The organism is Streptomyces hilarionis, from assembly GCF_024539675.1.
GTDB classification, from domain to species: Bacteria; Actinomycetota; Actinomycetes; order Streptomycetales; family Streptomycetaceae; genus Streptomyces; species Streptomyces hilarionis.
On the sequence record NZ_JAHHIT010000076.1, the window covers coordinates 1 to 48966 of the forward strand.

Annotated in this window: 40 protein-coding genes and 1 pseudogene; 21 read left to right on the forward strand and 20 right to left on the reverse strand. The window is 73.6% G+C overall.

Annotated elements, in window-relative coordinates; genetic code table 11:
* The 3 genes from KMS84_RS19680 to KMS84_RS19690 form a co-directional block, all read left to right on the forward strand.
* A partial coding sequence (locus KMS84_RS19680) for an MBL fold metallo-hydrolase (protein ID WP_256917636.1) occupies nucleotides 1-298 on the forward strand: 298 nt, incomplete at its 5' end.
* A gap of 139 nt (nucleotides 299-437) precedes the next feature.
* Nucleotides 438-1349 (forward strand): SDR family oxidoreductase, encoded by a 912-nt coding sequence (locus KMS84_RS19685; RefSeq protein ID WP_256917637.1) that lies wholly within the window; start codon nucleotides 438-440, stop codon nucleotides 1347-1349.
* Nucleotides 1350-1628: 279 nt separating this feature from the next.
* A complete protein-coding gene (locus KMS84_RS19690) occupies nucleotides 1629-2324 on the forward strand; it encodes a L,D-transpeptidase family protein (protein WP_256917639.1) in 696 nt (231 codons plus the stop codon).
* Nucleotides 2325-2369: 45 nt separating this feature from the next.
* Here the strand turns inward: KMS84_RS19690 and KMS84_RS19695 are convergent, their stop codons facing one another.
* Nucleotides 2370-3572 carry a Gfo/Idh/MocA family protein gene (locus KMS84_RS19695; protein WP_256917640.1) on the reverse strand — a complete coding sequence of 401 codons (1203 nt, stop codon included), beginning with the start codon at nucleotides 3570-3572 and terminating at the stop codon, nucleotides 2370-2372.
* A 231-nt stretch (nucleotides 3573-3803) separates the two neighbouring features.
* Between KMS84_RS19695 and KMS84_RS19700 the strand changes: the two genes are divergently transcribed.
* Nucleotides 3804-4997: an ROK family protein gene (locus KMS84_RS19700; protein WP_256917641.1), complete on the forward strand. Its 1194-nt coding sequence runs from the start codon at nucleotides 3804-3806 to the stop codon at nucleotides 4995-4997.
* A gap of 111 nt (nucleotides 4998-5108) precedes the next feature.
* Nucleotides 5109-5279 (forward strand): hypothetical protein, encoded by a 171-nt coding sequence (locus KMS84_RS19705; protein ID WP_256917642.1) that lies wholly within the window; start codon nucleotides 5109-5111, stop codon nucleotides 5277-5279.
* Between the two features lie 69 nt (nucleotides 5280-5348).
* Here the strand turns inward: KMS84_RS19705 and KMS84_RS19710 are convergent, their stop codons facing one another.
* The gene (locus KMS84_RS19710; protein WP_256917643.1) at nucleotides 5349-6749 is read right to left on the reverse strand and encodes a S1 family peptidase; all 1401 of its coding nucleotides are present in this window, start codon (nucleotides 6747-6749) and stop codon (nucleotides 5349-5351) included.
* A gap of 138 nt (nucleotides 6750-6887) precedes the next feature.
* Between KMS84_RS19710 and KMS84_RS19715 the strand changes: the two genes are divergently transcribed.
* Nucleotides 6888-7268 carry a PPOX class F420-dependent oxidoreductase gene (locus tag KMS84_RS19715; RefSeq protein WP_256917644.1) on the forward strand — a complete coding sequence of 127 codons (381 nt, stop codon included), beginning with the start codon at nucleotides 6888-6890 and terminating at the stop codon, nucleotides 7266-7268.
* Between the two features lie 132 nt (nucleotides 7269-7400).
* Here KMS84_RS19715 and KMS84_RS19720 read toward each other — a convergent pair whose 3' ends face one another.
* The 4 genes from KMS84_RS19720 to KMS84_RS19735 all read right to left on the reverse strand — a co-directional run bounded on the left by KMS84_RS19720 (nucleotide 7401) and on the right by KMS84_RS19735 (nucleotide 12627).
* Nucleotides 7401-10172, reverse strand: a complete 2772-nt coding sequence (locus KMS84_RS19720; RefSeq protein ID WP_256917645.1) for an alpha/beta hydrolase family protein — start codon at nucleotides 10170-10172, stop codon at nucleotides 7401-7403.
* Between the two features lie 190 nt (nucleotides 10173-10362).
* On the reverse strand, nucleotides 10363-10776 hold the full coding sequence (locus tag KMS84_RS19725; RefSeq protein ID WP_256917646.1) for a Zn-ribbon domain-containing OB-fold protein: 414 nt from the start codon (nucleotides 10774-10776) through the stop codon (nucleotides 10363-10365).
* Nucleotides 10777-10939: 163 nt separating this feature from the next.
* The gene (locus KMS84_RS19730) at nucleotides 10940-11653 is read right to left on the reverse strand and encodes a TetR family transcriptional regulator (RefSeq protein ID WP_256917694.1); all 714 of its coding nucleotides are present in this window, start codon (nucleotides 11651-11653) and stop codon (nucleotides 10940-10942) included.
* 125 nt (nucleotides 11654-11778) lie between these two features.
* Complete coding sequence (locus KMS84_RS19735) at nucleotides 11779-12627, reverse strand: bifunctional methylenetetrahydrofolate dehydrogenase/methenyltetrahydrofolate cyclohydrolase (RefSeq protein ID WP_256917647.1); 849 nt, start codon at nucleotides 12625-12627, stop codon at nucleotides 11779-11781.
* Nucleotides 12628-12792: 165 nt separating this feature from the next.
* Between KMS84_RS19735 and KMS84_RS19745 the strand changes: the two genes are divergently transcribed.
* Nucleotides 12793-13620, forward strand: coding sequence for an ATP-grasp domain-containing protein (locus KMS84_RS19745; protein ID WP_256917649.1), 828 nt, complete (start codon nucleotides 12793-12795; stop codon nucleotides 13618-13620).
* A 102-nt stretch (nucleotides 13621-13722) separates the two neighbouring features.
* Nucleotides 13723-14568, forward strand: a complete 846-nt coding sequence (locus KMS84_RS19750; protein ID WP_256917651.1) for a peptidoglycan-binding domain-containing protein — start codon at nucleotides 13723-13725, stop codon at nucleotides 14566-14568.
* 86 nt (nucleotides 14569-14654) lie between these two features.
* On the opposite strand, the gene KMS84_RS19755 is transcribed toward KMS84_RS19750, so the two are convergent.
* The 5 genes from KMS84_RS19755 to KMS84_RS19775 form a co-directional block, all read right to left on the reverse strand.
* Nucleotides 14655-16991: a SpoIIE family protein phosphatase gene (locus KMS84_RS19755; protein WP_256917695.1), complete on the reverse strand. Its 2337-nt coding sequence runs from the start codon at nucleotides 16989-16991 to the stop codon at nucleotides 14655-14657.
* Between the two features lie 147 nt (nucleotides 16992-17138).
* Nucleotides 17139-17516, reverse strand: coding sequence for a hypothetical protein (locus KMS84_RS19760; RefSeq protein WP_174855709.1), 378 nt, complete (start codon nucleotides 17514-17516; stop codon nucleotides 17139-17141).
* Between the two features lie 368 nt (nucleotides 17517-17884).
* Complete coding sequence (locus KMS84_RS19765; RefSeq protein ID WP_256917652.1) at nucleotides 17885-18808, reverse strand: MurR/RpiR family transcriptional regulator; 924 nt, start codon at nucleotides 18806-18808, stop codon at nucleotides 17885-17887.
* Nucleotides 18809-19331: 523 nt separating this feature from the next.
* Nucleotides 19332-21248: a phosphatase PAP2 family protein gene (locus tag KMS84_RS19770; RefSeq protein ID WP_256917657.1), complete on the reverse strand. Its 1917-nt coding sequence runs from the start codon at nucleotides 21246-21248 to the stop codon at nucleotides 19332-19334.
* A gap of 200 nt (nucleotides 21249-21448) precedes the next feature.
* Nucleotides 21449-22357 (reverse strand): BadF/BadG/BcrA/BcrD ATPase family protein, encoded by a 909-nt coding sequence (locus tag KMS84_RS19775; RefSeq protein WP_256917660.1) that lies wholly within the window; start codon nucleotides 22355-22357, stop codon nucleotides 21449-21451.
* A gap of 336 nt (nucleotides 22358-22693) precedes the next feature.
* Between KMS84_RS19775 and KMS84_RS19780 the strand changes: the two genes are divergently transcribed.
* The 6 genes from KMS84_RS19780 to KMS84_RS19805 all read left to right on the forward strand — a co-directional run bounded on the left by KMS84_RS19780 (nucleotide 22694) and on the right by KMS84_RS19805 (nucleotide 30909).
* Nucleotides 22694-23827, forward strand: coding sequence for an ROK family transcriptional regulator (locus tag KMS84_RS19780; RefSeq protein ID WP_256917662.1), 1134 nt, complete (start codon nucleotides 22694-22696; stop codon nucleotides 23825-23827).
* 278 nt (nucleotides 23828-24105) lie between these two features.
* Nucleotides 24106-25434 carry an ABC transporter substrate-binding protein gene (locus tag KMS84_RS19785; protein ID WP_256917664.1) on the forward strand — a complete coding sequence of 443 codons (1329 nt, stop codon included), beginning with the start codon at nucleotides 24106-24108 and terminating at the stop codon, nucleotides 25432-25434.
* Nucleotides 25435-25548: 114 nt separating this feature from the next.
* Entirely contained in the window at nucleotides 25549-26463 is a 915-nt protein-coding gene (locus KMS84_RS19790) for a carbohydrate ABC transporter permease (protein WP_256917665.1), read from the forward strand.
* Nucleotides 26460-27368, forward strand: a complete 909-nt coding sequence (locus KMS84_RS19795; protein ID WP_256917666.1) for a carbohydrate ABC transporter permease — start codon at nucleotides 26460-26462, stop codon at nucleotides 27366-27368. Before KMS84_RS19790 ends, KMS84_RS19795 begins: the two co-directional genes overlap by 4 nt.
* 2 nt (nucleotides 27369-27370) lie before the next feature.
* Nucleotides 27371-29071 (forward strand): hypothetical protein, encoded by a 1701-nt coding sequence (locus tag KMS84_RS19800; RefSeq protein ID WP_256917667.1) that lies wholly within the window; start codon nucleotides 27371-27373, stop codon nucleotides 29069-29071.
* 5 nt (nucleotides 29072-29076) lie between these two features.
* Nucleotides 29077-30909: a hypothetical protein gene (locus KMS84_RS19805; protein WP_256917668.1), complete on the forward strand. Its 1833-nt coding sequence runs from the start codon at nucleotides 29077-29079 to the stop codon at nucleotides 30907-30909.
* On the opposite strand, the gene KMS84_RS19810 is transcribed toward KMS84_RS19805, so the two are convergent.
* A complete protein-coding gene (locus KMS84_RS19810; protein WP_256917669.1) occupies nucleotides 30899-31630 on the reverse strand; it encodes a DUF6461 domain-containing protein in 732 nt (243 codons plus the stop codon). The two genes, KMS84_RS19805 and KMS84_RS19810, sit on opposite strands and share 11 nt — an antisense overlap.
* Before the next feature lie 44 nt (nucleotides 31631-31674).
* The gene (locus tag KMS84_RS19815) at nucleotides 31675-32313 is read right to left on the reverse strand and encodes a nucleoside/nucleotide kinase family protein (protein ID WP_256917671.1); all 639 of its coding nucleotides are present in this window, start codon (nucleotides 32311-32313) and stop codon (nucleotides 31675-31677) included.
* A gap of 56 nt (nucleotides 32314-32369) precedes the next feature.
* Here KMS84_RS19815 and KMS84_RS19820 point away from each other — a divergent pair, with 56 nt between their 5' ends.
* From KMS84_RS19820 to KMS84_RS19830, 3 genes are all read left to right on the forward strand, one after another.
* Nucleotides 32370-32765, forward strand: coding sequence for a YybH family protein (locus KMS84_RS19820; RefSeq protein WP_256917674.1), 396 nt, complete (start codon nucleotides 32370-32372; stop codon nucleotides 32763-32765).
* 63 nt (nucleotides 32766-32828) lie between these two features.
* A complete protein-coding gene (locus KMS84_RS19825; protein WP_256917676.1) occupies nucleotides 32829-33581 on the forward strand; it encodes a beta-phosphoglucomutase family hydrolase in 753 nt (250 codons plus the stop codon).
* Entirely contained in the window at nucleotides 33578-35923 is a 2346-nt protein-coding gene (locus tag KMS84_RS19830; protein WP_256917678.1) for a glycoside hydrolase family 65 protein, read from the forward strand. The genes KMS84_RS19825 and KMS84_RS19830 overlap by 4 nt, the downstream gene beginning before the upstream one ends.
* A gap of 91 nt (nucleotides 35924-36014) precedes the next feature.
* Here the strand turns inward: KMS84_RS19830 and KMS84_RS19835 are convergent, their stop codons facing one another.
* Together KMS84_RS19835 and KMS84_RS19840 are read right to left on the reverse strand one after the other, a co-directional pair.
* Nucleotides 36015-36974, reverse strand: coding sequence for a hypothetical protein (locus KMS84_RS19835; protein WP_256917680.1), 960 nt, complete (start codon nucleotides 36972-36974; stop codon nucleotides 36015-36017).
* Between the two features lie 11 nt (nucleotides 36975-36985).
* Nucleotides 36986-38452, reverse strand: coding sequence for an APC family permease (locus KMS84_RS19840; protein WP_256917682.1), 1467 nt, complete (start codon nucleotides 38450-38452; stop codon nucleotides 36986-36988).
* Between the two features lie 329 nt (nucleotides 38453-38781).
* Here KMS84_RS19840 and KMS84_RS19845 point away from each other — a divergent pair, with 329 nt between their 5' ends.
* Complete coding sequence (locus KMS84_RS19845) at nucleotides 38782-39243, forward strand: DUF5709 domain-containing protein (protein WP_256917684.1); 462 nt, start codon at nucleotides 38782-38784, stop codon at nucleotides 39241-39243.
* A 4-nt stretch (nucleotides 39244-39247) separates the two neighbouring features.
* Here KMS84_RS19845 and sthA read toward each other — a convergent pair whose 3' ends face one another.
* Together sthA and KMS84_RS19855 are read right to left on the reverse strand one after the other, a co-directional pair.
* The gene (sthA, locus tag KMS84_RS19850; RefSeq protein ID WP_256917687.1) at nucleotides 39248-40651 is read right to left on the reverse strand and encodes a Si-specific NAD(P)(+) transhydrogenase; all 1404 of its coding nucleotides are present in this window, start codon (nucleotides 40649-40651) and stop codon (nucleotides 39248-39250) included.
* Nucleotides 40652-40700: 49 nt separating this feature from the next.
* Nucleotides 40701-40910: a hypothetical protein gene (locus KMS84_RS19855; RefSeq protein ID WP_256917688.1), complete on the reverse strand. Its 210-nt coding sequence runs from the start codon at nucleotides 40908-40910 to the stop codon at nucleotides 40701-40703.
* Between the two features lie 179 nt (nucleotides 40911-41089).
* Between KMS84_RS19855 and KMS84_RS19860 the strand changes: the two genes are divergently transcribed.
* Nucleotides 41090-43351, forward strand: a complete 2262-nt coding sequence (locus KMS84_RS19860; RefSeq protein ID WP_256917689.1) for an MMPL family transporter — start codon at nucleotides 41090-41092, stop codon at nucleotides 43349-43351.
* Here KMS84_RS19860 and KMS84_RS19865 read toward each other — a convergent pair.
* The 3 genes from KMS84_RS19865 to KMS84_RS19875 all read right to left on the reverse strand — a co-directional run bounded on the left by KMS84_RS19865 (nucleotide 43296) and on the right by KMS84_RS19875 (nucleotide 45676).
* Nucleotides 43296-44396, reverse strand: a complete 1101-nt coding sequence (locus tag KMS84_RS19865) for a PP2C family protein-serine/threonine phosphatase (RefSeq protein WP_256917690.1) — start codon at nucleotides 44394-44396, stop codon at nucleotides 43296-43298. The two genes, KMS84_RS19860 and KMS84_RS19865, sit on opposite strands and share 56 nt — an antisense overlap.
* A gap of 66 nt (nucleotides 44397-44462) precedes the next feature.
* The gene (locus tag KMS84_RS19870; RefSeq protein ID WP_256917691.1) at nucleotides 44463-45365 is read right to left on the reverse strand and encodes a Gfo/Idh/MocA family protein; all 903 of its coding nucleotides are present in this window, start codon (nucleotides 45363-45365) and stop codon (nucleotides 44463-44465) included.
* 86 nt (nucleotides 45366-45451) lie between these two features.
* A complete protein-coding gene (locus KMS84_RS19875; protein WP_256917692.1) occupies nucleotides 45452-45676 on the reverse strand; it encodes a hypothetical protein in 225 nt (74 codons plus the stop codon).
* Nucleotides 45677-46165: 489 nt separating this feature from the next.
* On the opposite strand from KMS84_RS19875, the gene bdeA reads away from it, so the two are divergent.
* Nucleotides 46166-47074 (forward strand): bis(hydroxyethyl) terephthalate hydrolase, encoded by a 909-nt coding sequence (gene bdeA / locus KMS84_RS19880; protein WP_256917693.1) that lies wholly within the window; start codon nucleotides 46166-46168, stop codon nucleotides 47072-47074.
* A gap of 185 nt (nucleotides 47075-47259) precedes the next feature.
* Nucleotides 47260-48966 (forward strand): annotated as a pseudogene (locus KMS84_RS19885) (hypothetical protein); the annotation flags it as partial.

The following is a 48966-nucleotide window of genomic DNA, read 5'->3' on the forward strand; positions in this document are numbered from 1 at the left end:
GGTCATCGAGGCGGCGGGCGTCGACCTCACCGTCCTGCACACGCCCGGGCACGCGCCCGGCGCGGTGTGCCTGCACGACCCGGGGCTCGGGGTGCTGTTCACCGGCGACACCCTGTTCCAGGGCGGCCCCGGCGCCACCGGCCGCTCCTACTCCCACTTCCCGACGATCATCACGTCCATCAGGGACCGGCTGCTCGCCCTCCCGCCCGAGACGCGCGTGCTGACCGGACACGGGGACGAGACCACCATCGGGGCCGAGGCCCCGCACCTGGAGGAGTGGATCGCCCGCGGGCACTGACCCGGCGGCGCGCGGCGCGCCGGGCGGCCCGGCGCCGACCGGGTGAGAGCCGCCGAAAGGCGACAGAAGACGTCCGGCTTTCCCTGGACCATCGAGGCGACACCACTGCCGCGAGGACACGGGAACAGGGAGGCCGGACATGTCTGGGCCGTTGCAGGACAGGATCGCACTGGTGGCGGGGGCCACCCGGGGCGCGGGACGGGGCATCGCCGTGGAACTGGGGGCGGCCGGCGCCACCGTCTACGTCACCGGACGCACCACGCGCCAGAGGCGCTCGGAGTACGACCGCCCCGAGACGATCGAGGACACCGCCGACCTCGTCACCGAGGCGGGAGGCCGCGGTGTCGCCGTCCCCACCGACCACCTCGACCCCGCCCGGGTCCGCGACCTCGTCGACCGCATCGCACGGGAACAAGGCCGCCTCGACGTCCTCGTCAACGACATCTGGGGCGGCGAGCACCTCTTCGAATGGGACACCCCGGTCTGGGAGCACGACCTCGACAACGGACTGCGGCTGCTCCGCCTCGCCGTGGAGACCCACGCCGTCACCAGCCACCACGCGCTCCCGCTGCTGCGGCGGCCGGGCGGCCTGGTCGTCGAGATGACCGACGGCACCGCCGAGTACAACCGCGACGCCTACCGCGTGAACTTCTTCTACGACCTCGCCAAGTCGTCCGTCCTGCGCATGGCGTTCGCCCTCGGCCACGAGCTCGGCCCCCGCGGAGCCACCGCCGTCGCGCTCACCCCGGGCTGGCTGCGCTCGGAGCTGATGCTCGATCAGTTCGGCGTGCGCGAGGACAACTGGCGGGACGCCCTCGACCGCGTCCCGCACTTCGCCATCTCCGAGACGCCCCGCTTCGTCGGCCGGGCCGTCGCCGCACTCGCCGCCGACCCCGGCGTCGACCGCTTCAACGGCCGGTCCCTCTCCAGCGGCGGACTCGCCCGTGAGTACGGCTTCACCGATCTCGACGGGAGCCGCCCGGACGCCTGGCGCTATCTGGTCGAGGTCCAGGACGCGGGCAAGCCGGCGGACACCACCGGCTACCGCTGAGCCGCGGCCCCCGCCCACCCGTCCGGCGTCCGCCGGGTGAGCGGGCGTCATCGCCGCCACCGCCGTCACCGCCGTAGCCGTCCCGTACCAGTGACCGCCCCGGCCGTGACGGCGGTGGCGGTCCGCCGTAGGCTGCCCGGCGGGCGCGGGGCGGCGCCGGGCCGGACGGGGCGGTGAAGTTCACCGTTTCGTCACAGCCTGCGTCGGAGTACAACCGCCGCCCGCGCACAGCGGTCTACCACTGCGAGAACGACACACCATGCCAGGGAGAGGGCAGCCATGGGGGACATACGCAGACGAGGAGTCGTCGCGCTGGGGGTCACCGGACTCGTAGCACCGCTGACGCTCGCGCTGGGCGCGGGGCCGGCACAGGCCGCGAGCTGTACGACGCAGGCCGGGCCGTACCAGAAGCAGGTGGAGAAGTTCCTCGGCCGGCCCGTGGACGGCAGGCAGTCCGGCGCCGACTGCACTGCCATCCGCGCCTTCCAGAACAAGCACGGCATCACGCCCAACATCGGCTACGCCGGGCCCGTCACCTGGGGCGTGATGGACCTGATGAACAAGCAGAAGGCGGTCGGCAACAAGCCCAACAAGGCGGGCACCTGCCCGACCAACAAGGGCCGCATCGCCTGTGTGAACCTCACCCTCCAGATCAGCTGGATCCAGGACGGCAGCCGCCTCGTCTACGGGCCGGTCCCCGTGCGCACCGGCCGTGACGGGTACGAGACCCGCACCGGCCTGAAGAAGATCTACTGGCGCCACCTGAACCACGTCTCGAACATCTACAACGTGCCCATGCCGTACAGCCAGTTCTTCGACGGCGGGCAGGCCTTTCACTCGGTCGGCCTGAGCATGTGGAACCCGCCGGGCTCCCACGGCTGCGTCAACATGACGTCGACGTCCGCCAAGAAGTACTGGTCGCTGCTGAAGACCGGCGACGACGTCTTCGTCTACGGCCGCAAGCCGGGCACCTGAGACCGCACGCTCCTGAGACGGCCCGGGCGCCCGGCGGCCCGGGCGTCACGCCTCGGGGGCGTCCCCGAAGTCGGGTATGTCCAGCCTTCTCCCGCCCTGCCGTGCCGAGTCGTGCGCGACGATGCCCGGCAGGGTGTAGCGGGCCGCGACCCAGGCGTTGACGGACGGCAGGGTGCGCGAGGCCACCGCGGTCACGAAGTCGTCCACCAGGAAGTGGTGGCTGCCCTCGTGGCCGTTGTGCATCGTGTCGAACTCCCGGGGCAGCCGTGAGCGGTCGTGCACCGGCGCGGAGCCCGAGGTGAAGGCGGCCCGCAGCTCGGGTGCGACGTGCCGCAGCGAGGGGTCGTCGGGGGACAGCGTCCGCTTGGGTTCCAGCAACTCGCTGATGTCCTGCACGCCGCTCTTGTCCTGCCACAGCGCCACCGTCGCGAGCTGCTCCATGCTCGCCTCCGTGCCGAAGAAGCGGAACCGGGACTCGCGGATGTGGGAGGGGTAGCCCACCCGCCGGAACTCGTTCGTGCGGAACGAACCGCCGCCCGCCACCTCGAACAGGGCGGTCGCGTTCGAGAAGTCGTTGCCGAAGCGGCTCACCTCCTTGTCGAAGACGCCGTCGCCGCGCTCGTCGACGACGCCGATCGCCGACACGCTCACCGCGTGCGTGCGCCAGGCCCCGAGCACCCCGCCCACCGAGTGCGTCGGGTACAGCAGCGGGGGATAGCTCGCGGTGGCCTTCCAGTCCTCGCCGCCGCTGTACCGGTACGCGTCGTAGAACCCGAGGTCCATGTCGTGGACGTAGTCGCCCTCGGCGTAGAAGATCCGGCCGAAGGCGCCCTCGGCGATCCGGTTGCGCGCGTGCACGGTCGCCGGGTTGTACTGGCTCGTCTCGCCCATCATGTACGTCAGGCCCGTCTCCCCGACGGCGTCGATGATCGCCGCGATCTCCGCCACGCTGATCGCCATGGGGACCGCGGAGTACACGTGCTTGCCGGCGTTCAGGCCGTCGAGGACCAGCGGGCCGTGCGTCCAGCGCTGGGTGAAGACGGCGACCGCGTCCACCGCGTCCGACGCGAGCATCGCCTCGTACGACGGGAAGACCCCCGTGAGGCCCTCGGCCGCGGCGAGCCGCTCGGCCCGTTCGGGGAGCAGGTCGGTGACGTACACGTCGCCGACGCCGGGATGGGCCAGGAACAGCCTGGCGAACTGGCCGGAGAACTGTCCGGCGCCGACGATGCCGAGCGAGAACGTCATGGTGCGCGTGCCCTTCACTGGTCGGGAACCAGGGTGATCCGGCCCGGCACTTACTTTTGAGGTGAAAGAATCCTGGCGTCAAGAGGCGGGCGTGATTCTTCTCCGGCGACTTCCATCGGCGATCCAGCCTCTAGAGTGGGCGGATTAGTTCCATCGCGGAAAGAAGTCCGTGTGATCCCGGGGCCCGTGAGATCCGGGTGGTCCGGATGAGCCGGGCGGGAAGGTGACCTCGTGACCGCAGGAAGCGCCGGCTGGCCGCCGCTCAGCGCGGGGGAGCGTTCCGTGGCGATCGAGGTGCTCGTCAACGGACCGCTCTCGCGCACCGAGCTGTCGCGGCGGCTGAGTCTGTCCGCGGGCAGCCTCACCCGGCTGACCAAGCCGCTGATCGAGTCGGGCCTGCTGGTCGAGGCGCCCGCGCCGGCCGCCGCGGCCGAGACCCGGCAGGGCCGCCCCTCGCGACCGCTCGACGTGGTCGCCGGATCCCGCTCGTTCATCGGGTTCAAGATCACCGAGGACACGGTGTACGGCGTCGTCACGACCCTCAGGAGCGAGGTGATCGCCCGCCACGACCGCCCGCTCGTCTCACGGGAGCCGGCCGAGGTCGTCCGGTCGCTGGGTGAGATGGCCGGCGAACTGGCCCGCGCCCACCCGGGCCTGGAGGGCATCGGCATCGGTGTGGGCGGGCTCGTCCGCGACCGCGCCGTCGTGGCGGACTCGCCCTTCCTCGGGTGGCGTGACGTCCCGCTGGCCGCGCTCGTCGGGGAGCGCACCGGGCTGCCGGTCGTCGTCGAGAACGACGTCGCCGCGCTGGTGGAGGCCGAGACCTGGTTCGGCGCCGGTCGCGGCCTCGAGCGCTTCGTGGTGCTGACCATCGGCGCGGGCATCGGCTACGGGCTGGTCCTCGGCGGGCGGCGGGTGCCCTGCGCGGAGGAGGACCGGGGGTTCGGCCGGCACTGGATCCTGGACCCGAACGGCCCGCTCACCCCGGACGGGGAGCGGGGCAGCGCGGTGTCCTTGCTGACCGTCCCCAGCATCCGCTACCAGGTCCAGGCGGCCACCGGCCGGGAGCTGACCTACGAGGAGATCCTCACCCTCGCCGCCGAAGGCGAGCCGATGGCCGCCCGGGTCGTGGACGAGGCGGCCCGCGCCCTGGGCGTGCTGGTCGCGCAGATCGCCAACTTCGTCATGCCGCAGAAGATCCTGCTGGCCGGCGAAGGCGTCGGCCTGATGGATGTCGGGGGCGCGACGGTGGAGCGGACCGTCCGCGCCCACCGGCACCCGCTGGCCGACCCCGTGGCGCTGGAGACGAAGGTCTCGGACTTCCACGACTGGGCCCGCGGGGCCGCGGTGCCGGCGATCCAGGTGCTGGTGCTGGGGGCGGCGCGGGGCGGAGCGTCCGCGGTGCCGGCTCCGCCGGCCGGATGAACGGTGCTCAAGGGGTTGACAGATGGACGTGATCAGTAACACGTCCGATATGTCAGATTCATTGGGGATGACTCACGCGGCCTTCACGCCGGACGCCCTAAGATTCACATCATGTCCACCACTGTTGAAACCCGCTCCGAGCGATCGGCGGCCGAGGTCAACGAGGAGATCCGGGCCCTGTGGTTCCGGTCGGGCGGGACACTGAGCGTCGAGCAGCGCGAGGAGTACCAGCGGCTCGTCCTGGAGTGGGCCGCCGCTCCGCCGCCCGTAGAGGCGGCCTGACGGCCGACCCGGCCGCACGGCCTGCCGCGGGGCCGCTCCCCGCGGCCCCGCCCCGAACGATTCCCGGGCTCACCCCCAGGTCGCCGAGTAGTAGCGCTGGTAGGCCTTGCGGTCCTGCTCGGCGCGGAAGTACCGGGTCGCCACCAGAGCGACCATGCTGCCCGCGATGACCAGCAGACCGGGGCCGATGTTCCTCGGGTCGGTGAGCCGGGCGGCCAGCGACACCTCGCCCCCCGCGCCCGTCACCGGCGTCGTCAAGCCGGGAGAGGCGGAGCCCGGAGCGATCGCCGCCTGGGTGGGGGACGACGTCGGCGCGGGCCCGGCCGACGACGCCTGCTTGCCGCCCTGGGCGCCGGCCGACGGAGCGGCCACGATCAGCTGGACGCCGCCGAGCTCGGCCAGCGCGTCCGTGACCGGCTGGAAGAACGTCGTGCCGCCCGTCTTGCAGTCGCCGCTTCCGCCCGAGGTGACGCCGAGGGCGATGCCGTCGGAGAACATCGGGCCGCCGCTGTCGCCCGGCTCGGCGCACACGTTCGTCTCGATGAGCCCGCCGACCGTGCCCTCCGGGTAGTTCACCGTCGCGTCCAGGCCGGTGACCTGGCCGTCGTGCAGCCCGCTGGTGCTGCCGCTGCGGAACACCCGCTGGCCCACGGCCGCCTCGCCGGCGCCCGTGATGCGCACCCCGTTGCCGTTGCCGATGGCCACGACGTCGGCGCCGTCGCCCGCCTTGCCGCTCGCGTACTGCACCAGGGAGAAGTCGTTGCCGGGGAAGTTCGACTGGACCGTCTGGCCCACCTGCCGTTCGGCCTGGTTGTCGGCGAACCAGGTCGACCCGTTGGGTCCGCAGTGCCCGGCGGTGAGGATGAAGTCGCTCGTGCCGTTCGTCACGTTGAAGCCCGCCGAACAGCGCCCGCCGGTCGACAGGATGGGCTGCGCGCCGTTGATCCGGGTGGTGAACTCACCGGCGGTGCGCTCCATGCGCACGAAACTGCCGATCCCGGCGGCCGTGTCCGACAGCCGCGACCAGTCGGCGGCCGACACCGTCCTGTCGGCCTGCACGACGACCTGGTTGGTCCGGTAGTCCATCACCCAGGCGGTGCCGGGCACCTTCGGCGCCGACCGCAGGGTCGCCGTGGCCGACTTCAGCTCGTTCATGCTGTGCGAGACGACCTTCGCCTCGGCCCCCGCCGCGCGGACGGCGTCGGCCGACTCCTCGTCGGTGACCGCGACCACCGGCCGTCCGTCGTCCGCGAGCCAGGTTCCCGCCGTGCGCGCGGTCCCGAGCTTCTTCACGAGCGCCGCCCCAGGATTGCTGACCACGGGCTCGGCGGCGCTGCGCACCGTCGCCGTGGCGGCGGGCGGTTCGCTCGCCATGGCCGCCTGCGTGACCATGGCCCCTCCCAGGAGGAGTCCGCCGACCGCCGCCAGCCGGGTCACTCGCCGGACGGTCCGTCGTCGTACGTGCCTCATGCATGGCTCCCGAAACCTTCAACGCGCGGTCTCAACACCGCGGGGCACTCCGGTCGTTGAGCGCCCTCACCAGGGATACGTGCCGGGTCCCGGCAATGTTCAGCGGGGAAGCGATCACCTCGCGCCTACACTGCGGACATGGACGAGAAGGCGATCGACCGGCTGGCCGCGGGCAAGTACCTGCTGATCACCAGCTACCGGAAGAACGGGACCGGCGTCGCCACCCCCGTCTGGGTGGTCCGCGACGGCGACGCGCTCGGGGCCTGGTCGGCCGCGGACGCCTGGAAGGTCAAGCGGATCCGGGCCCGCGGCGACGTGCTCGTCGGCCCGTGCGACGTCCGCGGGAAGCCCACCGGCGAACAGGTCCCGGCGAGGGCGGAGATCTGCGACGCGCCGACCACCGCACGCTACCGCTCGTTGCTCGCCCGCAAGTACGGCGTGGTGGGCCGGCTCACCCTGCTCGGCAGCAGACTGCGTCGCGGCCAGGACGGGACCGTGGGGATCCGCATCACGCTCTGAGACAGGGCCGGGGGGCGCAGCGCCAGGGGGCACGGACCACGCGGTCCGTGCCCCCTGCCGTCCCACGGTCTTCCTGCCTCCCTGTCGCTCGGTCCCTCACTCCCTCAGTCGGTCAGGTGCGCGCGCTGTGCGCTACGGCGCGTCCACGACCGTTCCGGTCGCGGTCGGGGCGCCCGGCAACGGACCGCCCGACTCGTCCGTCAGGGTCAGGCGCACCGACTCCTCGGGCTCGGCCACCTGGTCCTTCACCGTCGGGATGGCGAACTCGGCGCTCGTGGCGCCGGCCGGTATCTCGGGTCCGACGTACATCTCCACCTGGGACAGGGGGAGTTCGGGGTCGGGCTGCCGTCCGGAGACGTCCTCCAGCCACCGCGGGTCCACGTCCTTGGTGGACAGCTCCGCCCCTTCGACCACCGGCAGCAGCCGCAGCGGGAACCACTGGGCGACCTCTGCGGGCGCGGAGAGCGAGATCCGCCAGGTCAGCGGCTCACCCTCGGTCGCCCGGACGGCGGGCGTCAGGGTCACCGCCGGCGCCGGGTCGTCGTTGCGGGCCGTGACCCCGCCCCGCGAGGAGCCGACGACCGCGCCGCGCACGGCCTTCACGAGCAGGTTGTGCTCCTCGTCGGTGCCGAAGAGCGTGTCGCCCTTCACCCGGACCGGCACGTCGATGGGCAGGACGCCGGGCCGGACCTTCACCACCTTCTCCGTCGCCCGCCCGGTCCGCGGGTCGACCACGTAGAAGCGGGCCGTGCCGACGCCGTGCCCGGACACGCGGACCGGGACGTGGTAGGTGCGGACGCCGGAGTCGCCCTCCTTCACCGTGAGCCGCCCGACGTCGACGCGCGGCAGGGCCGCCGCCTTCACCGCGGGCGTGCCGGGCGCCCAGCCCCAGGCGTCCATGAACCACGCCTGCCCGGACGCCGAACGCGGCGTCAGGGAGAGCGACCTGACGTGCCGCAGGTCGAGTCCGGCGCGGGTCGCCGCGGTCAGCGGCACCCGCAGTTCGCGCGCCCAGTAGGAGGCCGTGCGCGCCGAGCCGGGCAGCCCGTCGGCGGTGATCCGCCCGAGGTCGGCACGCCGGCCGGCGGTGTCGGTGACGGCCACGTCCAGCGCCGTGCCGGTGGAGTTCGGCGGCACGAACACGCGCAGCGCCAGGCTTCTGGCCCCGGCGAGGGAGACCGGCGCGCCGGACGTGATCCTCGTCGGCCTGCCCGGCGCGGACCAGCGCAGGGCCACGGCGCTCTTGGCGCTGTCCGTCTCCAGGTCCCACCAGCCGAAGTGCGGGGACATGCCGAGAGCGTCCTCGCCCAGACAGGCCCGGGCCGGGTCGGAGTCGGCGCGGCAGACGCGACCGCCGGTCACCTTCACCCCGCCGTCCGGGAGGAAGCCGCCCGAGCGCCGGGCGCCGACCGCGTGCGTCAGGACGCGGGCCGGGCCCGCGGAGGGCGCGCGCCGCCCGGTGCCGTCCAGCAGCGGGCGCACCCGGTCGTCGCCGCCGACGAACAGCCGGGCGGCGGCCGCGATGTAGGTCGCGCCGGCCTGGTGCTGCTGCTCGGCGCTCAGCCGGGTCCGGGCGCCGGTCGAGCAGACCGGGTCCGGCTCCTCCGGCGAGTCGTAGAAGTCGTCCGAGGCCGGGGCCTCGGCCTGGCCCGGCGTCCACTCGCTGTTGAAGAAGTTGTGGTTGGCGCCGATCACGTAGACCGCGCTGTGCAGGGCGGTTCCGCGGCCGACGCCGCGCGTCCCGTCGAGGTAGGTCTCGCCCTCGAGGTCGGAGACGTCGCCGTCGCAGCCGGGCAGGATCGTCGTCGAGGGGACGTCGGCGACCGGATTCTGGCCGAAGATCGTCGGTCCGATGAGCACGGTTCCGCGGATCTTCCAGCGGACCGGGCCCCGGTAGCCGTCCTGGGCGGCCGGCGGCGGGTAGAGGCTGTCCATCGCCGCGCGGTTGACGCCCTCGCCGCCGCGCGAGTGGCCCACGAGCAGCACCCTGGACAGGTCGGCCCGGGGCGCGTCGCGCACCACGGCCGGGGCGCCGCCCGGGTGGGCGGCCCAGTCGGCCCAGCGGGCGAGGTGGCGGCGGACCAGGGAGGAGCGGCCCTGGGCGCCGGCGTCCTCGGCCGCCCAGTCCTGGCCGTTGATGCCGTTGGCCGCGATCGAGACGGTGACGTATCCCTGGGAGGCGAGCAGCTGTTGGTCCTTGAGATAGCCCTTGTGGCTGGGTATCTCCTTCGTCCCCGCGGGACAGGGCCAGTCGATGTTCACGTCGTCCTCGGCGCCCGGCTTGTAGCAGGTCGCGTGGCGGCCGTGCAGGAACAGCGCGAGCGGGCGCTTGCCGGTGGCGCCCTTCGGCGCGACCACGACGGCCCGCATCTCGACGGGGCGGGCGTAGCCCGGCAGCTTGACCGGGTTCAGGTCGTACTCGCCGGAGAGCGTGCGGTACGGGCCGGGTCTGCCGGGGTCCACGGCGTTCGCCGCGGGCAGGGCGGGCAGTTGCTGCGCGGTGCGCGCCCGCCCGTGCCCCGCTGCCGACCCGGCGGCGGGCGCGTCCAGCCGTCGCCCGCTCGCGAGCACCTGGAGGTCCTTCAGGGGGGCGCCGCCGGTCGCGTCGAGCGGCAGCCGGAACGTGCGGCCGTCGCTGCCCGGCCGCGGGGCGCCGAGCAGCCGGTCGCCCGCGTGGAACTCCACGCGGGCGTCGCCGGGAGGCACGGGCCGGGGCGAGCGCCACACCAGTTGGCGGGCGGCGCCCTCGCCGGCGATTCGCCATCCCGGCGGCAGCACGCCGTCGGCGGGGGCGGTCAACGGGCTCGGTTCGGACGGTTGTCGGGCTTGTGCCAGTCCCGGTGTTCCCGCCAGGGCCGCCAGGGCGGCCACGGCGGTGACACCTATTCGCCGGGCACGGATCAAGGTCCACTCCTCAGCACTCGGAGCGCGGGGGCCCCGTCCGTACCGGGAGCCCCTCGCCTTCCGAAGGAAGGGAAACCGGATCTGTGGGTTGCCTGTGACGGCGCACCGCGTCCGCGTCGGGACACGAATCCGGACACCGTCGGACGCCGTCGTGAAACGGGCCGCCCTTCCTCGCCGGGACGGACGGGATCTAGTGCCAGGCCCGGTACGGCTCGTCGAGGAGCTGGAAGACCGGCTCGCCGCGCACCGGGTCCTTGACGGTGGACAGGCGGACGCGGTCGCCGCTGTGGATGCCGATGAGCGGGCCCATGACCCGGCCGCGGACGACGAAGCCCTCGGCCATCTCGACGAGCGACACGTTGCGCGCGGCGGGGGTGTTGCGGTGCACCACGGTGGCGTGACGGACCGTCCCGGTGCCCTCGCTGCGCTCGGTGCGCAGGTCGCCGCCCTGGCAGACGGGACACAGCAGACGGTGGTACATGGCGGTGGCGCACCAGGTGCAGCGTTGGAAGAGGAGCGTGTCGCCGTCGGCGCTCGCGCGCTCGAGAAGGCCCGCCGCCGAGCCGGCGGCCTGCTGGACGACGTTTCCTGAGAGGTGGTACACGCGGGTCAACTCCCTGCACTCGGCCGGAAACCACGTGCGCGGCTCACCCGTGCACGGACGTGCCCGGTCGACCGTGCCGCCGTGCACGTCCCACAGAGTATGGCACTCAGTGCCACGCGTAAAGGCACTGCGTACCCCCAAAAAGGGTGGCGGTGGCGCGTGGTCAGTCGCGCCCCAGGGTCGTCTCGATCTCCTGCACCACCCGCCACAGCGGGGCCCCGCGCCGCGCCACGACGACGACGACGTCCTCGGGGCGCTCGACGGTGGCCCGCGGGGGGTTCGCGCGGCCGTCCGGCCGTGCGTCGACGACGGGCGCCGCCGGGGGCGAGCCGAACGCGGACTGCACGTACGCCAGCGCGTGGTCCACGGTGGCGGTCGCCTCGCCCTCGCCGTCCGAACGCAGCCAGGAGCGCAGCGCGTTGTTGTGCGCGGCGACCACCGCGGCCGCGATCACGTCGGCCTCGAGGTCGCCGTCGCGGCGCCCGGCGAAGCGGCCGCGCAGATACTCGGCGAGGGCGCGCTCGTACCGCCAGACCACCGACAGCTCGTACGCCCGCAGTCCCGGCACCTGCTTGGTGAGCCGGTAGCGCTGCACCGAGAACGAGGGGTTCTCCGCGTACATCAGCAGGACCAGCCGGGCGGCGTCGCACACGCGTCGCACCGGCTCGTGCTCCGGCCCGCTCGCGCCGAGGAAGGCGGTCATGTCCGCCAGGCACCGCTCGTGGTCGGGGAAGACCACGTCCTCCTTGGAGGGGAAGTAACGGAAGAACGACCGTCGCCCCACCCCCGCGAGCGTCACGATGTCGTCGACGGTGGTCTGCTCGTAGCCCCGCTCCAGGAACAGCCGGAAGGCCGCCGCGACCAGGGCGTCCCGCATCGGCGGCTTGGCCTCCGCCTTCTCAGTGGCGCTCATGCACGGAACGTAACACCTGAGGCGTCGTCATGGCACTCAGTTCCCTCCCGGGGGGAACCGAGTGCCCTCGGCGTCCGTGACCGCGAGCGTCAGATCCGCTCCGCCGCCTCGACGACGTTCGTCAGCAGCATCGCCCGGGTCATCGGCCCGACCCCGCCGATCGGCGGCGCGAACGACCCGGCGACGTCGCTCACGTCCGGATGCACGTCGCCGAGGATGCCCTCGACCGTGCGGGTCAGCCCCACGCTCAGCACCGTCGCGCCGGGCTTGATCCAGTCGGGCCTGACCATGTGCGCGACGCCGGCCGCGGCCACCACCACATCCGCCTCCCGGGCGTGCGCGGCCGTGTCCTGGGTGGCCTCGTGGCACAGGGTGACCGTGGCGTGCTCGGTGCTGCGGGTCAGCATCAGTCCCAGCGGACGGCCCACGGTGACCCCGCAGCCGATGACGCAGAACTGCTGGCCGGTGATCGGCACGTGGTTGCGGCGCAGCAGGTCGATGATCCCCCGCGGGGTGCAGGGCAGCGGGCCGGGGATGCCCAGCACCAGCCGGCCCAGGTTCGTCGGATGGAGACCGTCGGCGTCCTTGACCGGGTCGATCAGCTCCAGCACGGCATGGGTGTCGATGTGGTCGGGCAGCGGGAGCTGCACGATGAAGCCGGTGCACGACGGGTCGGCGTTCAGCCGCAGCACCGCGGCCTCCACGTCCGCCTGGGAGGCGTCCGCGGGCAGCTCGACCCGGATCGAGGCGATGCCGACCTGTGCGCAGTCGCGGTGCTTGCCGCCGACGTAGGACCGGCTGCCGGCGTCGTCGCCGACGAGGATCGTGCCGAGCCCCGGGGTGACCCCGCGCTCCTTCAACGCCTGCACGCGCAGGGCGAGTTCGCTCTTGATGTCGGCCGCGGCGGCCTTGCCGTCGAGAAGTGTTGCGGTGGTCACGGGAGTCGACGAGCCCTTCGGGAGAAGACGACGGTCCTCTCATCGTACGACCCGTTCGCCCGACCCGGACCAGGCGTCCCGCCCGCCGCAGCCGCCCCGCCCGGACCGGCGCCACCCCCTGACGTAGCCTTTCCGCACCGTTTCGCAGCCCTCCGGGAGACCCGCATGCCCGCCGCCCGCCCCCGTCTCCTCTATGTCACCGACCTGGCCTACCGGGCACGCGGACGCCGTTACGGCGACGAGGACGTCTTCCTCGCCTCCCGCCTGCGCGAGGAGTTCGACCTCGCCCTGTGCCACCCGCTGGACGCGGCCGCGCTGATGGACGCCTTCGACGCCGTGGTCGTCCGCAACAGCGGCCCCGTCCTCGGCTACCGGGAGCAGTACGACGCCTTCCGGGAGCGGGCGCTGCGCGAGGGCGTGCGGGTGTACAACCCGCTCACCGGCCGCGCCGACATGCTCGGCAAGCAGTACCTCCTCGACCTGAGCGCCGAGGGCCACCCGGTGATCCCGACGGTCGACCGCCCCGAGGACCTGCACCTGCTGCCCCCGGCCGACCGCTACGTCGTCAAGCCCAGGCTCGGCGCCGACTCGGCAGGCCTGCGGGTCGTCGGCCCGGAGGCCCTGTCCGCGCTGGCCGACGGCTCCACGCTCGTCCAGCCGTGCGTCGACTTCCGCTACGAGGTCTCCTTCTTCTACGTCGACCACGACTTCCAGTACGCGCTGTACGCCCCGCACCCGGACCGCCGCTGGCAGCTCGAACCGTACGAGCCGACCGTGCGCGACCTGGAGTTCGCCCGTCGCTTCGTCGACTGGAACGACCTCGCGCACGGCATCCAGCGCGTCGACGCCTGCCGCGCTCCCGACGGGGAGCTGCTGCTGGTGGAACTGGAGGACCTCAACCCGTACCTGTCGCTGGACGCCGTCGACGACGCCGGACGCGACGCGTTCGTCGCCGCGACGATCCGCTCCCTGCGTCGCTTCCTCGCCGGGTGAGCCCCCGGGCCGGGGCGGCCGGGGCGCCGAAGGGCGCCGGGGTGAACCCGGCGGCCCGCCCGCCCGTATCTCTCCCGGGGGACCCACGGGAGGGAGACGAGCGTGCCGACACCGGAGGAACCCGGGAAGCCGCACGAACGCCCGGTCCTGGAACCCATCCGGGTCCTGCGACCGCGCAACACCGACGCCCTCGCGGAGCTGATCCGCGAGATGACCGAGCCGGACCGGGACGCCGGCGCGTACGAGGCGATCCCGCTGACGCCGTCGGCGGGAGGCGAGGCGGAGACGGAGGAACTCCCGCCGGTCGCCGCGCCCACGACGACGGCGACGCCCACGCCGACGACGCCCCGCGGGGGCTCGGACTGGGCGAGCGAGCGCGGCGGGCCCCGCCCCGCGCCCCGGCGCGCCCGCAGGGACCCCGGCGTCCCGCGCGGCGGGCCGGCGGCGCCGGGGCGGGGTGCGCCGGCAGCGGCTCGGGCGGCTCGCGACGGGCGGACGGGCGCCCGCGCGGCCCGGACCGACTCCGACGCGGGCCTGCGGCGCGGCGCGATCATGGTGGGCGTGTGCGCCGCGGCGCTGGCCGGGTTCGCCGGGGCGCTCCTGCTGCCGGGCCGGGGCGGCGAGGCCGCCGCGGAGACGGTCCCGCCGTCGGCCTCGGCCCCCGCGTCGACGCCGTCCGTCGCCGCGACCCCGTCCGCCGACCCCGACGGGGCCGGCACGCTCCGGGAGGGCGACAGCGGTCCGCAGGTGACCGACCTCCAGCGCCGGCTGCTGCGCATCCCGAACGTCTACGACCACGGCCCCACCGACGGCCGTTACAGCGCCGTCCTCACCGAGGCCGTGGCGCGCTTCCAGCTCTGGTACGGCATCCGCGGCGACGAGAGCGGCGTCTACGGCGACGACACCCGCCGCGACCTGGAGTCCCGCACCGGCGCACACACCGGATGACGACGGACTGCGGCCGTGGGCTGCGGGTCGTGGGTCCGGAAGAGCCGGAGTGACCGGGGCGTGCGGGGGGCCTTCGTCGCCGTCCGCTAGCGCTCGCCGTCGCGAGGGAGCTGGATGTCGCACACGCAGACGTCGTCGCGGCCCTCGGGGTCCAGCAGGGCGCCGAGCAGCCGCTTGAGCGGGGCCGGGGCGGACGGGCCGTCGGGCCCGGCGGCGTCGGCCAGGCGTTCCAGGCCCAGGTCGATGCTCTCCGCGGGCCGTTCGACCAGGCCGTCGGTGTAGAGCAGCAGCCGGTCGCCCGGCTCCAGGACGACCTCCGCCTCCTCGTAGCGGGGAGCGTCGGTGGCGCCGAGCAGCATGCCGTAGGGACGCTCCAGGTAGCGCGCCTCGCCGTCGCGTACCAGCAGCGGCGGCGGGTGCCCGGCCTGCGCCCACACCAGCCGGTTGTCGCGGGGGCTGTAGCGGGCCATGACCATGGTCGCCGAGCCGTGCGGGTCGCGGGAGTGCAGCAGCAGGGCGTTGAGCCGCGAGAGGGCCCCGGTCAGCGACGACCCGGTGATGATCATGCCCTTGGCGGTGAAGCGCAGCAGCGCCATCGCGGCGACGGCGCCCATCCCGTGCCCGGCCACGTCGCCCACCACGAACAGCGCGTCGCCGTCGGGCAGTTCGATGGCGCTGAACCAGTCGCCGCCGACGTTGAGGCCCGCCTGGGCCGGCAGGTAGGCGATGTCCACGCGCAGTCCGGCCAGCTCCACGGGCTGCTTGGGCAGGGGGAGCAGCGCGTCCTGGAGCCGGGCGGCCACGGTGCGTTCGGCCTGGAGCACCCCGTGCTGGGTGAGCATGGCCCGTTCGCTGGCGACCAGGGCGAGCTCGGCATTGCGCTGCACGGTGAGGTCCTGGACGAAGCCGTGCACCTCGGCGGGCGCGCCGTGGGCGTCCGGCATCGCCTCGGCGACCATCCGCAGGTGGCGGACGCCGTTGCGGGTGACGATCCGGAAGGGGACGTCACAGGGACGGCCGTGGCGGACCAGCTCGCCCACCGCGCGGGCCAGCAGGGGCACGTCCTCGTTGAGGCCGAGGCGGGGGAGCGCCTGCAACGGGACGACGCCCTGGGCGGGATCGCGCTCGAAGATGGCGAAGACCTGGGAGGACCAGTCGCCCTCGCCGGTGACCAGGTTCCAGGTCGCCCAGCCCAGATTGCCCAGCCGCTGCACGTCGGCGAGGCGTTGCTGCTGCCGGTCGGAGGGGTCGTAGCGCACCCAGCTGACGACCAGGCCGTCGCCGAGCCGCGCCGCCCGGGCCGTGTAGGTGGACAGCTCACTGGAGCCCGCCACCAGCTGCTGCCGGGCGAACGGCTCGCTCTCGTAGGGCTCGTCGTCGGCGAGGGCCCGCAGACATCCCTGCCACAGCGGTTCGTCGGCGACCTCCGGCCAGCACTCGAGGAAGCGCAGGCCGACCAGGTCGCGTCCGCTGCGGCCCAGGGCGTCGAAGGCCCCGCCGGTCGCGGCGTCGACGCGGAAGTCCTCCACGCGTCCCCCGTCGTCGCCGGCCAGCGGGGCGAGCAGCACCGCGGCGACGGGCAGCCGGTCGAACACCGTCTGCACGGCGTCCGCGACGGCGCCGAGAGCCGGCGCCCTGCGGGCCGCGAAGGTGCGCAGCGGGCCCGCGCACAGCTGGGCGACGGCGAGGAGGTGTTCGCGGACCCGGGCGGTGAAGGGGCCTTCGCACCGGCGCAGGATGCCGAGCGCGACGTCGGCGGACCCGCCGGTGGTCACCGGCAGCCAGGCCCGCGAGTGCCAGCGCTGCGGCTGGTCGCCGATGAGCAGGTAGTGCTCGGCGTCCTTGCGCGGGTCCTCCAGCCAGCGGGGCTCGTCGGCGCGCAGGGCGTCGAGCGCGGCGAGCCCGCTCACCGGGGGCACCCGGCTCCACTGGTCGGCCAGGGCGGCGTCGACGCCGGCGTGCGCGAGGAGTTCCAGCCCGCCGCCGGGCCGGCGGGTGTAGATCATCACGGCGTCGGCGCCCACGTCCGGGGCGAGATGGTCCAGCAGGCGCAGGGCCAGGTCCTGCGGGGTGCCGACCCGGAGCAGGGCGCGGCTGAGACGGCCCAGGGCGGTGGCGTCGACCTCGTCGGCGAAGGGAACCGGGGCCGGGCCCGGTGCGGGCGCCCCGGCCGGTGCGGGCGCCGCGTCGGGGCGGGAGGGGCCGGCGAGGGCGCCGAGGGTGGTCCAGCACTCCTCCAGCAGCGTGCGGCGGCTCGTCTTCGCCCGCTGTTGCAGTTCCTCCTGGGCCGCGTCCGGCGAGCACCCGCTCTGGGCCATCAGCGCGCCCTTGGCCCGCTCGAGCACGGCCGAGGCGGCCGCCAGTTCCTGGAGGCGGTCCATCTCCGCGCGCTGGCGTGCCACCACCCGGGTCAGCGCGGCCATGTCGGGCACCCCACCGAATTCCGGGGGCAGGGCGGGTTCGCTCGTCACGCCTTGAGCATGGCACACGGACGTGGATTCGATCGGGGTCTTGCGGCAACGCCCCCGCCAGGCGCGACGCGTCCCCGGCGGGGGAGCGGGTCTCCCTGGTCAGCGGCCGTTCTGGTCCACCAGGGCCTGGGTGACGGCGCGGACGCTGCGGGCGATGTGCTGCAACTGCATCACCTCGGCGGCGTACATCTTGATGGTGTGTTCGATCACCGACTCGGGCATGCCCAGCCGGGGCAGGTCGGCGCGGGCCGTCTGAAGGGCGGTGCGGGCCACCCGGACCTCGTTCTGGACCTGGATCTGCGCATGGCGGGCGAGGAGCACCGGGTGGCGCAGCAGCGCGGGGTAGCTCGCGTAGCGGGCGGGCACCAGCTCGCGCAGCCACTTGGCGGCCGAGCGTTCCCAGTCGTAGCTGCCGGGGGTCTTCACCTGGCACGGCCAGTCCGAGCCGATGCGCGTCGTCGTCAGGGTCATGATCATCGCTTCCGGGTGTGTGGCGTCGTGACGGTGGTCCGACGGTTCGGGGCGGCCCCGGTCCAGGGGAAGACCGGGGCCGCCGCGGGCGCTCGCGCAAGCGATGCCCCGAACACCCTGGGCGCCGACGTGGGTAGGGGACGGCGGCTTTCGGGTGTTCGTACAGGAGCCCTTGGCGGGCGGGTGCGGCCGTGAGCAGTATTTATATATGCCGTCTCCTTTGCAAGACGTATGAAAACATTCATGCTCGAAATGCCCGCACTGATCCCATTGGTGCTTTTCTTCGCAGGGGGGTGGTCGTATACGTTCGCGGGCCGTCTCAGGTGATCGCGGGCGTTCTCACGCGGGGGAGCGGGAGCGCGGGAGGCGACCGGTCATTCCCTCAGGAAGAACTGGTGCTGCTCGGCGATCTGCTCGTACTCCTCCAGCCGGGCCTGGGTGCGCTCGGGGCCCGCGTCCGTCATGGCCTGGAGCAGGGCGGCGGCCATCACGCCGGGTGCGGCATAGGAGTCGAAGACCAGCCGGGAGCCGGTCCCGGAGGCGAACGTGGCGTCGGCCTCGTCGGCCATCGGCCCCAGCGCCAGGTCGGTGATCAGCGCGACCTTGAGGCCGGCGCTGTGCGCCACCCGCACGGCGGTCAGCGTCTCCTGCGCGTGCCGGGGCATCGAGAACGCCAGCACCCAGGTCCCACCCGCCTCCCGGGACTGGAGCAGTGCGTCGTAGGCGACGCTGCCGCCCCGGGTCACGAGCCTGACGTCCGGGTGGACCCGGCGGGCGGCATACGCGAAGTACTCGGCCAGCGAGGCCGAGATGCGCAGCCCCAGCACGGTCAGCGGCGTCGACTGGGACAACTGGCGGCCCACGTCGATGACCCGGTCGGGGTCGGCGAAGTCGCGCCGCAGGTTCTCCAGGTTCTCGATCTCGGCGTCCACCGCCGCCTGGAGCTCGTTGCTCCGGTTCACCTCGGCCGCCGCCGGGCCGCCGGCCAGGGCCCCCAGCGCGATGGACTGGAGCCTCTCCCGCAGCGCGGGGTACCCGCTGAAGCCGACCGCGGCGGCGAACCGGGTCACCGAGGGCTGGCTGACGCCGACCCGTTCCGCGAGGTCGGTGATCGACAGGAACGCGGCCTCGGTGATGTTCTCGATCAGATACTGGGCGATCCGCCGTTGTCCCGGAGACAGCCGCGGGCCGTCGAAGAGGGTCCTGAGCCGGGAGGTCGGGGACACCTCCGTCTCCGGACCGGTTCTGCCCGAGGTGATCGCTGATGCCTGTGCGCGTGCCTGCTGCGGCGATGGCACCGGTGCGCCTCCTTTGTCTTCCACGAGGCTCAACATAGCTCAGCGGGCGGGCCCGGCAGGGAGGGTGAAGTCGGTCCTTCGCACCCCCGCTGAACGTGGTTTACCGCCGGTACACGGCGAGCGGGCACTCGGCCTCGTCGACCGCTCCGCCGCGACGCGGCAGCACCGTCGGCCGGCCCCGCGCCGCGGACCCGCGCGGCCGCGTGGCCGTGACGCCGGCCGGGCCCGGTTCACCGACGGCCGGTTTCCGCGGGCCCGCCGCGGTGATCGTGGCGGGGGCCGTGCGGGCGGTGGTCGGCGGGACGCCGTGGGGGCCCGTGGCACGGGCGCGGGCGGCGGCACGGGCAGGCCTCAAAGGCCCGGCGGCGCGAGCGGCCGGGCCCTCGCCGCCGGGAGGCTTCGGTTCCGTGTGCGGTGCGCGCGTCATCGTCCTCCTCGCGGTCGCACCGCCGGACGGCGGCGGGAGCCGGTGCGCGCCGGGCCGTCGTGGCCCGCCGCGCACCGGCTCCCGCCGCGCGGGGCGCTACCGCTTCAGAAGTCGTACCGACAGTCCGTCCGCCGTGTACACGGGTACGGCCCGCAGCCGGTCGGAGTTCAGCTCGACACGGTCGAACTGCCCGCGCACCGCCGAAGCGGCGATCACCGGGACGACCGTCCCCGCCGCCGGCGGCCGCTCGTCGTCCAGGCGCAGCGACAGCACCGCGCCCCGTTCGAGCCGTACCCGCCCGGACACCGCGAGGGCGGGCCCGTGGTGCCCGCGCAGCGTCAGGTCCAGCACGGCGCCGGCGCCCTGCGCCCACGTGCCGCGCACCCGCACCGGGGCCGCCGCGCGGAGCGTGCCGCCGGTCAGCCGCACATCGCCCTGGCCGAGGGCGTTCGCGTGCCCGGCGACGAGCACGCCCGCCTCCAGCACGGTGCCGCCGTGGTAGCGGTTGTGGCCGCTCAGGGTGAGCGTGCCGGACCCGCGCTTGGTCAGAGCGCCCTCTCCGTCGATGTCGTTGCGCCAGGCGTCGGCCGCGTGGAAGCCGCCCCGGGCCGCGTCCAGGGTGACCGTGACGTCGCAGTCGAAGGAGCCGTAGCCGTCCGCCGCCGCGAACAGGTTCAGCCGCCCCCACTGCTCGAAGCCGTCCAGCAGGACGTAGCCCGAGGGCAGCGCGGTCGTGCGCAAAACCTCCCGGCGCTGGGCCGCGGTGAGGTACGGCTGCCGGGTCTCCAGCAGCACCTCGGCGCCCTTGGGCACCGTCATGGGCGCCCGGCGTCCCTCCCGGGGCAGGACGTAGGTCAGCCGGGGCTCGACCGCGCGGGCGTTGGCCTCGCGGTCGGCGTACTCGTCCGAGGCGTCGGAGTGCGCGTACGCGAACAGGGTGTCCGGGGTCGTGCCGGTCTTCCGGGTGAAGTAGGCCAGGGCCTGGGCGCGGGCGGCCGCCTTGAGCTCGGCGTTGGCCGGGTCGGCGAGGGCGGCGGCGGCCAGCGCGGTGGCCATGATGCGGCCGCCGACGACGTCGACGGTGGAGTGCATGCCCGAGACGATCCGGGTGTGCGAGAGGTACAGGGCGCGCGTCACCAGTTCCTGGAACCGCTCGGGGACGGCGTACGCGTAGGCCAGCGACGCCAGGTGGAAGGCGTTGGTGTGCCCGCTCGGGAAGCCGCCGTCGTCGACGGGGGAGGTGTTGCGCTGGCGCAGCAGCTGCGGGACCACGACCACCCGGGAGTCGTAGACCGGGAAGCCGAGCGCGTCGGTCCTCCCGGTGTCGACGACCTGGCTGTCCTCGTTCATGCGCCAGGGCCGCGGGTACTGGTAGGCGTACTTGCTCGGGTTCCCCGAGGCCCAGTTGCCGCGCACGGTGTCGACGAGCTTGGCGACCAGTCCGAGGTCCGAGGCGTACGAGCCGGCGCCGAGGGCGGAGCCGGCGGGCGCGTCGGCGGGCACGGCGTCGTCGATCTTGGTGGCGGGGATGCCGTCCGGCGCGCCGGTGATCGAGGTGACCGCCTTGGCCCCGGCCTTGTACAGATCCGTCAGCGGGCCCAGCCCGGCGATCGTCGAGTAGCTCTGGTGCTGGCGGTCGTAGACGAACGCCTCCTTGCCCTGCGCCTCCGTGCGGGACCGGGTGATCGCGATGCAGTAGCGCATGTTGGCGCGCAGGATGTCGGGCCGCAGGGGCGTGCCCGTGTTCCAGGCGGAGCCGGTCTTCCACACCCGGGCGAACCCGCCGAGCGCGCGCACCACGGCGTTGGTCTCGGGTGTGAGGTTGGTCGGGAGGTTCGTCTTGTAGTCGTCGACGAACGCGAGCGGGGCGGTGGCTGCCTTGGCGTCGGCCGCGCCCAGCCAGGACACCAGCGTCGGGGCGGCGACCAGCGTCGCCGAGCCCGCGAGGGAGGACTTCAGAAAGCGCCTGCGGTTCACGGCCGAGGGGGTGGGGAGCCCGGCGGAGGACGGCATGGGTGTGCCTCTCTTGAGTTCTTCGGCCGTGCGGCCAGTGGGGCAGAGCGAAGAGGTGCGAGCGTGTTCGGCTCGTCGGACAGGTGCCGACCGGTGAGCCGGATGACGTGTCCGAGCGAAGATCTACGGCCGGGTCGTGTCGCTTCCGCGAGGACCCGGCGACCGGTGCGTGTCGCCGAGGTGAACGTGCGGCCGGCGGCTCACAACAGGGAGCGGGCCAGCGCCACCGCGCCGTCGACGGGCGCCGCGGTCAGCGGCCGGGGCCGTGCTCCCGGCGCGACGTCCGCGAGGGCGGCGGTGAACGCGTCGTACAGTTCGGGCCGTCCGAGGACGGTGCCGCCCGCCACGACCACGTCGTCGACGGGGACCCCGCGTGCGGCGAGCCGGGCGACGAGTGCGGCGAGGGCCCGGGCGGCCTCGCCGATCACGGCGCCGGCGAGCGAGGAGCCCTCGGCGGCGGCCGTGAAGACGACGGGAGCGTGCCGCCCCCACTCGGCGGAGACGTCGGTGGCGCTCTCCAGCGCCGCGCCGAGCGCCGGCACCTCGGACACGCCGAACGAGTCGAGCAGGGCGAGCGCGAGGGCGTCGGGTCCCTCGCCCCGGTCGTGCGCGGCCCACACCGCCCGGGCCGCCTCGCGGACGAGACCGGCGCCGCCGCCCTCGTCGCCGAGGACCGCGCCCCAGCCGCCCACCTGGACGACGACGCCGTCGGGCAGCCTGCCCACCGCCACCGAGCCGGTGCCGGCCACGAGGCCGACGCCCCTGTCCAGGCCCGCGGCGGGCACGAGCAGCTCGGCGTCGCCCACGACCTGCGCGGGCACGCCGAGCTGTTCCTGGAGCGCGACGCGGATGCGCGCGCACTGCAACGGCGTCTCACAGGCGTGCGCCCCCACGGCGAGCGCCGACGGGAGCGCGCCCGGGGGGAGCGCCTCACGGACGAGATCGGCCAGCCCGCGCGCCGCGGCGAGCGGCTCGTGCGGCCGCCAGCCGCGGGTGGCGCGGACATGGTCGGCCACGACGTCGTCGCCCGAGACGGCGCGCAGATGGGTCTTGGTGCCGCCCACGTCGACGCCGACCACGAGGGGGCTCGAAGGGGGAGAGTCCTGCACGGATCCTCTTTCGTCGATGCGCTGGAAAGCTGCGACGGCGGGCGAACCGTGACCACACGAATGACCTGGTGAACCGGTCACCTGATGAACTAGGGAAGCCCCGGGACGGGCTTCTGACGAGGCACGGCAGGCGTATACCGTGAAGTTCGTTAGGAAGTTAACTAACGAAGTACAGTGCGTCAAGAGGTATCGCGCACTCGACCACCGGGCAGGCTTTCGCGGCCGCCGCGGAGCGGGAACGCGCGACGTCGGTGCATCCCATCGCCAGCAGCCCCCCGAGACCGTCGGCCGGGCGCGCGGCCCTGTACCCGTGTGGGGGAATCTGTGGAACTCGACGTGGTTGAAGCCCCCCGCCTGACCGAGAGCGCGAGCGCCGTGTTCGCCGTGCTGGCCCAGGCGGGCAGCGCGACCCGGCCGCAGCTCGCGAGCCTGGCGGGCCTGTCCAAACCGACGGTGTCCTCCGCCGTGGCGGAGCTGGAGGGCGCCCGGCTGGCCGCGCACTCCGGCACCGCCTCCAGCGGCACCGGCCGGTCGGCGGCCGTCTACTGCCTGGGCCCGGCCGCCGGCGCGGTGCTGGCCGTCGACCTCGGCCCCGCCCTCACCCGGGTCCGCGGCTGCGCCCTGGACGGGACCCTGCTCGCCGAGGCGGCGGCCTCCCGCGAGGACGCCGCCGAGGCCGTGCGCGAGGCGCTCGCCGCGCTGCCCGCGGGCGTGCCGCTGCGTTCGATCGTCGTCGCCGTGGGCGACGTCCTCGCTCCCGACCGGCAGGGCAGCGGCCTGCGACCGGCCACCGCCAAGGCGGGGCCGGCCTTCGACGCCATGGCCGTCGCGCTGCCGCCCGGCGTTCCCGTCCACCTGGAGAACAACGTCAACTGCGCGGCGCTCGCGGAACTGCACGAGGGCGCGGCCCGGGGCCGCCACACGTTCGGCTATCTGCGGATCGGCGTCGGCGTGGGTCTGGGCATCGTCGTCGGGGGGCAGGTGCTGCGCGGCTCCAACGGCGCCGCCGGAGAGCTGGCACGGCTTCCCTACCCCTGGGACGACGGCCGTGAGCCGCGCCAGGAGGCCCTGGAGGAGTACATCGGCGCCCGTTCCCTGCTGCGGCGGGCGCGCGCGGCCTGGCAGCCCGGCGACGGGCCCCTCCCGCGTACCACGGACCGGCTCTTCGCCCTCGCCGGGCAGGGGGCGGGGACGGCCCGTGCCGTGGTCGCGCGGCACGCCGTGGACGTCGGCCGGCTCGCCGCCGCCGTGACGGCCGTGCTGGACCCCGGACTGATCGTGCTGGGGGGCTCCACCGGCGCGGATCCCCAGCTCCTGCCCGGAGTGCGGGCCGAACTGGCGAGGCTGAGCTGGCCCACCGAGGTGGTCAGCAGCACGGTCGGGGATTCCGGCACCGTGACGGGCGCGGCGCGGCTCGCGGTGGGCCGGGGAGTCCAAACCGTGACCCAGACCGCGCGGGCTGAGGATTGACGGCCTCCGACTCGGTCTGCCAATGTCCGGACAAGCGCTTTCTAAGTCGGTCGGGACACCGGCTTGGGGTGAGCGTCCCGCCCGTACCCCACGAGGTACGGCAGCCGCACGAGGGCGTGCTCGTACGGTGACGGCCCGCAGGCCGGGGAACGCACCCGCACAGGCGACGCGGCCGGGCGAGGCCGCGCCCCCGGAGAGCGAAACCTCCTGCACAATGCACCCGTGCCGCTCGGTCGGCGCCGTGCTCCGTCCCCTATGACAAAAAAGAGGGATCGAAGATGACCATTGTGGGTGTGCGGCGCTCCCGCCGACTCGGCCGCGGCGGCATACGCCGCCTTGTCCCCCTCGCTGCCGTGGCCACGGCAGGAGCCCTGCTGCTGAGCGCCTGCGGTTCGGACGGCAGCTCCGGCGGCACCTCCAAGTCGCTGACGTTCTGGATCTCCACCGTTCCGGGCCAGGACGCGGGCTGGAAGAAGCTGGTCGCGCAGTACAAGAAGGAAGCCGGCGTCGACGTCAAGCTGGTCAACATCCCCTACGACGGGTACACGACGAAGCTGAAGAACGCCGCGCAGGCGAACTCCCTGCCCGACGTGGCGGCCGTGCCGGCGCTGGACCCGATCTGGTCGGCGAAGCTGATCGACCTCAGCTCGATCGCCAACAACAAGGCCAACAAGATCAACAGCAACTTCCTCGCCAAGGACTCCTCCGGCAAGGTGCTGTCCATCCCCTCCGACGTCACCGCGTCCGGTCTCTTCATCAACAAGTCGCTCTTCGAGAAGGCCAAGGTGCCCTTCCCGACGTCGCCCTCGAAGACCTGGACCTGGACCGACTTCATCGCCGCGGCCAACAAGGTCCGCGAGAAGACCGGCGCCAAGTACTCCCTCGCGTTCGACCAGTCGCCGTCCCGGCTGCGCGCCATGGTGTACGAGATGGGCGGCAAGTACGTCCACGCGGACTCCTCCGGCAAGTTCTCGGTGGACGAGGCGACCAAGAAGGCCGTCAACTACTTCGTCGGACTGAACGACGACAAGACCATGCCGAAGTCGGTCTGGACCAGCGGAGCCGACCCGTCGGCCATGTTCCAGAGCGGTGAAGTGGTCGCCTTCTGGTCCGGTGTCTGGCAGGTCGCCGCCTTCGCGGACGGCATCAAGAAGTTCGACTGGGCGAGCGTCCCGACCCCCGCCCAGCCGGTGCAGGCCTCCGACGTCAACGCCGGCGGCATGATGGTGGGCTTCAACAACAACGGCGACGCCGCCAAGGCCGCGACCAAGTTCATGTCCTGGCTGTACGAGCCGGACAACTACCGCGTGCTGTGCGAGACGTCCGGCTTCCTGCCGGTCGAGAGCGGGCTGAACCCGAAGTACCCCTTCACCTCCGAGGCGGCGCAGGCGGCGTTCAAGCTGTACAACGAGGAGATCCCGCTCTACGCCCCGATCTCGGGCTACTTCAACGGCGCGCAGACGCAGTGGGTGCTGAAGGGCAAGAGCATCACCGAGGACCCGACCAAGACGGAGCTCGGCAAGGCGATCAACGGCCAGCAGTCGGCCGACAAGGCCCTGGAGAACATCGTGGCCGGCTACAACCAGCAGGTCGGCAGCGGGTCGTAGCGCACGGGGCCGGGCGGCGGGCTCGAGACGCCGCCGCCCGGCCCCGGCCGACGTGATGCCGGGCTCATGGCGTGAGCCCCCACAGATCCCTCCCACCAGCACGGAGTCAGGAAGATGACCAAACGCGCCCCGGACGTGTCCGTGAGCCCGCCCAGGAGACGACACAGCACCTACGTCTTCGCGCCGCTCGTCCTCATCGCGGCCAATGTCGTGCTCTTCTCGCTGTTCTTCGTCTGGCCGGCGGCGATCGGGCTCGTCTACTCCTTCACGAACTACACGGGCGTGGGAGCGTTCCAGTTCACGGGACTGGAGAACTACCGCCACCTGATCGAGGACTCCGCCTTCTACGGCGCGCTCACCCGGACGCTGCTGTACGCGGTGCTCTTCGTCCCGCTGAACTTCGGTCTGTCCCTGCTCGCCGCCAACCTGGTGGTGAACAAGCACGCCAAGGGCGCCTCGGTGGCCCGCGTCGTCTTCTTCATCCCGTGGCTGCTGTCGCCCATCGTCGTGGGCGTCCTGTGGCGGTGGCTCTTCGGCGAGAACTTCGGCCTGGTCAACTACATCATCGAGAAGCTCGGCGGCAGCGCCGTCCCGTGGCAGTCGAACGCGGACCTGTCGCTGATCGTGGTGGTCATGGCGGCCTCCTGGGCCTGGACCGGCTTCTCCATGCTGCTGTTCATCGCCGCGATCAAGAACGTGCCGGTGTCGTACTACGAGGCGGCCGCGCTCGACGGCGCCGGCCCCTGGCGCCAGTTCGTCAGCATCACCCTGCCGAGCATCGCGCCCACCTCGTTCATCGTGATCCTGCTCAACACGATCAACGCGATGAAGGAATACCCGGTGTTCGTCGCCCTCAACAACGGCGGACCCGGCACCTCCAACAACCTGCTCGTCCAGTACATCTACGAGACCGGCTTCAAACGGGGCCAGATCGGCTACGCGAGCGCCGCCTCGTTCGTGCTCATGCTCATCCTGATGGCCGTCGCGCTGGTCCAGCTCTTCGTCAACCGGCGGGTGGAGAACCGATGACAACCACACACACGCCCCGCCCGGTCGACGCCGATCACGGACCGTCCGTCTCCAAGAACAAGAAGCGGGCCCACACGCCGGGCAGCGGCGGGCTCCGGCGGGCGGTGCCCGCGACGACGCTGCTGTGGATCCTGGCCTGCCTGTACGGGCTGCCGGTGCTGTGGTTCATCCTCAGCTCCCTCAAGCCGGCCAGCGAACTGTTCTCCTATCCGCTCACGCTCGTCCCGCACGACCCCACGCTGTCGGGCTTCAAGGCGGCCTGGGACAGCGCCAACTTCTCCCAGTACTTCATCAACACCGCCCTCGTGTGCGTGATCACGACGATCCTCACGGTGGGAGTCAGCTGCTGCACCGGGTACGCCCTGGCCAAGTACGACAACCGGTGGCTCAAGGCGTTCTTCCTCTGCATCCTGGCCACCACGATGCTGCCGGGCGAGGTCATGCTCGCCCCGGAGTTCCTCGTCGTGCGCAACCTCGGCCTCTACAACTCGTTCGCCGGCATCATCCTGCCGGCCGTGCTCACCGCGACCGGATGCTTCATGTTCCGCCAGTTCTTCCTGACGGTCCCCGACGAACTCGTGGAGGCCGCCCGCATCGACGGCGCCCGCGAACTGTCGATCTTCCTGCGGATCATGGTGCCGCTCTCCCGGCCCATCATGCTGACCCTGGCCATCCTGTCCTTCCAGTGGCGCTGGAACGACTACATCTGGCCGCTGCTGATGCTCAACGACCCCGACAAGTTCACCGTGCAGATCGGCATCCAGAGCATCGTCGGCGCGCAGAACATCAACTGGTCGGTGCTGCTCGGCGCCTCGGTCATCTCCATGATCCCGCTGATCGCCATCTTCCTGGTCTTCCAGCGCTACGTCATGGGCGCCGACATCAACGCCGGACTGAAGGACTGACGTTGCCCGCTCCGATCGACCACGCGTTCGTCCGTGCGGCGGCACGCGCCGCCGACGGGTCGGCCGATCCGTCGGCGGAATTCATCGAGCCGCACCGCGCCCTGGCCCGGCGGGTGAAGACCCTGGTCGCGGCGTACCGTTCGCCGGAGTCGGCCCTGCACGGCAGCGAGCGGGCCGTCGCCGCCGCGCTGACCCACCTCCGTGCCCTGCGGTGCGCGCAGACGGCGTCCGGTCTCTTCGCGGGCGGCGACAACGTGCAGTCGCCGCCGGACTCCGCGTTCACCGTCAACGATGTGTGCGACGCGCACGTCCTCGCCGCGGGCGCGGGGCCCGGACTGGCCGACGTCACGGCGGCGCTCGCCGAGATCGCCGGCGCCGCCACCGAAAGCCTCCTGGCCGGTGGCGTGCACACTCCCAACCACCGCTGGGAGCTGTCCGCGGCGCTGGCGCGGCTGCACCGGTCGTTCCCCGACGACCGGCTGCTCGTCCGCGCCGAGGAGTGGCTCGCCGAGGGCGTCGACATCGACGCCGACGGCCTGTACTCGGAACGCAGCGCCGTCTACGCGTCCATCGTGACCAACCCGGCACTGCTGTTGCTGGCCGAGGTGCTCGGCCGCACCGACCTGGCGGACGCCGTCGAACGCAACCTCACCGCGACCCTGGACCTGATCAGGCCGGACGGCACGGTGGAGACCGTCCACTCGCGCCGCCAGGACCAGAGGCTGTCGTTCGCGCTGTGGCCCTACCTGCCGCACTATCGGCTGCTCGCGATCCGCACCGGCCGGGACGACTTCGCCCGCGCCGCCCGCCTGGCGGCCGCCGACGGCATCCACGACCCCGACCTGCTCGCCCAGACCCTCCTCACCCCGGATCTGTGCCGCGCCCTGCCGGCCCCGGACGCGGAGCAGTTCCCGCGCGACCGGTACCTCCCCACGGCACGCCTCGCCGCACGCGCCTCGGCCACCGCGCACACGGTGGTGTACGGCGGCTCCGACGTGCCCGCGCACCGGCGCATCCGCTCGGGCCTCGCCTGCAACCCCACCTTCCTGCGCCTGTTCGCCGGCGCCGCCGTCCTCGACGCGGTCCGCCTCTCAAGGGGGTTCTTCGACCTGGGCCCGTTCCGCGCCGCCGACATGCAACGGCTCGCCGACGGCCGCTACCTGCTCACCGAAACCCTCTCGGCCGCCTACTACCAGCCGCTCCCGCCCGACCACCGCAGGGACGACGGCGCCTACCGGATGACGGACGAGGGACGCTTCTCGGCCGCGATGGCCTTCCCGGACCGGCCCCGGGACGAGGTCTCCCACACGACCCGCGTGCAGGTGGACCTGCGGGAGGACGGGGCCGACCTGCGGATCGACATCAGCGGCCCGCCGGTGCCCTGGGCCCTCGAACTGACCTTCCGGCCGGGCGGCGTGCCGCACGGCGCCGTACCGCTCGGTGACGGAACCAGGTGCCTGACGACCGAGCCGTTGACCTACCGCGTCGGCGACGACGAGATCCGGGTCGAGGCCGCCGTCGAGACGGGTGAACCGCTCGCCGGACCGGACCGGAGCGACGTACTGCGCTACGACCCGGGACAGGACCACACCGTGGCGGGCGGCACCGACGCGACGACCGGCAACCGCGTCTACCTCGGTGGACACGGCCCGCACACAGTGACCGTCGCACTGCGCGCGACCACCTCAGGCATGAAGGACTGATCCCCGTGCACCTCACGCACCAGCGCGGCCCGCTGCACGACCTGCCCGACACCCCCGAGGCCTACGACGCCGTCCTCGCCGACGTCACCGAACAGGCCCTGCGGCGGATGACGCCCGAGGGGAACCTCGAACACCCCGACTGCGTCGACGACATCGGCGACACCTCCCTCGGCATCACCTCCCTACTGGCCCTGGCCTGGCGGCGCACCGCGGACCCGCGCCTGCCGGACGCGGTGCGCCGCAGCCTCGCCTTCCACCTGCGCGAGCGCGTCCACCGGGACGACAACCCGGGCTACCCCAACCTGACCGCGCGCGGCACGGGCCTGCCCCACGCCCGGTACGTCCTCGAGCCGGGCGCCCACCCCGTCGGCGACTGGCCGAGCACCGTTTGGGCGCTGTTGCAGGCGGTGAACGTCCTCGACGCCGCGGACGGCCTCCTCGACGACGGGCAGCGGGCCGAACTGCTGGAGGTCGCCCGCGGCTACTGGAGCTGGCTGACCGAGGCGACCTTCTTCAACCCGCAGGAAGCGGCCAACCAGGCCATCGGCTGCGTGGTGGGCGGACTCATGCTGGCCCGTCACCTCCCGCCGGGGGCGGCGCAACCGGTCCGCGCGCGGGCCCTGGCGCTCTACACCGACGAGATCCGCGCGCACCGGGTGCGCGACCGGGGAGCCCTGCTGCCGCCCGAGCACGGCGGCGCCTACGACAACAACTACGGCCCGATCTCCCTGTCCTTCCTCGCCCAGGCCCACCGCGTCAGCGGCGAGGAGATGTTCGCCGAGGACGGCGAAGCCCTCGCCCGCTACATCGACGCCCGTCTCACCGTCGGCGGCTTCGACAACGGCGGCCCCCGCTACAGCGAGCAGCACTCGGCCTTCGAGTCGGTGCTGGGCCTGCGCTACTTCGGCGAACGGATCGGCGCGGACCTGGGCCGCTACCGGGGCGACAGCCGCTGGGCCCGGCACGCGGTCGGGGCGGACGGCGCGGTCGACGGGCACTTCGCGTGGATGCTCGTCTGGCAGATCCAGGACACCGCGCGCTGGCGACGCACCCCGTCCCCGCGCCCCGCACGCCACCAACTGCGCGCCGGTTCCGTCTCGGTGGCCTTCGACGACCGGATGACCCCGGCCGTGATCGAGGCGGGCGGGACGTACTGCCTGGCCGCCGCCGTCGGCCGGCAGCACGGCTTCGGCCCGGTCGCCGACGGCTTCCTGCTGTGCCGCCCGATGGGCGCGGTCCGCGTCCGCGACGTCCGCGCCGACGGCCTGACCGCCAAGCTCGTCACCAAGCCGGTCGTCGGCCGCGACCACGTCCTGCGCCGGGTGCGCTCCCTGTACGTCACCGACGGCGCCGCCCTGTGGACGACGGTCGCCGTGGAACGGCTCGACGGCGCCCCGTACCTGCTGGCCGGGCTGCCCTACGCGCAGGACGACGGCGACCGGGTCCGCCGCACGGCGCGGGCCGCCGTCTCCTCGCCGGGCGCCCTGCGCCTGACGCACCCCGCGGCGACGGGACCGGAGCATTTCGACGCCCGCGCCGAACTCACCCAGGAACAGGCCGCCTTCGCCCTCGCCGCCGACCCGCGCGGCTACGGCGACCCGGACGAGGGCTGGCGCCACCTGGTCAGCTCGACGGCCCTGGAGGCCGGCCCCCTCGCGGACGCGCCGGACGACCTGCACGTCTTCGCGGTGCGCTACGGATCCGAGGAGCCGTTCACCGCGTCGGCGCGGCACGGCGAGGGAGGCCTGACCGTGCGCACGGACGCCTTCACCGCCGTCCTCGGACCGGACGACCCCCACGGGGAGCCCGAGCTGACACTGAGCGCCGTCAGCCGCTGAGCGTCATCCGCGGGGTGCCCCGGACCGCGTAGGCGGGCAGCCGTGCGTCCCGCAGGACGGCGGGGGACAGGGACAGACCGAACCGCCGCTCCACGACGCCCGGACTGCGACGGCAACCGGTTCGCCAGGGCTCGTCCGGCGAGGGCACGAGGGCGCCGCCGTCGGGGGACAGGACGCCCGCCGCGACCAGCTCCGGCACGAAGAGGTCCGGGTTCGCGCCCCAACGCCACACCTCCTCCGTCAGACCGTAGCCGCACGTCAGCACGCCGTCACGCGCGTAGTCGACGTCGGCGGGCGGGTGCTCCTGGGGCGGCACGTACCGCACGACCTCGACGCCGTCCCGGGAGATCTCCGCGAGCAGGTCCCCGCCGGTCGAGTCCCCGTACTCCAAGGCGAACGCCCAGTCCCCGGAGCTGCCGACGCGGATCACGCCGTCCCCGTCGGCGCCCGGCCGCCACTGCGTGATCCCGAGCCGCCACACCTCGGCCTCGGTGACCGGTCCGGTGGCCGCGCCCGGGTCCGCCCCCATGCGGCAGGCCAGCTCCTCGGGGGAGATGCCGCGCGCGAACACGACGCTGGACATCCAGCCGTCGAGATCCACCAGCCACCCGATGCCCTCGTGCGGCCCCCGCCCCGGACCCGCGCCCGGTCCGTCGCCCGCCGGGTCGCCCGGCGGCCCGCTCGACGCCTCGTGCGGCGGTCGTTGCAGTGCCTCGCTCATGGTGTCGAAGGTAGCGCGGGCCACTGACAACGAGGCCCCGTCCCTCACAGAGGCAGCGACACCACCAGATCCGCCCGTTCCCGCGTCGCCGCCACCAGTGCGGCATTGCGCTGATCGCTCCTCAGCACCCAGGCCACCGCCTCCTCGTGGCCCTTGCCGAACTCCTCGTGCCGGGCCACCAGCCGCCGCACCCGCTCGCTCTCGTCGCCCTCGCAGAACCACACCTCGTCCAGCGCGGCCCGCACCCGCCGCCACGCGCCCGTGTCCAGCAGCAGGTAGTTGCCCTCGGTGACCACCAGCCGGACCCCCGGCGGCACGGGCACCGCCCCCGCGAGCGGCTGCTCCAGCTCTCGCTCGAAGCCGGGCGCGTACACGACGTCCTCGCCGTCCGCCTCCTCCCGCAGCCGCCGCAGCAGCGCCGCGTATCCGGCCGCGTCGAAGGTGTCGGGCGCGCCCTTGCGGTCCCGCCGGCCGAGCCGGTCCAGCTCGGCGTCGGCCAGATGGAACCCGTCCATCGGGACCTGCACCGCCCAGGGCTCGCCCGTGCCGTTCAGCTCCCGCACCAGACGCCGTGCCAGGGTCGTCTTGCCCGCGCCGGGACTCCCGGCGACGCCGAGCAGCGCGCGCCCGCCCCCCTGGGCGAGGGAACGGGCCCGGCACAGCAGATCGTCGAAAGTGAGCACACAGCAGAGTGTCGCAGTCTCCTGGGAGGAGACCCGCAGAGAGAGGAGGACGACCCTTGCCCGACGACGAGACGCAGATCCGCACCCTGATCGACCGCTGGGCCGACGCCGTCCGCCGCGGGGACCTCGACGCCGTCCTCGCCGGCCACGCCGACGACCTGGTCCTGTACTACGTGCCGCCCCCGCACGCCGGTCTGCGCGGCCTGGCCGCCTACCGCGCCCTGTGGCCGCCCTTCTTCGCGTGGCAGGCCCAGGGGGCGCGCTTCGACATCGACACCCTCGACGTCACCGCCGGACACGACGTCGCCTTCGCCCACGCGCTGCTGCGCTGCGGCACACCCCGGGAACTGGCCGAGAACCCCACGCTGCGGCTGCGTCTCACCTTCGGCCTGCGCAAGGAGGACGGCCGCTGGCTGATCGCGCACGAACACCACTCCTTTCCGCACGAGTGAGCACACCACGGTGTGTCGCGCGCCACACTGTTGAGCCGGCCGATCGCGGGGAACCGGCCCTGTATGACGACGACGCTCGGCCTCCCCGAAGCCATCCAGGCCTGTCTCTTCGACCTCGACGGGGTCGTCACCCGCACGGCCGTCGTCCACGCGGCCGCCTGGAAGGAGATGTTCGACGCCTTCCTGCGCGCACGCGACGGGGACGGGTTCCGGCCCTTCGACGCGGGCGACGACTACGACGAGTACGTCGACGGCCGCCCGCGCGCGGACGGCGTCCGCGCCTTCCTCGCCTCCCGGGACATCGAGCTGCCGGAAGGGGCCCCCGACGACCCGCCCGACGCGCAGACCGTCCACGGCCTGGGCAACCGCAAGAACGAACTGCTCCTGGCGAAGATCCGCACCCAGGGCGTGCAGGCCTACGACGGCACCCTGCGCTATCTCGAGGCGGCCCGCGCGCGGGGCCTGCGCACGGCGATCGTGTCCTCCAGCGCCAACGCGCGGGACGTGCTGCGGTCGATCGGCGCCGAGGACCTCTTCGACGTGCGCGTCGACGGCGTCGTCGCGGCGGAGCGGGACCTGCCCGGCAAGCCGCACCCCGACACCTTCCTCGCGGCCGCCCGCGACCTGGGCGTCGAACCGGCGGGCGCGGCCGTCTTCGAGGACGCGCTGGCCGGGATGGACGCGGGCCGCTCCGGGAACTTCGGTTACGTCGTCGGCGTTGACCGGGTCGGACAGAGCGACGCGTTGTACGCGCACGGCGCGGACGTCGTGGTGAAGGATCTCGAGGACCTCCTCGGGCGGGGAGGGCGCGCGTGACCACCCAACGGCCCTACGCCGTCGAGCCGTGGTGTGTGCGGGAGAGGGAGCTCGACCTCGACGTCCTCGCACAGAGCGAGTCGGTCTTCGCGCTGTCCAACGGACACGTGGGCTGGCGGGGCAACCTCGACGAGGGCGAACCGCACGGGCTGCCCGGCGCCTACCTGAACGGCGTCCACGAACTGCACCCGCTGCCCTACGCCGAGGCCGGCTACGGCTATCCCGAGTCGGGGCAGACGGTCATCAACGTCACCAACGGCAAGATCCTGCGGCTCCTGGTCGACGACGAGCCGTTCGACCTGCGCTACGGGCGGCTCGTCGCCCACGAGCGCGTCCTCGACCTGCGCCGGGGCGTCCTGGAGCGGACCTGCGAATGGACCTCTCCCGCCGGGTCCACCGTGCGGGTGCGCTCCACCCGGCTGGTCTCGCTCTCCCAGCGGGCCGTCGCCGCCGTCGCCTACGAGGTGGAGGCCGTCGACAGCCGCTCCCGGGTGGTGATCCAGTCCGAACTGGTCACCAACGAGAGCCTGCCCGCCCCGAACGGCGACCCGCGCGCGGCACGCGCCCTGAAATCCCCCCTGGAGCCCGAGGAGGACGTGGCGGTCGGCCGCCGTCTGCGGCTCGTGCACCGCACCAAGCGCAGCGGGCTGCGCGTCGCCGTGGCCGCCGACCACACCGTCACCGGCCCCGAACGGACCACCCTCAGCAGCGAGAGCAACGTCGACGTCGCCCGTCTCACCGTCACCTCCGTGCTGGAGCCCGGCGAGCGGCTGCGGGTGGAGAAGCTGGTCGCGCACGGCTGGTCCGGCGTCCGCTCGCGGCCCGCGATGAGCGACCAGGTGGAGGCGGCCCTCGCGGCGGCCGGCCACAGCGGCTGGGACGGCCTGCTCGACGAACAGCGCGCCTACCTCGACGACTTCTGGTCCCGCGCGGACGTCGAGGTCGACGGGGACGAGGAGATCCAGCAGGCCGTCCGTTTCGCCCTCTTCCACGTCCTCCAGGCCGGCGCGCGCGCCGAACAGCGGGCCATCCCCGCCAAGGGGCTCACCGGCTCCGGCTACGACGGCCACGCCTTCTGGGACACCGAGACGTTCGTCCTGCCCCTGCTCACCTACACCGCCCCCGACTCCGTCGCGGAGGCCCTGCGCTGGCGCCAGAACACCCTGCCCGCCGCCCGGGAACGGGCTGTTCAACTCGGCCTGCGCGGCGCCGCGTTCCCCTGGCGCACCATCGAGGGGTCGGAGGGCTCGGCGTACTGGCCGGCCGGGACCGCCGCCTTCCACGTGAACGCCGACATAGCGCACGCCGTGGTCGGCTATGTCGCGGCGACGGGCGACACCGACTTCGAGCGCTCGACGGGCGTCGAACTGCTCGTGGAGACAGCCCGGTTGTGGCGCTCGCTCGGCCACCACGACGCGCACGGCGCGTTCCACATCGACGGCGTCACCGGGCCCGACGAGTACAGCGCGGTCGCCGACGACAACACGTACACCAACCTCATGGCCCGGGCGAACCTCCTCGCCGCCGCCGACGCCGTGGAACGCCATCCGCAGGAGGCGGGCCGACTAGGCGTCGACGACGAGGAGAGCGCGGCCTGGCGCGACGCCGCCCAGGCGGTGTACCTGCCGTACAACGACGAGCTCGGCGTCCATGAACAGCACGCCGGCTTCACCCGCTACCAGCAGTGGGACTTCGCCGGCACGCGGGACGACCAGTACCCGCTGCTCCTGCACTTCCCCTACTTCGACCTGTACCGCAAGCAGGTCGTCAAGCAGGCTGACCTGGTGCTGGCGATGTACACCTGCGCGAGTCACTTCGACGACGAGCAGGTCGCCCGCAACTTCGCCTACTACGAGCCGCTGACGGTGCGCGACTCCTCCCTCTCGGCGTGCTGCCAGGCCGTCATCGCCGCCCAGGCCGGCCATCTCGACCTGGCCTTCGACTACACGACCGAGGCGGCGCTGATGGACCTGGCCGACCTCGAGCACAACACCCGCGACGGGCTGCACATCGCCTCGCTGGCGGGCACCTGGACGGCCCTGGTCGCCGGGTTCGGCGGGCTGCGCCGCGACGCCGAGGGCCTGCGCTTCGCGCCCCGGCTGCCGCAGCGGCTGAGCCGGCTGGCCTTCAGCATCCAGTTCCTCGGCCGGCGGCTGCGCGTGGAGATGGGACCGGACAAGGCCGCGTACACCCTGCTGTCCGGCCCGCCGCTGACGCTCCATCACCACGGCGAGCCGGTGGAGGTGAACGGCGACGGCCCCGTGGTGCGGGCCGTGCCGCCCCTGCCGGTGCGCCCGGCGCCCCGACAGCCGCTGCACCGGGGGCCGCACACCCGGCTGTAGCCCATGGGCGGTCGTCGCAGGAGGCAGCCGATGGCCGAGGCGCACGGCGGAAGCGGCGTGCGCCCGCCCGGTCGCGGCCCCGCGACCGGGCTCAGTCGCGCACGCCCCACTCCTTGCGCCACCGGACGATCTGCTGTGCGGGATCACCGGTGTACGACCAGGGCGTGCTCGTCGCCCGCCGACCGAGGATCCCGAGGAGCGGCGCCGCCACGTCCGCGACGCCCGCCGCGCAGGCCGCGTGCGCCAGGTGGTTGACGTCGCGCAGCTCGCCCGGGGCGACGGTGTCGTCCTGGCGGCCCATGATCCAGCGGTCCCAGGTGCGGCGGACGTCGCCGACCGCGCCGTCGTTGTTCCAGTGCTGGCTGAGCCCCACCGACGGGACGCGTCCCGGCGCGCCCTCCAGGGAGTGGCGGAACTCCTCCACCCGCGCGTACTGCACCAGCACCGGGAGCGCGCAGCCCGGCGGGGCCACGCCGGCCGCGTCCCGGGCGAAGTCGTACATCAGGCCGTGCGAGCCGTGCCAGCGGGCGGAGTAGTAGTGCAGCACCTGGAGGTGGCCCTCCGTGCTGTAGGGGTCGCGCCGGTGCAACTCGTCCCACCAGCGCGCCAGTTCCCGGCGGCGCACGCCGCAGGGGTACAGGCGCGCCACCGAGATCAGCGAGATCCACGGCGTCGGGTCGTCGGGGCCGGCCTCGGCCGCGGCCAGACAGGCCAGCACCGCGCCGTCGATGCGGTGCTGCTCGATCGGCACGCCCCGGCCCGCGGCGATCGCCAGGTGGAACGCCCGGGCCGTCTCCGTGGCCGCCCGCAGCACCAGTGCGTCGGCGCTGTGCGGCTCGGCGGCCAGCCAGCTCTCCACCGTCGAACTGCCCGCGCAGGCCTGCGCCAGCAGCCGCACCCGGTGGCCGCGGGCCGTGAGGTCGCGGCCGGTCGAGCGCAGCAGGTCCCGCAGTCCCTGCCAGCGGCCGATGACGATGTCGTGCCGGACGGAGGAGAGGGCCGAGTCCCCGCAGTCGGGGTCGAAGTCGGGGGCGAAACGGTCCCGCGCCATCACGGCCCCTCTCAGAAGTCGGTGGGCAGGCCGTCGTGGAAGCGGTCGGCGGGCCGGCCGTCGGGCACGTAGTCGGTCCGCACGGTCCGCGAGGCGTCCAGCCGGGCGGGCCGGTAGTAGTCGCTGCCGCGCCGCCAGTACCAGAGCATCGGCGCCAGTCCCACGGCCAGGCCGCCGACGCCGATCGCGACGGCCGCCGGGGCGAGTTCGCCCAGCGACTCGGCGAAGACCCAGAACATGAACACCGAGCCGAGCAGCGGCCACAGTCCGCCCAGGACGAAGTCGGCCGCGGACGTCAGCAGCGTCCTGCGGTAGGCGACGACGGCCGCCAGGCCCGCCAGCCCGTAGTAGACCGCGATCTGCAGGCCGATCGCCGAGATCGCGTCGGCGAGGATGTCGCCCACCGAGCCGAGCAGGTTGGAGGCGACGAACAGCGCGAGCGCCACCCCGCCCACCACCGCGATCGCCACCCAGGGCGTGTTCCAGGTGCGGTGCACCCGGCCCAGCGCGGAGGGCATCGTACGGTCGCGGCCCATCGCGAACAGCGAGCGGGTGACCTGGATGAGCGTCGTCTCCAACGTGGCCACCGTCGACAGCATCACGGCCACGATCAGCAGCTTGCCGCCCCAGCCCGGCCACACCTCCTGCCCCAGAGCCGCCAGCACGTTCGCCCCGTTGTCCTCGATCTGCTGCGAGCTGAGGACGACGTTGACCGCGATGGTGAAGACCTCGAAGAGCAGGAAGACGACGCCGACGCCGATGAGTCCGGCCAGACCCGTCGTGCGGCGGCTGTCACGGGTCTCCTCGCTGAGATTGCTGGTCACGTCCCAGCCCCAGTAGTAGAACGCGGCGACCAGCGCGCCCGACGCGAAGCCGGACACACCGTGGAAGTGGCCGAAGCCCAGCCAGGACCAGTCGAACGCCAGAGAGTTGTCCGTGTGGAGGAGGGCGAGCACCGCGAACAGCGCCAGGATCGCCAGTTCCACGCCCGACATGATCAGCTGGGCGCGCACGGTGAGCCGGGCCCCGCCCAGCACCACCGCGAGCATGACCAGGAACCAGGCCGCGCCGACGACGGTGGACAGCGCGGTGTCGTCGGCGAGGCCGTCGTCGAAGAGGGCCAGCGTCATCGACCCGGCCGGCAGCGATCCCGCCACCATGAAGAGGGTCGCCGAGACGACCAGCGCCCAGCCGCTGATGAAGCCCAGGAACGGATGGAGCGTGCGGCCCACCCAGGAGTAACTGGCTCCCGCGTTCACGTCGATCCGGCCGAGTCTGCTGAACGCCAGGGCGATGCCCAGCATGGGTATCGCGCAGTACAGCAGCGCCGCCGGGCCCGCGAGGCCCACGGCGCCCGCCAGGACCGCCGTCGTGGCCGCGATGGAGTACGCCGGGGCGCTGCCCGCGACCGCCATCACCACCGTGTCGAAGGTGCCCAGCACGTTCGCCTGGAGCCCTCTTCCGATGCTGTTGCTCATCGTTGCGCTGCTTTCCTGGTGCACGCCGCACCGGCCGGGCGGGCCCGACGGCGTATGGGGGGTGGGGGTGGAGCCGCCCCCGGCCCGGGAGGGATGGCCTCGGGGCACGTCGGCGGTGAAAAGCGCGAAGGACACCGTCAGAGCACTGTGTCGGTGGACGGTCACACCGAGTGTGCGAGTGACTATAGCCCCAAAGATTGAGCTTTCAAGATTGAACGGGTGGGTAACGTGCGCCCCTGCTCAGGCAGGTGAGATACGTCGCGATTGGACCGGACCGCACGGGAAACGCGGACGGGGAAGACAGCGGCCCGACCTGGCGAGGAGGCACCATGGGCACGGAGTCCGAGGCGATGGGCGACGACGTCTACCAGCCCACCGGATCCAACGAGGAGCAGGAGGACGGCGCACCGCTCGACCTCCAGGACGCCCTCGACGAACGCACCTACGACGACACCCTGGACGAGGGCTACTCCCCGCCGGAGAAGCCGCTCGGCGTCACCAAGTACGGCACCACCGCGGCCGAGCAGCACGAGGGCGAGAGCCTGGACCAGCGGCTCGCCCAGGAGGTCCCGGACACGAGCGCACCGGCCGGCGACGGCGTCGGCGACCTCCCCGGCGGCGAGGGCGAGCCCCTCGACCCCGAGGCGGGCGACCGGCGTGCGGGCCGGCTCGTCGCGCCCGACGAAGGCGCCCACCCCGACGCCGTCAAGGAGGAGGTCGCCCGGGACGTGGGCGTGGACGGCGGGGCCGCGGGCGCGGAGGAGGCCGCCGTCCACATCGTGGAGGAGTGAGGGGTCAGTCCCCGATCCGGTCCAGCTGCCGCAGCCGGTTGGTCGCGTCGAGGGCGGCGACCTTGTACGACTCCGCCAGGGTGGGGTAGTTGAACACCGCGTCCACCAGGTAGTCGACGGTGCCGCCGCAGCCCATCACGGACTGCCCGATGTGGATCAGCTCGGTCGCCCCGCTGCCGAAGCAGTGCACGCCCAGCAGGGTGCGGTCCTCGGGGGAGACCAGCAGTTTGAGCATGCCGTGCGCGTCGCCGATGATCTGCCCGCGGGCCAGTTCGCGGTAGCGGGCCACGCCCACCTCGAACGGCACGCGCTCCTCGGTGAGCTGGTCCTCGGTGCGCCCCACGAAGCTGATCTCCGGGATCGTGTAGATGCCGATCGGCTGGAGGTGGTGCATCTGCCCGACGGGTTCCCCGCACGCGTGGTAGGCGGCGGCGCGCCCCTGTTCCATCGCCGTCGCCGCCAGCGCGGGGAAGCCGATGACGTCACCGACGGCGTAGATGTGGCCGACCGGTGTGCGGTAGTGCTCGTCGACCTCGATGCGCCCGCGCCGGTCGGCCGTCAACCCGGCCTTGTCGAGGTCGAGTTCGTCGGTCAGACCCTGGCGGCCCGCCGAGTACATCACCGCGTCCGCCGGGATCTTCTTGCCGCTCTCCAGCACGGTCAGCGTGCCGCGCGGATGCCGCTCCACGGCGGCCACGGTCTCCCCGAAGCGGAACGCCACCGCCAGGTCGCGCAGGTGGTACTTGAGCGACTCGACGACCTCGACGTCGCACATGTCGAGCATCCCGGCCCGCTTCTCCACCACCGTGACCTTGCTGCCGAGCGCGGCGAACATGCTCGCGTACTCCATCCCGATCACGCCCGCGCCCACGATCACCATCGACTGCGGCACCCGCTCGACGGTCAGGACGTTGTCGGAGTCCAGGATGGTCCGCCCGTCGAACTCCACGCTGTCCGGCCGGGCCGGCCGGGTCCCGGTGGCGATGACGATGTGCTCGGCGCTGATCAGCCGCTCCTGCCCGGTGGCCTCGCGCAGGGCGACCGTGTGGTCGTCGACGAACCGGCCGGTCCCGGCGAACAGGGCGACGTGGTTGCGGGTCAACTGGCTGCGGATGACGTCGATCTCGCGCCCGACCACGTGCTGGGTGCGGGCGGTCAGGTCGGCGACGGTGATGTTCTCCTTGAGGCGGTAGCTCTGTCCGTACAGGTCGCGCTGCGTGAGGCCGGTGAGATAGAGCACCGCCTCGCGCATCGTCTTGGAGGGAATGGTTCCGGTGTGGAGGGAGACCCCGCCGACCATGTCGGGGCGGTCGACGACGGCCACCCGGCGGCCCAGTTTGGCCGCGGCTATGGCGGCCTTCTGGCCGCCGGGACCTGATCCGAGGACGAGCATGTCGAAGTCGGGCACCCTCCGCAGTCTGGCAGGGCGGGGGCCGCCGGGGAAAGGGCGCGGGCGGCTACGGCAGCAGCTTCTCGATGGCGCCGGGTCCCTCCTCGGCGAGCTTGCGCCGCGCCCAGGCGAGCGTGCGCGGCGTCAGGTCGCGTCCCGTGGCCAGGACCATGTCCTCCGCGGAGACCTCGGTGCCGGTGCGGGTGTGGAGCAGCTCGTCCGGGGTGGCGCGGTCGTCCGGGGAGGGTCGGGCGGCGCCGGGCTGTGACGTCGGCATGATGTCGGCTCCTCGCATCCGAAGGAATGTACTAACACCATTCATCCTGAAGCCGCACCCTGCAATCGCGATCACCGCAGGCCGAGATGCCGCGATGATCGAGCGAGGGTGTAATGAGCTGTGTCGTGGCGTCCCCACCACTGTGCGGCCGCGTGCCGCATGGCAGGAAGGCCCAGCTCATGGAACCCACCGCTGCCGGGAAACCCCAACGGGGGACACTGCGCAGGCTCGGCGCCTGGTGCGCCCGCCACTTCCTCCTCGTCATCCTCGCCTGGCTGGTCGCCCTGGTCGCCCTCCAGGTCACCGACCGCGCCGTCGGCGGCTCCTTCGAGGACAACTTCGCCCTCTCCGACACCCAGTCCCAAGAGGGCCTGGACGTGCTCAAGGAACACGACCCGCAGGCCGGCGGATACAGCGCGCAGATCGTCATGCACGACGGCCAGAAGGCCCTGAGCGCGCTGAGCTCGCAGATGTCCACCACGGTGGGCGACCTGCAGAAGCTGCCCCACGTGCTGTCGGTGCAGAACCCTCTCTCGCAGACCCCGACCAAGGTCGGGCCGGTGTCGAGCGACGGCAAGACCGGCTACATCACCATCCGCTTCGACCAGCAGCCCAACACGCTCGGCGACTCCTACCTGCACGGCGTCGACCAGGCCGTCCAGCCGTTGCGCGCGGCCGGTGTCGACGTCGAGTACGGCGGCTCGCTCGGCGAACTCGCCCGGCCCAAGGCCAACGACTTCATCAGCGAGGGGATCGGCTTCGCGGTCGCGATCGTCGTGCTGCTCGTCGGCTTCGGCAGTGTCATCGCCGCCGGCCTGCCCCTGGTCACCGCACTGATCGGCGTGGTCACCGGTCTCGCCGTCCTCGGGCTGCTGGCCGCCGCGTTCACCTTCGCGACCGTCTCGCCGACCCTCGCCACCATGATCGGCCTCGGCGTCGGCATCGACTACGCGCTCTTCCTGATCACCCGGCACCGGCAGAACCTGATCAACGGCGCCGATCCCGCCGAGGCCGCCGGACACGCCACCGCCACCAGCGGCCGCGCCGTCCTCGTCTCCGGCACCACCGTGATCATCGCGCTGCTCGGCCTGTACGCGTCCGGGGTGTCCTTCATCGGCAAACTCGGCATCGCCGCCGCCGTCACCGTCGTCTCCGCCGTCGCGGCGGCGCTCACCCTCGTGCCCGCCATGCTCGGGCTCGCCGGGCGCGGCATCGACCGCTGGCACGTCCGCAGGCCCGTCGCCGAGACCGACGCCGAACCGGGCGCCACCCCGCACGGCACCTGGCACCGGTACGCCAAGCGGGTCGAGCGCAAGCCCTGGCAGTACCTCGCCGGCGGCGTCGCCGTCATCGCGATCCTCGCCATCCCGGTCTTCTCCATCCAGCTCGGCCACATCGGCGACGGAGCCGACCCGACCTCCTTCACCGACCGGCGGGCCTACGACCTGATGACCGAGGCCTTCGGGCCCGGCTCCAACGGCCCCCTCACCGTCGTCATCGACCAGACGTCCGTCCCCACCGACAAACGCTCCGACCTCCAGTCCCAGGCGCAGAAGACGCTGAACGCCGTGCCCGACGCGGCCACCGTCACCCCGCTCACGCCCACCCAGGACGGCGACGTGCTGATCGGCACCGTCTACTCGACCCAGGCCCCGCAGGACGCCACCACCACCGGCCTGGTGAACCGGCTCAAGGACACCACCCTCCCCGACGCGGTCGCCGGCTACGACGACGCCAAGGGCTACGTCACCGGCACCACGGCGGCCCAGGTCGACTTCCGCGACATCGTCGCCAGCCGGCTCCCGCTCATCATCTGCGTGGTCGTCGGCCTCGCGTTCCTGATCATCCTCGCCGTCTTCCGCGGCCTCCTGGTCGCCGTCAAGGCCGCCGTCCTCAACGTCCTGTCCATCACCGCCTCCTACGGCGTCGTCGTCGCCGTCTTCCAGTGGGGCTGGGGCGGGCCCGCGCTGGGCGTCAACGGCGACGTGCCCATCGAGAGCTATGTGCCGATGATGATGTTCGCGATCATCTTCGGCCTCAGCATGGACTACGAGATCTTCCTGCTCTCCCGCGTCCACGAGGCGTGGCTGCGCACCGGCGACGCCGAGGACTCCGTCGCCCACGCCCTGGAGATCACCGCCCGGGTCATCACCTGTGCGGCCCTGATCATGGTGAGCGTCTTCGCCGCCTTCATCATCAGCGACAACATCGTCGTCAAGATGCTCGGACTCGGCCTCGCCGTCAGCGTGCTGATCGACGCGACCGTCGTCCGGCTCCTCATGGTGCCGGCCGTGATGACGCTGCTGGGCTCGCACGCCTGGTGGACGCCGCGGTGGCTGGACCGGATCCTGCCGCACATCGACGCCGAGGGGGACGCGGAGAGCCTCAGCGGTCCCCGGAACGGTCCGCCGGCGGCTCCGGGGCCAGGACCAGCATCGTGACGTCGTCGCGGATCGCGGGGGAGTGGAGCCGCACGTCCGCCCAGACCCGGTCGGCGGTCGTCGCCGGGTCGGCGCCCTCGGCGAGCGCGGGCAGCCGCTCCAACAGGGGGTAGAACACGCCGTCGGCGTCCCGGGCCTCCGAGACGCCGTCCGAGGCGAGGAACAGCCGGTCGCCCGGGCGCAGCGGCAGCCGGGCGGCCGTCAGGGAAGCGCCCGACAGACCCAGCCCGAGCGGCGTCCACGGCACGGCGTCCACCTCCGTGACCGTGCCGTCGCGCAGCAGCAGCGGCGGCGGATGTCCGCAGACGACGACGCGCACCGCGTCCGCGCCGGGCGTGAACTCCACCAGGACGGCCGTCGCGAACAGTTCCGCGGCCGGGTCGCGGGCGGAGTCGACCACCAGCCTGCGGTCCAGACGGCCCGCCACCGACTCCAGGTCCGCCTGGTCCAGCACCGCCTCCCGGAACGCCCCGAGCAGCGAGGACACGGTCGCCACCGCCGCGAGCCCGTGCCCCTGCACGTCGCCCAGCACGGCCCGCACCCCGTGGGCGCTCTCGCGCACGTCGAAGAAGTCGCCGCCGACCAGCGTCCCGCGCTGCGCGGCCCGGTACAGTCCCGCGCACCGCAGCGGGCCGACGCGCTCGGGCACCGGCGGCGCCACGGCGCGCTGCGCCGCCACCGCGATCGTGCGCTCGACGTCCAGCTGCTGGTCGCGCCGGTGGCGCACGAACGCCACGAACACGCTCAGCAGCGCCACGAAGGACACCGTCAGTACATCGGTCTGGCCCGGCCGGTCGAGCTGGAACGCGGGCACGTTCAGCATCACGACGACGGCCACGCCCAGCGCCGCGGTGACCGCCGGACCGTACGACAGCACGGCCAGCGGCGGGATCGCGCCCAGCAGGAAGCCGACGTCCAGGGGGTCGGGGCTGACCAGCGTGGCCACGCAGACGCCCGCCGCCAGCACGAGGGGCAGCGCCCGCACCCAGCGCGGCGGCGGCGCGCCCCGCAGCCAGCTCCGCCGGTCGCCCTCCAGTCGTCCCACACCCCCACGCTCCACCCCGGCGCGGGCGGCCGCACGCCGAGACCTCGGCCGCAGGGCCGGCGGACGTCAGGCGCCGAGCCGGCGTGCTCCCTCGTCCAACACCGTCTCGACGTCGGCCAGGATCTCCGTGACGCGCAGTCCGAAGGCGGCGTCGCAGGGGTGGGGGCGGCCGTCGCGGGCCGCTGCGAGCAGCTCGTCCGCGGCACGGGCGAGGGCGTCGGCGGCGTCCGCCCCGCTCTGCGGGAGCCGCGCCACCCCGGCGGCGCCGCGCAGCTCGACGCCCGCCCCTGCCGCCGCGGGCGGAGCCGTCAGGCTCAGCGTCAGCGTGCTGGAGGCGCCGGTCGCGTGGTCCAGGACCACCTGGACGGTGTCGCCGGGGCCGTGGGCCGCGGCCGCCACCCGGCGGACGTCGCCGAGCACCGGCAGCAGCACCGACAACGCGTGCGGGCCCACGTCCCACAGCGCGCCCTTCTCCCCGCGCCAGGGCGTGGCGAACGGGCTGTCGCTCTCCTCGTGGAAGACGTCCCCGAGCCAGTGGGCGTGCGCCGTGAACCAGCCCGCGGTCTCCGCCTGCTCGGCGATCCAGGCACGGGGCTCGGACAGGAACCGGGTGGTGAAGAAGACGACCGAGGCCACCCGCGCCTCCCGCACGGCCCGGGCCACCGCCTGCGCTCCCGTCACCGTCGCGGCGACGGGCTTGTCCAGCAGCAGATGACGACCGGCTCCGGCGGCCCGCGTCGCGAGGCGCGCCTGGACGTCCGGCGGCAGGGCGACGGCCACCGCGTCCACGTCCGCGATCAGGACGTCGACGTCGTCGTAGGCCCGCGTGCCGTGGCGGTCGGCCAGTTCCTTGGCGGCCTGTGGGCGGCGGCCCCAGACGCCGACGAAGTCGAGGCCCTCGTGGGAGGCGAGCACGGGGGCGTGGACCATGCCGGCCCAGGGGCCCGTGCCGAGCAGACCGATGCGCATGCCGCTGACTCTCCTGCCGTTGCCGGACCGACGCCCCCGGGCGAGCCTCGCACACCGCGAGCGGCGCGTACATCCCCGAACGGCTCTCAGGCCGCCCGGACCCCGTGCGTCCTCGCCGCGCCGTCCGCCGCGCCCTTCGCCGCGCTCCCCTTCGGCTCCGTGGCGCCGCCGCGTATCAGACGCAGATGCCGTCGTCGGCCGGCGTGACGGGGCCTGGCCGCGACCGGGGCGAGCAGACGCTCCTCCACCCGGTCCATGAAGGCCAGCAGAACGGACAGCAGCGGCAGCAGCAAAACGGCGACCCAGAGCACGGCGTTCTCTTTTCGTCAGGCTCTTTCGTCAGGCGACAGCTTGCCGAGTGCTCCGAATCGGGCCGCTGATGCCTCCCGGACGCACGACGCGTGCCCGCCGGACGCCGGCCGAGGTCGAAGGCGGGGTCCGAGGAGCGTGCCGAGCCCCGCCCGCCGGGCGGTTCCGGCGGGAGTGCGCAGCGGCGGCGCGGCCGGGACCGGGGCCGAAGACCGGTGAGGCGCGAACCGGGCGCCGGAGACCGGTGACATCGCCGGTCCCCGCGCGGCCGCGCCGGTCCGACAGTGGGTCCGCCGGTTCCGAGGGCGCAGTCCGCCGGGGCGGCGGTCGTGCCCGCGCGTGCGGCGCCGGCCGTCCCCGGGGGCCCGCGCACCGGGCCGGCACACCCCACACGCCAGGCAACCGAGACCCGTCCCGTCGACCTGACAGACCCCTGACAGATCTCCGGCGGTCCCGCACACACCTGGCATCCCGAGAGAGGACGACTCCTCGTGCAGCAGTCAGCATCCACCGGCGCCCCCCACCACCGGCCCGGCCGGCTCGCCCGCCTCACGGCCGCGATCGCCGCCGTCGTCGGGCTCGTCGCCCTCGACGGCCCCGGGGCCCACGCCGCGGACAACCCCTACGAGCGGGGCCCCGCGCCCACCGACGCCAGTGTCGAGGCGGCCCGCGGCCCCTACGCCGTCTCCCAGACCATCGTCTCGCCGCTCGTCGTCACCGGCTTCGGCGGCGGCACGATCTACTACCCGACCAGCACGGCCGACGGCACCTTCGGCGCGGTCGCCGTCGCCCCCGGATACACCGGCACCCAGTCCTCCATCGCCTGGCTCGGCCCGCGGCTCGCCTCCCAGGGCTTCGTCGTCTTCACCATCGACACCCTCACCACGCTGGACCAGCCCGACTCCCGCGGACGCCAGCTGCTCGCCGCCCTGGACCACCTCACCCAGGTCAGCTCGGTGCGCAACCGGGTCGACAGCGGCCGGCTCGGCGTCATGGGCCACTCGATGGGCGGCGGCGGCACCCTGGAGGCCGCCAAGAGCCGGCCCTCGCTCCAGGCCGCGATCCCGCTCACGCCGTGGAACCTCGACAAGACCTGGCCCGAGGTCAGGACGCCCACCCTGGTCGTCGGCGCCGACGGCGACACGATCGCCCCCGTCGCCACGCACGCCGAGCCGTTCTACTCCAGCCTGCCCTCCTCCCTGGACCGGGCGTACCTGGAGCTGAACAACGCCACCCACTTCACCCCCAACTCGTCGAACACGACGATCGCCAAGTACAGCGTGTCGTGGCTGAAGCGCTTCATCGACGACGACACCCGCTACGAGCGGTTCCTGTGCCCGCTGCCGCGGCCGAGCCTGACCATCGAGGAGTACCGGGGCAACTGCCCGCACACGTCCTGAGCCGGCGGGCCGCCGCTGTGCCGGTGCACGCGGCACGGCGGCGGCCGTTGGGCGCCCGCACAAGGACGCCCCCGCCCGTCGCGGGCGAAACACCTGGTCGCCGGGGCGGGCGGCCCGTGCCGCCACCGTCGTCGTCGCCGTCGTGCGTCTTCCGCCGTACGGTCGGCGTCCGTAGCGTCGTCGCAATGACCGGACAGACGATCACGGGCGGCGGCGCGCGGGTGGTGACCGGTGAGCCCGGCTGCGGCCGTACCACGTTCCTGGACGCCGCCGCCCGCTCGTTCCCGGCCGGATCCGTGGTCCGCGTCGCGGCCGGCCCGGGGGCGTCGGCCGTGCCGCTGAGCGGCCTGCGCGCACTCCTGCGGCTCCTCGGCGCACCGCCCGGCGACCGGCCGGGCGGAAACCCCGCGGCCAGGGAGGCTCGGGTCGAGGGCGCTTCGGGCGCGGTCCTCCTCGCTGCGCTGCGCGCCGCGTCCGCCGAGGCGCCCCTGCTGGTGTGCGCCGACGACGCGCACCTGTGGGACGCGTCCACCCGTGCCGCGGTGGGACACGCCGCTGGGTTTCTGCGGGGCGACGGTCCGGTTCGCCTGCTGCTGAGCGTGGCCGGACACCGCCGCGTCGACGCGGAGTTCGCCGGGCTCCCGGTGATCCGCCTCGACCCGCTCCCGCCGACGGAGGCGGCCGCCCTGGTGGAGGAGGCTGCGGGCGGGGCCGTCGACCGGGCGGTCCGCGACGACCTCGTGGACGCCGCGGACGGCCATCCGGCGTTGCTGCTGGCCATGGTCCGGCGGCTGTCGACCGCCCAGCTGCGCGGCCGTCGCACGCCACCGCCGCCGCCGGACGACGCCGAACTGCTGGGCGGCCTGGCCGGCGGCCTGCTGACTCCCTGCTCGCCCGCGCAGGAGGACCTGCTGCTCATCGTCGCGGCGGCACTGTGCGACGGGGACGCGGACGACCCGCGCGCGGCACGCGTCGACCTGAGCGTCGCGCTGCGGGCGGCGGCACGCCTGCACGCCACGCGTCCGCACGCGCGGCGCGCAGCGGCCCCCACCTCGCCGCCCGAGGCACCGGCCGGGCCCGAAACCTCCGCCCCGCACGACGTACCGGCCCTGGCCGAAGCGCCGGCCCTGCCCGAGGCGCTGTCCCTGGCGGGCGGGGAGGTCGGCTTCCACAGCGCGCTGCTGCGCCGCGCCGTGTACGCCGCCGCGCGGCCGGAGCGCAGGCGCGCCGCGCACCGTGCGCTGGCCGGGGCGCTGTCCGACGCGGGATCCGCCGGGCTGCCGGCGCTGCTGCACCGGGCGCGTGGCACGCCGGCGCCCCGGCCCGCGACGGCCGCCGAACTGGCCCGGGCCGCCGACGACGCGGTGCACGGCGCGTCGCACCGTCTGCGATGCGCGGCGTTCGCCCGCGCCGCGGAACTGGCCGAGGACCCCGTGCGGCGCGCCGAGTGGTCCACGGCGGCCGCGGAAGCGGCCCTGCTCGGCGGGCGCACGCGCCGGGCCCTGCGGCTGCTCGACCCCGCCCGTCTCGATCGGGCACGTCTCGATCCTGTTCCGACCGACTCGGGCCTGTGCGGCTCGGGTCCGGACGACGCGGCGGCGGAACGGGTACGCGGCCGCGCAGAGCTCGTGCGCGGCATGACGCTATTGTGCGACGGTCCCGTCGACGAGGCCCGGGCGTCCCTGCTCCTGGCCGCCCGCCTGCTGGCCGCGGCGGCCCCCGCGCAGGCCCAGAGCGCACTGCTGGCCGCCTCGGACGCGGCCTGGGCCGCGGGCGACGCGGCCGGCTGCCTGCGGGCGCTCGGCGAGGGCGAGGAGGCCGGCGTCCGCGAGGGCCCGCTCGCTCCGCGCAGCCCCGCGTCCCCTCCCGTCGGCCCGCCCCCGGCCCGGGCC

What these genes read in the sequence shown, in the direction of transcription:
- KMS84_RS19840 (WP_256917682.1), bottom strand. Translation starts at nt 38,452, where the DNA reads ATGAGCAACAGCATCGGAAGAGGGCTCCAGGCGAACGTGCTGGGCACC.
- KMS84_RS19855 (WP_256917688.1), bottom strand. Translation starts at nt 40,910, where the DNA reads ATGCCGACGTCACAGCCCGGCGCCGCCCGACCCTCCCCGGACGACCGC.
- KMS84_RS19710 (WP_256917643.1), bottom strand. Translation starts at nt 6,749, where the DNA reads ATGAGGCACGTACGACGACGGACCGTCCGGCGAGTGACCCGGCTGGCG.
- KMS84_RS19685 (WP_256917637.1), top strand. Translation starts at nt 438, where the DNA reads ATGTCTGGGCCGTTGCAGGACAGGATCGCACTGGTGGCGGGGGCCACC.
- KMS84_RS19785 (WP_256917664.1), top strand. Translation starts at nt 24,106, where the DNA reads ATGACCATTGTGGGTGTGCGGCGCTCCCGCCGACTCGGCCGCGGCGGC.
- KMS84_RS19730 (WP_256917694.1), bottom strand. Translation starts at nt 11,653, where the DNA reads ATGCGGGACGCCCTGGTCGCGGCGGCCTTCCGGCTGTTCCTGGAGCGG.
- KMS84_RS19770 (WP_256917657.1), bottom strand. Translation starts at nt 21,248, where the DNA reads ATGCCGTCCTCCGCCGGGCTCCCCACCCCCTCGGCCGTGAACCGCAGG.
- KMS84_RS19870 (WP_256917691.1), bottom strand. Translation starts at nt 45,365, where the DNA reads ATGCGCATCGGTCTGCTCGGCACGGGCCCCTGGGCCGGCATGGTCCAC.
- KMS84_RS19835 (WP_256917680.1), bottom strand. Translation starts at nt 36,974, where the DNA reads ATGGCGCGGGACCGTTTCGCCCCCGACTTCGACCCCGACTGCGGGGAC.
- KMS84_RS19790 (WP_256917665.1), top strand. Translation starts at nt 25,549, where the DNA reads ATGACCAAACGCGCCCCGGACGTGTCCGTGAGCCCGCCCAGGAGACGA.
- KMS84_RS19810 (WP_256917669.1), bottom strand. Translation starts at nt 31,630, where the DNA reads ATGAGCGAGGCACTGCAACGACCGCCGCACGAGGCGTCGAGCGGGCCG.
- KMS84_RS19745 (WP_256917649.1), top strand. Translation starts at nt 12,793, where the DNA reads ATGCCCGCCGCCCGCCCCCGTCTCCTCTATGTCACCGACCTGGCCTAC.
- KMS84_RS19845 (WP_256917684.1), top strand. Translation starts at nt 38,782, where the DNA reads ATGGGCACGGAGTCCGAGGCGATGGGCGACGACGTCTACCAGCCCACC.
- KMS84_RS19795 (WP_256917666.1), top strand. Translation starts at nt 26,460, where the DNA reads ATGACAACCACACACACGCCCCGCCCGGTCGACGCCGATCACGGACCG.
- KMS84_RS19705 (WP_256917642.1), top strand. Translation starts at nt 5,109, where the DNA reads ATGTCCACCACTGTTGAAACCCGCTCCGAGCGATCGGCGGCCGAGGTC.
- KMS84_RS19715 (WP_256917644.1), top strand. Translation starts at nt 6,888, where the DNA reads ATGGACGAGAAGGCGATCGACCGGCTGGCCGCGGGCAAGTACCTGCTG.
- KMS84_RS19755 (WP_256917695.1), bottom strand. Translation starts at nt 16,991, where the DNA reads ATGGCCGCGCTGACCCGGGTGGTGGCACGCCAGCGCGCGGAGATGGAC.
- KMS84_RS19690 (WP_256917639.1), top strand. Translation starts at nt 1,629, where the DNA reads ATGGGGGACATACGCAGACGAGGAGTCGTCGCGCTGGGGGTCACCGGA.
- KMS84_RS19695 (WP_256917640.1), bottom strand. Translation starts at nt 3,572, where the DNA reads ATGACGTTCTCGCTCGGCATCGTCGGCGCCGGACAGTTCTCCGGCCAG.
- KMS84_RS19760 (WP_174855709.1), bottom strand. Translation starts at nt 17,516, where the DNA reads ATGATCATGACCCTGACGACGACGCGCATCGGCTCGGACTGGCCGTGC.
- KMS84_RS19860 (WP_256917689.1), top strand. Translation starts at nt 41,090, where the DNA reads ATGGAACCCACCGCTGCCGGGAAACCCCAACGGGGGACACTGCGCAGG.
- KMS84_RS19825 (WP_256917676.1), top strand. Translation starts at nt 32,829, where the DNA reads ATGACGACGACGCTCGGCCTCCCCGAAGCCATCCAGGCCTGTCTCTTC.